The sequence below is a fragment of the uncultured Barnesiella sp. genome (assembly GCF_946496565.1).
Taxonomy (GTDB): Bacteria; Bacteroidota; Bacteroidia; order Bacteroidales; family Barnesiellaceae; genus Barnesiella; species Barnesiella merdigallinarum.
Window position 1 is genome coordinate 57,672 of sequence record NZ_CAMMHD010000005.1, and the last position, 57,671, is coordinate 115,342.

55 protein-coding genes and 1 tRNA gene (2 of these 56 cut by a window edge) are annotated in these 57,671 nt (G+C 52.8%); 18 read left to right on the forward strand and 38 right to left on the reverse strand.

Going from position 1 to position 57,671, the window contains the following annotated elements; all coding sequences use genetic code 11:
* Window positions 1-200, reverse strand: partial view of a helix-turn-helix domain-containing protein gene (locus Q1K76_RS03920; protein ID WP_087408838.1) — the 5' portion only. 148 nt of this gene lie to the left of the window's left edge; 200 of the gene's 348 nt are visible here — the first part of the coding sequence; the start codon lies at window positions 198-200; its stop codon lies beyond the left edge, outside the window.
* A 156-nt stretch (window positions 201-356) separates the two neighbouring features.
* On the opposite strand from Q1K76_RS03920, the gene Q1K76_RS03925 reads away from it, so the two are divergent.
* Together Q1K76_RS03925 and Q1K76_RS03930 are read left to right on the forward strand one after the other, a co-directional pair.
* The gene (locus Q1K76_RS03925) at window positions 357-740 is read left to right on the forward strand and encodes a nuclear transport factor 2 family protein (protein WP_300131212.1); all 384 of its coding nucleotides are present in this window, start codon (window positions 357-359) and stop codon (window positions 738-740) included.
* Window positions 741-758: 18 nt separating this feature from the next.
* Window positions 759-1,298 (forward strand): flavodoxin family protein, encoded by a 540-nt coding sequence (locus Q1K76_RS03930; protein WP_300131214.1) that lies wholly within the window; start codon window positions 759-761, stop codon window positions 1,296-1,298.
* A 301-nt stretch (window positions 1,299-1,599) separates the two neighbouring features.
* Here the strand turns inward: Q1K76_RS03930 and Q1K76_RS03935 are convergent, their stop codons facing one another.
* From Q1K76_RS03935 to Q1K76_RS03960, 6 genes are all read right to left on the reverse strand, one after another.
* Window positions 1,600-2,019 carry a hypothetical protein gene (locus Q1K76_RS03935; RefSeq protein ID WP_300131216.1) on the reverse strand — a complete coding sequence of 140 codons (420 nt, stop codon included), beginning with the start codon at window positions 2,017-2,019 and terminating at the stop codon, window positions 1,600-1,602.
* A 2-nt stretch (window positions 2,020-2,021) separates the two neighbouring features.
* Entirely contained in the window at window positions 2,022-2,387 is a 366-nt protein-coding gene (locus Q1K76_RS03940; protein WP_300131218.1) for a helix-turn-helix transcriptional regulator, read from the reverse strand.
* Window positions 2,384-2,788, reverse strand: coding sequence for a hypothetical protein (locus Q1K76_RS03945; RefSeq protein WP_300131221.1), 405 nt, complete (start codon window positions 2,786-2,788; stop codon window positions 2,384-2,386). The genes Q1K76_RS03940 and Q1K76_RS03945 overlap by 4 nt, the downstream gene beginning before the upstream one ends.
* 332 nt (window positions 2,789-3,120) lie before the next feature.
* Window positions 3,121-3,193: transfer RNA gene (locus Q1K76_RS03950), tRNA-Lys, on the reverse strand.
* Between the two features lie 98 nt (window positions 3,194-3,291).
* Window positions 3,292-4,437, reverse strand: a complete 1,146-nt coding sequence (locus tag Q1K76_RS03955; protein ID WP_300131223.1) for an AI-2E family transporter — start codon at window positions 4,435-4,437, stop codon at window positions 3,292-3,294.
* Window positions 4,438-4,495: 58 nt separating this feature from the next.
* On the reverse strand, window positions 4,496-5,098 hold the full coding sequence (locus Q1K76_RS03960) for a thymidine kinase (RefSeq protein ID WP_087408842.1): 603 nt from the start codon (window positions 5,096-5,098) through the stop codon (window positions 4,496-4,498).
* 175 nt (window positions 5,099-5,273) lie between these two features.
* On the opposite strand from Q1K76_RS03960, the gene dacB reads away from it, so the two are divergent.
* The 5 genes from dacB to Q1K76_RS03985 all read left to right on the forward strand — a co-directional run bounded on the left by dacB (window position 5,274) and on the right by Q1K76_RS03985 (window position 10,198).
* Complete coding sequence (gene dacB / locus Q1K76_RS03965) at window positions 5,274-6,680, forward strand: D-alanyl-D-alanine carboxypeptidase/D-alanyl-D-alanine-endopeptidase (RefSeq protein WP_300131225.1); 1,407 nt, start codon at window positions 5,274-5,276, stop codon at window positions 6,678-6,680.
* A 163-nt stretch (window positions 6,681-6,843) separates the two neighbouring features.
* A complete protein-coding gene (locus Q1K76_RS03970) occupies window positions 6,844-7,827 on the forward strand; it encodes a hypothetical protein (protein ID WP_258327529.1) in 984 nt (327 codons plus the stop codon).
* A 9-nt stretch (window positions 7,828-7,836) separates the two neighbouring features.
* The gene (gene rsmI, locus Q1K76_RS03975) at window positions 7,837-8,562 is read left to right on the forward strand and encodes a 16S rRNA (cytidine(1402)-2'-O)-methyltransferase (RefSeq protein WP_298663144.1); all 726 of its coding nucleotides are present in this window, start codon (window positions 7,837-7,839) and stop codon (window positions 8,560-8,562) included.
* Window positions 8,563-8,580: 18 nt separating this feature from the next.
* Complete coding sequence (locus Q1K76_RS03980; protein WP_087408846.1) at window positions 8,581-9,456, forward strand: hypothetical protein; 876 nt, start codon at window positions 8,581-8,583, stop codon at window positions 9,454-9,456.
* 97 nt (window positions 9,457-9,553) lie between these two features.
* The gene (locus Q1K76_RS03985) at window positions 9,554-10,198 is read left to right on the forward strand and encodes a hypothetical protein (RefSeq protein WP_298663143.1); all 645 of its coding nucleotides are present in this window, start codon (window positions 9,554-9,556) and stop codon (window positions 10,196-10,198) included.
* Window positions 10,199-10,358: 160 nt separating this feature from the next.
* On the opposite strand, the gene Q1K76_RS03990 is transcribed toward Q1K76_RS03985, so the two are convergent.
* From Q1K76_RS03990 to Q1K76_RS04000, 3 genes are all read right to left on the reverse strand, one after another.
* Entirely contained in the window at window positions 10,359-11,579 is a 1,221-nt protein-coding gene (locus Q1K76_RS03990) for a bifunctional 3,4-dihydroxy-2-butanone-4-phosphate synthase/GTP cyclohydrolase II (protein ID WP_087408848.1), read from the reverse strand.
* A gap of 4 nt (window positions 11,580-11,583) precedes the next feature.
* The gene (locus tag Q1K76_RS03995; protein WP_258327526.1) at window positions 11,584-13,530 is read right to left on the reverse strand and encodes an LptF/LptG family permease; all 1,947 of its coding nucleotides are present in this window, start codon (window positions 13,528-13,530) and stop codon (window positions 11,584-11,586) included.
* Window positions 13,531-13,642: 112 nt separating this feature from the next.
* The gene (locus tag Q1K76_RS04000; RefSeq protein WP_300131229.1) at window positions 13,643-14,026 is read right to left on the reverse strand and encodes an START-like domain-containing protein; all 384 of its coding nucleotides are present in this window, start codon (window positions 14,024-14,026) and stop codon (window positions 13,643-13,645) included.
* 231 nt (window positions 14,027-14,257) lie between these two features.
* On the opposite strand from Q1K76_RS04000, the gene pta reads away from it, so the two are divergent.
* Together pta and Q1K76_RS04010 are read left to right on the forward strand one after the other, a co-directional pair.
* A complete protein-coding gene (pta, locus tag Q1K76_RS04005) occupies window positions 14,258-15,265 on the forward strand; it encodes a phosphate acetyltransferase (RefSeq protein WP_298663141.1) in 1,008 nt (335 codons plus the stop codon).
* Between the two features lie 18 nt (window positions 15,266-15,283).
* Entirely contained in the window at window positions 15,284-16,492 is a 1,209-nt protein-coding gene (locus tag Q1K76_RS04010; protein WP_087408852.1) for an acetate kinase, read from the forward strand.
* 157 nt (window positions 16,493-16,649) lie between these two features.
* On the opposite strand, the gene Q1K76_RS04015 is transcribed toward Q1K76_RS04010, so the two are convergent.
* From Q1K76_RS04015 to Q1K76_RS04025, 3 genes are read right to left on the reverse strand one after another with little or no spacing between them, the layout of a single operon-like run.
* Window positions 16,650-17,966 (reverse strand): TolC family protein, encoded by a 1,317-nt coding sequence (locus tag Q1K76_RS04015; RefSeq protein WP_087408853.1) that lies wholly within the window; start codon window positions 17,964-17,966, stop codon window positions 16,650-16,652.
* 13 nt (window positions 17,967-17,979) lie between these two features.
* Window positions 17,980-21,129 (reverse strand): efflux RND transporter permease subunit, encoded by a 3,150-nt coding sequence (locus tag Q1K76_RS04020; protein WP_300131308.1) that lies wholly within the window; start codon window positions 21,127-21,129, stop codon window positions 17,980-17,982.
* Window positions 21,129-22,187: an efflux RND transporter periplasmic adaptor subunit gene (locus tag Q1K76_RS04025; RefSeq protein ID WP_300131233.1), complete on the reverse strand. Its 1,059-nt coding sequence runs from the start codon at window positions 22,185-22,187 to the stop codon at window positions 21,129-21,131. Before Q1K76_RS04025 ends, Q1K76_RS04020 begins: the two co-directional genes overlap by 1 nt.
* Before the next feature lie 175 nt (window positions 22,188-22,362).
* Here Q1K76_RS04025 and Q1K76_RS04030 point away from each other — a divergent pair, with 175 nt between their 5' ends.
* The 5 genes from Q1K76_RS04030 (at window position 22,363) to ccsA (ending at window position 30,143) form a co-directional block, all read left to right on the forward strand.
* Window positions 22,363-23,289, forward strand: coding sequence for a helix-turn-helix domain-containing protein (locus Q1K76_RS04030; RefSeq protein WP_300131235.1), 927 nt, complete (start codon window positions 22,363-22,365; stop codon window positions 23,287-23,289).
* A gap of 217 nt (window positions 23,290-23,506) precedes the next feature.
* Window positions 23,507-24,958, forward strand: coding sequence for an autotransporter outer membrane beta-barrel domain-containing protein (locus tag Q1K76_RS04035; RefSeq protein WP_300131237.1), 1,452 nt, complete (start codon window positions 23,507-23,509; stop codon window positions 24,956-24,958).
* A 39-nt stretch (window positions 24,959-24,997) separates the two neighbouring features.
* Window positions 24,998-26,221 (forward strand): imelysin family protein, encoded by a 1,224-nt coding sequence (locus Q1K76_RS04040; protein WP_300131239.1) that lies wholly within the window; start codon window positions 24,998-25,000, stop codon window positions 26,219-26,221.
* A 22-nt stretch (window positions 26,222-26,243) separates the two neighbouring features.
* Entirely contained in the window at window positions 26,244-27,866 is a 1,623-nt protein-coding gene (locus Q1K76_RS04045) for a di-heme oxidoredictase family protein (protein ID WP_258327522.1), read from the forward strand.
* Window positions 27,867-27,959: 93 nt separating this feature from the next.
* Complete coding sequence (gene ccsA / locus Q1K76_RS04050) at window positions 27,960-30,143, forward strand: cytochrome c biogenesis protein CcsA (protein WP_300131241.1); 2,184 nt, start codon at window positions 27,960-27,962, stop codon at window positions 30,141-30,143.
* A 91-nt stretch (window positions 30,144-30,234) separates the two neighbouring features.
* Here the strand turns inward: ccsA and Q1K76_RS04055 are convergent, their stop codons facing one another.
* The 25 genes from Q1K76_RS04055 to Q1K76_RS04175 form a co-directional block, all read right to left on the reverse strand.
* A complete protein-coding gene (locus Q1K76_RS04055; protein WP_300131243.1) occupies window positions 30,235-31,668 on the reverse strand; it encodes an NADH-quinone oxidoreductase subunit N in 1,434 nt (477 codons plus the stop codon).
* 11 nt (window positions 31,669-31,679) lie between these two features.
* Window positions 31,680-33,170, reverse strand: a complete 1,491-nt coding sequence (locus Q1K76_RS04060; protein ID WP_087408860.1) for a NuoM family protein — start codon at window positions 33,168-33,170, stop codon at window positions 31,680-31,682.
* A 34-nt stretch (window positions 33,171-33,204) separates the two neighbouring features.
* Window positions 33,205-35,112: an NADH-quinone oxidoreductase subunit L gene (nuoL, locus tag Q1K76_RS04065; protein WP_087408947.1), complete on the reverse strand. Its 1,908-nt coding sequence runs from the start codon at window positions 35,110-35,112 to the stop codon at window positions 33,205-33,207.
* 5 nt (window positions 35,113-35,117) lie between these two features.
* Window positions 35,118-35,429, reverse strand: a complete 312-nt coding sequence (gene nuoK, locus Q1K76_RS04070) for an NADH-quinone oxidoreductase subunit NuoK (protein WP_241147835.1) — start codon at window positions 35,427-35,429, stop codon at window positions 35,118-35,120.
* Between the two features lie 5 nt (window positions 35,430-35,434).
* Window positions 35,435-35,953: an NADH-quinone oxidoreductase subunit J gene (locus Q1K76_RS04075; RefSeq protein WP_258327521.1), complete on the reverse strand. Its 519-nt coding sequence runs from the start codon at window positions 35,951-35,953 to the stop codon at window positions 35,435-35,437.
* A 12-nt stretch (window positions 35,954-35,965) separates the two neighbouring features.
* Window positions 35,966-36,430, reverse strand: coding sequence for an NADH-quinone oxidoreductase subunit I (locus tag Q1K76_RS04080; RefSeq protein WP_087408863.1), 465 nt, complete (start codon window positions 36,428-36,430; stop codon window positions 35,966-35,968).
* Window positions 36,431-36,527: 97 nt separating this feature from the next.
* A complete protein-coding gene (gene atpG / locus Q1K76_RS04085) occupies window positions 36,528-37,415 on the reverse strand; it encodes an ATP synthase F1 subunit gamma (protein WP_300131248.1) in 888 nt (295 codons plus the stop codon).
* A gap of 3 nt (window positions 37,416-37,418) precedes the next feature.
* Window positions 37,419-38,996, reverse strand: a complete 1,578-nt coding sequence (gene atpA, locus Q1K76_RS04090) for a F0F1 ATP synthase subunit alpha (RefSeq protein WP_300131251.1) — start codon at window positions 38,994-38,996, stop codon at window positions 37,419-37,421.
* Between the two features lies 1 nt (window position 38,997).
* Complete coding sequence (locus Q1K76_RS04095) at window positions 38,998-39,540, reverse strand: F0F1 ATP synthase subunit delta (protein ID WP_087408866.1); 543 nt, start codon at window positions 39,538-39,540, stop codon at window positions 38,998-39,000.
* A 6-nt stretch (window positions 39,541-39,546) separates the two neighbouring features.
* Window positions 39,547-40,044, reverse strand: a complete 498-nt coding sequence (gene atpF, locus Q1K76_RS04100; RefSeq protein WP_087408867.1) for a F0F1 ATP synthase subunit B — start codon at window positions 40,042-40,044, stop codon at window positions 39,547-39,549.
* Between the two features lie 9 nt (window positions 40,045-40,053).
* The gene (atpE, locus tag Q1K76_RS04105) at window positions 40,054-40,308 is read right to left on the reverse strand and encodes an ATP synthase F0 subunit C (protein ID WP_087408868.1); all 255 of its coding nucleotides are present in this window, start codon (window positions 40,306-40,308) and stop codon (window positions 40,054-40,056) included.
* A gap of 32 nt (window positions 40,309-40,340) precedes the next feature.
* Window positions 40,341-41,423, reverse strand: a complete 1,083-nt coding sequence (gene atpB, locus Q1K76_RS04110; protein ID WP_087408869.1) for a F0F1 ATP synthase subunit A — start codon at window positions 41,421-41,423, stop codon at window positions 40,341-40,343.
* Window positions 41,424-41,441: 18 nt separating this feature from the next.
* A complete protein-coding gene (atpC, locus tag Q1K76_RS04115) occupies window positions 41,442-41,675 on the reverse strand; it encodes an ATP synthase F1 subunit epsilon (RefSeq protein ID WP_087408870.1) in 234 nt (77 codons plus the stop codon).
* A 15-nt stretch (window positions 41,676-41,690) separates the two neighbouring features.
* The gene (gene atpD, locus Q1K76_RS04120; RefSeq protein WP_087408871.1) at window positions 41,691-43,202 is read right to left on the reverse strand and encodes a F0F1 ATP synthase subunit beta; all 1,512 of its coding nucleotides are present in this window, start codon (window positions 43,200-43,202) and stop codon (window positions 41,691-41,693) included.
* 36 nt (window positions 43,203-43,238) lie between these two features.
* Window positions 43,239-44,315: an NADH-quinone oxidoreductase subunit NuoH gene (gene nuoH, locus Q1K76_RS04125; RefSeq protein WP_087408872.1), complete on the reverse strand. Its 1,077-nt coding sequence runs from the start codon at window positions 44,313-44,315 to the stop codon at window positions 43,239-43,241.
* A gap of 32 nt (window positions 44,316-44,347) precedes the next feature.
* The gene (locus Q1K76_RS04130) at window positions 44,348-45,970 is read right to left on the reverse strand and encodes an NADH-quinone oxidoreductase subunit C (protein WP_300131256.1); all 1,623 of its coding nucleotides are present in this window, start codon (window positions 45,968-45,970) and stop codon (window positions 44,348-44,350) included.
* A gap of 14 nt (window positions 45,971-45,984) precedes the next feature.
* The gene (locus Q1K76_RS04135) at window positions 45,985-46,569 is read right to left on the reverse strand and encodes an NADH-quinone oxidoreductase subunit B (protein ID WP_087408874.1); all 585 of its coding nucleotides are present in this window, start codon (window positions 46,567-46,569) and stop codon (window positions 45,985-45,987) included.
* Window positions 46,560-46,910, reverse strand: a complete 351-nt coding sequence (locus tag Q1K76_RS04140) for an NADH-quinone oxidoreductase subunit A (protein ID WP_087408875.1) — start codon at window positions 46,908-46,910, stop codon at window positions 46,560-46,562. Before Q1K76_RS04140 ends, Q1K76_RS04135 begins: the two co-directional genes overlap by 10 nt.
* Before the next feature lie 477 nt (window positions 46,911-47,387).
* A complete protein-coding gene (locus tag Q1K76_RS04145; RefSeq protein WP_300131258.1) occupies window positions 47,388-49,058 on the reverse strand; it encodes a tetratricopeptide repeat protein in 1,671 nt (556 codons plus the stop codon).
* Window positions 49,059-49,092: 34 nt separating this feature from the next.
* Entirely contained in the window at window positions 49,093-50,061 is a 969-nt protein-coding gene (locus Q1K76_RS04150; RefSeq protein ID WP_087408877.1) for a PstS family phosphate ABC transporter substrate-binding protein, read from the reverse strand.
* A gap of 12 nt (window positions 50,062-50,073) precedes the next feature.
* Entirely contained in the window at window positions 50,074-50,313 is a 240-nt protein-coding gene (locus Q1K76_RS04155; protein ID WP_258327517.1) for a hypothetical protein, read from the reverse strand.
* A 99-nt stretch (window positions 50,314-50,412) separates the two neighbouring features.
* The gene (locus Q1K76_RS04160; protein WP_087408879.1) at window positions 50,413-51,231 is read right to left on the reverse strand and encodes an energy transducer TonB; all 819 of its coding nucleotides are present in this window, start codon (window positions 51,229-51,231) and stop codon (window positions 50,413-50,415) included.
* Window positions 51,232-51,256: 25 nt separating this feature from the next.
* Complete coding sequence (locus tag Q1K76_RS04165; protein ID WP_300131262.1) at window positions 51,257-51,940, reverse strand: biopolymer transporter ExbD; 684 nt, start codon at window positions 51,938-51,940, stop codon at window positions 51,257-51,259.
* A gap of 21 nt (window positions 51,941-51,961) precedes the next feature.
* Window positions 51,962-52,579: a biopolymer transporter ExbD gene (locus tag Q1K76_RS04170; protein ID WP_289539838.1), complete on the reverse strand. Its 618-nt coding sequence runs from the start codon at window positions 52,577-52,579 to the stop codon at window positions 51,962-51,964.
* A 27-nt stretch (window positions 52,580-52,606) separates the two neighbouring features.
* Entirely contained in the window at window positions 52,607-53,416 is an 810-nt protein-coding gene (locus tag Q1K76_RS04175; RefSeq protein WP_087408882.1) for a MotA/TolQ/ExbB proton channel family protein, read from the reverse strand.
* 609 nt (window positions 53,417-54,025) lie between these two features.
* Between Q1K76_RS04175 and Q1K76_RS04180 the strand changes: the two genes are divergently transcribed.
* The 4 genes in view from Q1K76_RS04180 to Q1K76_RS04195 are tightly spaced (at most 33 nt apart) and all read left to right on the forward strand, a layout consistent with a single transcriptional unit that may run on beyond the window.
* A complete protein-coding gene (locus tag Q1K76_RS04180) occupies window positions 54,026-55,375 on the forward strand; it encodes a Na(+)-translocating NADH-quinone reductase subunit A (protein ID WP_087408883.1) in 1,350 nt (449 codons plus the stop codon).
* Between the two features lie 33 nt (window positions 55,376-55,408).
* The gene (locus Q1K76_RS04185) at window positions 55,409-56,629 is read left to right on the forward strand and encodes an NADH:ubiquinone reductase (Na(+)-transporting) subunit B (protein WP_300131265.1); all 1,221 of its coding nucleotides are present in this window, start codon (window positions 55,409-55,411) and stop codon (window positions 56,627-56,629) included.
* Between the two features lie 10 nt (window positions 56,630-56,639).
* Entirely contained in the window at window positions 56,640-57,350 is a 711-nt protein-coding gene (gene nqrC, locus Q1K76_RS04190) for an NADH:ubiquinone reductase (Na(+)-transporting) subunit C (RefSeq protein ID WP_300131267.1), read from the forward strand.
* Between the two features lie 3 nt (window positions 57,351-57,353).
* On the forward strand, window positions 57,354-57,671 hold the 5' portion of the coding sequence (locus Q1K76_RS04195; RefSeq protein ID WP_025279031.1) for an NADH:ubiquinone reductase (Na(+)-transporting) subunit D. The gene runs 303 nt beyond the window's last position; the window shows 318 of its 621 coding nt (coding positions 1-318); the start codon lies at window positions 57,354-57,356; its stop codon lies off the right edge, out of view.

The following is a 57,671-nucleotide window of genomic DNA, read 5'->3' on the forward strand; positions in this document are numbered from 1 at the left end:
AGGCCATCCTCGACCAGCTCCTTCAACTGCAGGTCGAGCACCCGCGGAGTTGCCTCGGGCAAAGCCTTGTGCAGTTCACTGGGGCGCATCGACCGGTACCGGAGTTCGTCCAGAATACACGATTTCCACTTCGAGTCGATCAGACTCATGGTCAGCCGCAAGGGACAATCCAAATCGACAGGTATCTTACGCTCATACATAATCGCACTCCTTTCTGATTACAAAGACAAATGTACAACATACTGCCCAAAATGGCGATATACCGAAAAAATTTTCAGTACCCGAATAATTTTACGGTACTTGTAGAAACAAGGATTACCCCATAGCTTTGCAACAAACATAAAACCCAACCGAATATGAGAGCAAGTATAGCAGAGTACAAGGCAGTCGAAGCGGCTGCCATGAAGTTTGTCAAGAGTGTGGCAGAGGGCAACAGCCGCTATGCCAAAGAGTTGTTTGTCGACGAGGCCGTGCTCTTCGGCTTTCTGGACGGTAAACTGGAACATGGCTCCATCGAGCAGTTCTACCACAACGTCGATACCGTGGGCGCCGGCGAGAACTTCGATGCCCGCATCGACATCGTCGCCCTCGAAGAGACGGTAGCCGTCGTACGCGTGCTCGAAGAGAAGTGGGGCGGACGCATCGACTTTACCGACTACCTGCTGCTGTTGAAAATCGACGGCGAGTGGAAGTGCGTAGCCAAAGCCTATAACCAAAATTCCGATACGATTCAACAATAAGAAAGGAGAAAAACGACCATGAAAATAGTAGTCATCACCGGCAGCCCCCGCAAAAACGGCAACAGCTTTGCCATGACCGAAGCCTTTATCCACGAAGCCGAGCAACGGGGCCACTCGGTACGCCGGTTCGATGCCGCCTTCCTGAAGATAGGCGGTTGCCACGCCTGCATGACCTGTTACAAAACGGGCAAAGCCTGCTCGTTCGACGACGATTTCAACGACATCGCCCCCGCCATACTCGAGGCCGATGCCGTGGTATTCACCATGCCGGTCTATTGGTATTCGATTCCGGCCCAGATCAAAGGAGCCATCGACCGCCTCTTCTCGCTCGTGGTGGGCGGCAAAGAGGTAGCCGGCAAGAAATGGGGCTTGATTGCCTGCTGCGAAGAGGACGACACCACCGTACTCGACGGCGTACGCATCCCCATGGAACGCACCGCAGCCCTGCTGCAGTGGGAGATGGTAGGCGAAGTCCTCATCCCCGGCGTGCTCAACGTGGACGACATCGACCACACCGACGGCTGCCAGCAAGCTGCTGCCCTAGCCGACAAATTCTGATTACCCTCTTCATTTACACGCACTCCCCGGCCCTTGCATCACCGCAGGGCCCGGGGATTTTTTTGTGCCGCACCTCGTGCCGGAATATCGCTCATGCCACAACAAAAAAGAGCCTTTCTCCCGATTCTGGGGCGTCAATATGTATGGACAAAACTGTGGATTTACTTACACAATAACAATTGAAAAAAATATTTACAAACCATTAAAAATCAGCGCCCCAAAAAAGAGTAACGGGTTAAACTTTTAATGCACCTTACCACAAACAACTGCGTATTATAGAGAGTTGAAACGATGGATCCCTTTATTTAGATGGTTCTATATGCAATCCTTCCGTGATGGTTTTTGTCAAATTAAGTGGTGGAAGAACAATAGAATTCAGTACAGTTCCTTCGGTTTTGGCATGGATAATACCACGAACAGTACCCGTAGTAATGGTGCCCATATATTGTAGGAAACCTACGGGAATTTCTTGCTCCTCTTGTAATTGCTCAATGCTCTCGGGTGCAATGCTGAAGAAACACTGAACCTCGGTTGTCAAGAGAAGTTCTTCGTTTTGCATAAAATTAATAGTCGCAGTACATCGAATACTACTAAGAGCAAAATTGCAAGAAAAATCGAAAGAGGCAGATGTTTGCACTTTTTCCCCGTTAATAAATTTCTCGGGGAATATAGCAAACTGTAATACATTAATTTTCTGTATTTTATATGAAATAGACTGCATATTCAAGCTGCTATTACGTAATCATTAAGAATTAACTGGTCGCGATTGGGGGAAGTAGTAAAAATATCATTAGGAACGACACTGGTATAAGGGGAGTTGTCGTTTTCAATGTACTCGTCAACATCTACAAAAGTGAATTTCGGTATCTTACCAATAGCCAACGAAAGAGCCACAAATTTACTCAATTTGTGGTCATAATCTCCTGAAAGAAGTTGAGAAACATATCCTTTGGAACAACCGAGATACTCGGCCAATTGTTTCTGGTTCATCCGATATTTCTGCATGAACGATTCTATCTGTCTATATAATTCCATCTGAAGGCTTGTTGTCCAATAAACTGAATCCTTCAATAAATCTTCCCGCTTCATGTTTTTGTTCTTTTATTTGAGGTTTGTTTGAAATTTATATAGCCCTTTTTTAATTTGCGAAATAGGGTTTCGTCTTTCTTTTGGTTAGCTTTAGTTCCTCCTGTAATAATAATTTTCCCATTCGCGTGAGTAATTCCATATATGCGCAGATGCTTGCTTTTGAATTCAAATTCCCGATAATCTCCTTTCGCATCATCATAAAAGTGAAATTTCTGATACGGGACACTCTTTAAATTAGCAACATCGTTCATAATAGCATATATACCAGTTAGCTCTGATTTATAACATGCTTCCAGTTCCATTTCAAACTTGTCTAAAGGACATTTTCCATCTATAACAAGTTTATGAAACACTTGTTTTCCTTTTACAGCTTCTATTTCTTCGAGAGCAAAGATAGACATAGAAAAGTTTAGTTACAACTAAATTTTAAGATTTAACATAATTATATTTAGCTAATAAAAGAATAAATACGCAGTATTTTTACAAATATATAAAAATAAATAACAATCTCCAAAAAAAAGAAAGTCAGAATATTTGAGAGTAGAAAATAATAAATTGAAAATTTGAAATAGGGAATATAGAATTTGCCTCCTATAATTATAGCCTTACAATCCAGTAAAATAGATTAAATAAACTTTTACGTTGATCCATTTTCTCCACCCCCTCATCTTTTCGCCGGAGCTTTAAAAAAGAATGAGCGACCGCCTCAATAAGGTGGTCGCTCGTCTTTCGGTGATCCGCCTGGGGCTCGAACCCAGGACCCCAACATTAAAAGTGTTGTGCTCTACCAGCTGAGCTAGCGAATCTAACCTTGGTGCTTTTTGTAAAAGCGTTGCAAAGGTAAGGCTAATTTTTGATTCTACAAAACGATACCTCCGCAAATTTATGTTAAAGAACAGTTTTTTTACTCTTTCTCAGGCTTCACCTCTTCATCCGGAGTCGACGAACCAGCCGACGCCTCGGGCGGAGTTTCCGGCTCGTCACCTATCACATAGCGCTCGTAATACGACAGGAACAACGTGGTGAGCGGCAGGGCGATAATCATGCCCACAAAGCCGAGCAGCGTGCCCCAAATCGAGAGTGAGAGCAAGATGATGGCGGGGTTCAGCCCCGTAACCTTACCCATCACCCGGGGCACGATGAATATGTCCTCAATCAATTGCACCACGATAAAGACCAGAATACAGGCCCCGAAGAGCAACCAGAAGTTGGTGCCGGTCTCCGATGCCGAAACCAGACACAACAGGATGGTGGGGATGAAGCCGACAAGCTGCAGGTAGGGGACCATATTGAGCAACCCGATGAAGAGCCCCAGCACGATAGCCATGGGCAACCCCACGATGAGGAAGCCGATGCAGAAGAGGATGCCCACCAGCCCGGCCACGACGGCCTGACCGCGGAAGTAGCGGTTCATGCTCACCTCGATGTCGTTGACAATCGAGACCACCGTGGGACGGTATTTCTGCGGAATCATCCGTTGGAACCCGACCAATATCTTGTCGTAGTCGAGCAGAATAAAGACAATGTAGAGCAGCACGATGAGCCAGCTGACGATGTTGATAATCTCGCCCACCGAACCGGTGATGAATCCCCAGGCCCCCGAGAAACTATCCTCGATAATCGAGAGCCACTGCTCCCGGCTGAGCAGGCTCGACAACTGGCTGAAGTCGATATTTTGCTGGATGAAGTCGTGCACCTCCTGCGGCACGAAGGGGATGCTCGACGAGTTGTAGACGTAGTCGCTCAACAGCTTGCGCATGACGCCTATCTCGTCGATAACCGACGGCAGCACCAGCACACACAGCAGCGCAAAGGTAATAATCACCTCGACAAAGGTGAGTGTAATGGCCAGCACGCGCCCCTTCAGCTTGAAGACCCGTTTGTTATACTCGACCAGCGGGTTGAGCATATAGGCCACAATCCAGGCCACGAGAAAAGGGAGCAACGCCCCGCGGAGGATATAGATGAGGTAGAACAACCCCACGACAAAAACGGCTCCGAACAAAATACGGACGACCCGGTCGAAGGTGTATGGCTGGCGTTCGGTCATGGCTACTCTATTTTTGTGTATCAATATTTTTATCTAACAATCTCGGAGCGGTTGCGGTTTACCCTTCGTGATGTTTCTCTTTACGTTCCTGTATCTCTTGCAAGTAGCAACGGCGGCACAAGGGCTGGTACTCGTTCTTCTCGCCCAGGAGCACCCGCTTGTCGTTATCGACCAACCGATAGGAGTAGTTGGCCAGATGGCCGCACTTCACACAGATGGCGTGCACCTTGTACACATCGTCGGCGATGGCCAGCAGGGCCGGCATGGGGCCGAAAGGTACCCGGCGGAAATCCATGTCGAGACCGGCCACAATCACCCGTGTACCGTTGTTGGCCAGTTCGGAGCAGACCTCGACGATACCGTCGTCGAAAAACTGGGCCTCGTCGATGCCCACCACATCGACCCCCGAAGCCATGAGCAGAATGCTGTGCGAATTGTCTACCGGGGTCGAGAGTATCGAGGTGCTGTCGTGCGAAACGATATTCTCTTCGGAGTAGCGCACATCGATGGCGGGTTTGAATATCTCGACTTTCTGACGGGCAATCTTCGCCCGTTTCAAGCGTCGTATCAGCTCTTCGGTCTTCCCCGAGAACATCGAGCCGCATATCACTTCGATGCTTCCGCGGCGGCTGGTCTCGTAGTTATTTTCGGTCAAAACCATAGTTGTCGTTCTCTTTTTTCTTTCTGTTTAAATGATGCAACAAAAGTAAAAAGATAGTTCGACTTTGCCAACCTTTACTCCGGCTATTTATCTCAAAAGCAGCCGACAAAATTTGCTTCTGAAATTCTCATCTTCTATCTTTGCAAAGACAATACTCATACATTACCAAGACATTATGCAACGAATCTTCCTGTCAGGACTGCTCACGCTATTCATGCTCCTGCATACGCCCGCACGGGCCCAAAGCCTCGAATCGTTTCTGGCCGACCCGGCCTTTACGCCCGCCTCGATAGGCATCTGCATCACCGATGTGGCTACGGGCGAAACCCTCGTGTCGCACAACGACCGGCAAGCCATCATTCCCGCCTCGACCGTCAAGGTCATCACCTCGGCTACCGCCCTGCGGCTGCTGGGTGCCGACTACCGCACCTCGACTACCGTGGGATACACCGGACAAATCGACTCTGCGGGGACCCTGCACGGCACGCTGGTGATACGGGGCGGAGGCGACCCCTCGCTGGGTTCGGCCTACGGCAGCCGCCCGGCCGAAGAGTTTGTCGACCGGGTAATCGACGCCCTGCAAACGCATCGCATCCGGGCCATCGAGGGGACCATCGTGGTCGACAATTCGCTTTTCGACGGACCGGCCGTCTCGCCCAAGTGGATGCTCGAGGATCTCATCTGGTACTACGCCACCGGGTGCCACGCCTTCTCATACCGCGACAACCAGGTACGTGTCGAGGTGCGATACAACGGACACAACTACAAGACCGCCCGCATCACGCCGCCGCGCAGCATCGACCTCGACAGCCGGCTCCTGCCCGGCGACCGGGAAGAGGTATCGGTCACCCACATCGGCAACCGCTACACCCTCACCGGCACCATTCCCCGTCAGTGGGCGCGCTATCGGCTCGACCTGGCCGTCGACCATCCCGACAGCCTGTTCCTGCGCGAATTGCACAAACAGTTGAAACAGGCCGGCATTGCCTGTACCGAAGCAGGCCAAACGACCGAGGGAGGACCCGAAACCCAACTGCTCGACTACCCCTCGGAGTCGCTCGCCCAGCTGGCCCGCAGCCTCAACGTGCACAGCCTCAACCTCTATGCCGAGAGCCTGCTGCGGCACATCGCTCTCGCCTCGGCTCCCCGGGGCAGTGCCGAGAAAGGCCTCGAAACGATACGCCGCTACTGGCAACCCTTCGGGGCCGACTCGACCGAGCTCTTCCTCTACGACGGCTCGGGACTGGCCCGCAACAACCGGGTGTCGGCCCGCTATCTGACCCAGGTACTCGCCGCCACGGCCCGCGACCCGCAGGTAGGCGAAACCTTCGTGCAGTCGCTGCCCCTGGCCGGAAGCGAAGGCTCGGTAGCCTCGTTCATGCGCAACAGTCCCCTGCCCGGCGAACTGCGGCTGAAGAGCGGCACCATGAGCGATGTCCACGCCTATGCCGGCTACTACACCGCCCCCTCGGGCAAACGGTATACAATCGTGCTGATGTTCAACAACTATACCTGCACCCGCACCCAGTTGAAGGAGAAAATTGCCGCATGGCTCACCGCAACACTCTCTAAAAAAGAGTAACCGACCTCTAAATTTTTTCGGCTCTCGGCGTACATCTGTTATTTTTGTATATCTTTGTGGAAGATAGAAGGCCGTCAGGCACAGGCAAGTGTCGAAAACCGTGTTTCCCGTTTGCCGCTGCACTTGTCCCCCGCTATCCTTGAATAACCAAAATACCGAATTTATGTCACGAGACAGTCGCATCGCATATATCATCGGCCAACTGGGCGAACTGCGGGAGCTCCTGCTCGTCATCGAGCAGGCAGGCAATGCCGCTCCCGGTATCCTGCTGAAGCTGGCCCGGGAGAAAGCCGAGTCGATAGACCGTTCGACCCGCGAACTGAGGTCGCCCCAATTCTGGACCGAATTGCAGAACCACGAACCTTTTGCCGATACTGCCCCGGCCGACGAGGCAACCCCCTATACTCCGGAGAGCGGCGTAGAGCGTCCCGCTCACGAAGCGGAAGCCTCGGCGACCAACGAGGCTTTCGACGATCAGGAGGAGCCGTGGAACATACCGGTAAATCCGTCTGCCCCAACCTCCGAAGCAGAAGAACCGGCTGATACGTGGGCTGAAGGGAAGCACGAAACACCCATCGAGCCCACCCCCCTTCACGAGGCCGAAACAGCCGAAGAGGACAAGAACGAACCCGATACGGACGTCTTCCTCGAACCGGCCGACGAATCGCACGAATCGCATCAACCCCAACCCGAGCCAGAAACCCCGGCCGAGCCGGAACCTCAACCCGAGGAGCCGCTCTACCCCTGGGAGCAGTTGAGCGACGAGGAGCGGTCGGCTGCACAGGATGACAAACTCGTCGACTATGACGACGAAGAGACCGACGACTACGACGAGACCGACTACGAGGATACCCCCGCAGCCGACCTTCCTGCCGACGAGCCCTCCGCCCCGGTCACCCTCGAAGAGGTGCTGCAACGCCAGCACGCCAAGGAGCTGCGCAAGGCGCTGAGTCTGAACGACCGCTTCCGCTTCCGCCGCGAGCTCTTCGGCAACAGCGACATCCGCATGAACGAAACCCTGGCCCTCATCGACGCCATGCACTCCTACGACGAGGCCGAGGACTACATACTCAACGACCTGAACTGGGACCTCGACAATCCCGAAGTGGCCGAGTTTATGAAAATCGTACAGAAACACTTTCTATAATCCTGCACCATGGCTAAGCTCTATGTAGTACCTACACCGGTAGGCAATCTCGAAGACATGACATTCCGGGCCATCGCCGTGCTGCGGGAGGTCGACTGCATTCTGGCCGAGGATACCCGCACCAGCGGCATCCTGCTCAAACACTACGACATACACACCCGCATGCAGTCGCACCACAAGTTCAACGAACACCAGACCGTCGAAGGCATCGTGACACGCATCGAAGGGGGCGAGACCATTGCCCTTATCTCCGACGCCGGTACACCGGCCATCTCCGACCCCGGCTTTCTGCTGGTGCGCGAGTGCCGCCGGCGGGGTATCCCCGTCGAGTGTCTGCCCGGTGCCACCGCCTTCGTGCCGGCCCTGGTAGCCTCGGGTCTGCCCAACGAGAAGTTCTGCTTCGAAGGCTTCCTCCCCCAGAAGAAGGGGCGGGCCACCCGGCTGGCCCAACTGGCCGACGAGCCCCGTACGATTATCTTCTACGAATCGCCCTTCCGCCTGCTCAAGACCCTGGTGCAGTTCAAGGATACCTTTGGCGGCGAACGCGAAGCCTCGGTGAGCCGCGAAATCTCCAAGATTCACGAAGAGACGGTGCGAGGCACCCTCGACGAACTCATCGCCCACTTTACCGAACACGAGCCCAAGGGCGAAATCGTCATCGTCGTGGCCGGAGCCCCCGAAAAGCCCAAGGAGAAAAAGAGAGACAAATATCCCAAAAGCGATACACAACTATAATTTTAATTTAAAACCATTATGAAAAAGGCTATTACCGCTGCCATCGCAGCATCTGTATTGATGATCGGTTGTACCAACCAATCGACCGAAGTGAAAAGACTGCAGGCCGAAAACGATTCGTTACTCCAAGTCAACGCACAGACGACGGCCGACTTCAACGAAATGATTCAACTGATGAACGACGTAGAAGAGGGATTCCGCCAAATCAAAGAGGCCGAAAACTATCTGGTTACCCAGAAGGACGCCAACGGCGAAGTCTCGCTTACGACCCGCGAACAGATTAAAAACGATATGACCCTGGTGGCCGAGACCTTGCAGAAGAACAAGGAGCGGCTCGACAAACTGCAAAAACAGCTCAACCAGAGCAAGAACCAGTCGGCTGCCCTGCAAAAGACCATTACCCGCCTGCAAGGCGAAATTGCCGAAAAGACCGAAATGATTACCTCGCTGCAGGAGTCGCTCGCCAAACGCGACGTGCGCATTGCCGAACTCGACGAAGCTGTCAACAACCTCACCGGTCAGGTAGAGAACCTCACCACCGAAAACCAGCAACAGAAAGAGGTGCTGATGACTCAAGACGAGGCCCTCAATACCGTATACTATGCCCTGGGGACCAACAAGGAACTGAAGGAGCAGAAGATTGTCGAGGGAGGCGGTCTCTTCTCGTCGAAGAAGGTGATGGAAGGTGAATACAACAAAGATTATTTCACCACGGCCGACATGCGCAAACTGCGCGACATCCCCTTCGACAGCAAGAAGGCCAAGCTGCTGACCAAGCACCCCGAAGGTACCTACGAAATGCAGAAGGACAACGAGGGCTACATCACGCTGGTCATCACCAATCCCGAGAGCTTCTGGAGCTTGAGCCGCTACCTGGTTGTCGAGCTCAACTGATTGCGATAGTCAACCCCATTCGAGACGAGACTGGAGGGCAACACCTCCGGCCTCGCCTCCTCATTTTTGCTCCTCGCCTGAACCACCGATGCCCCGCATGTTTCGTTATCTGTCCATCCTACTCCCGCTCCTGCTGCTTGCCTCGTGCGACAGCTTCTTCGAAAAGGAATCGCCCCTGCCCCATAATCCCGAGCGACCCGTGCTGCCCCCGGCGCGCGACCGCCGCTTTGTCGTCGACAGTATCCGATACTACTTCGACTATTGGAGCAGCAAGACCACCCAACTGGCCGACGAGACCTGTATCGTCATCATCTCAAACTCGCTCGACCAGGAATGGTACGATACACCCTCGCCCCCACAAGACCCGCTCTACAACTACTCCTACTTCTCCAGCGAAGACCCCGTGCTGGCCCAAATCTACACCGACACCCTGCGGGTGAGAACCCCCTGTTATGTCGATGACGACAACCACATCGTGCTGGGAGATTCGCTGTACAGCTTTCAGTCCTTCACGGCTGAGGTGACCTTGGCCGAAATAGACCGGACCATCGACGAGATATGTATCCCGCCTCACACCGAGACCTACGTCTACGGCCGGTACAGCATCAACTACTACAACATAGCCTACACCGCCTGGCTCACCGAATTGACAAGCAACACCCCCATCACCATCGAGGGCATGTGGGAGGGCAGTATCGTCAACGACGACTTCACGACACGCACCGAGTCGCACCCGCTGTAACCCGTCGGCCGGCATAGCCGCAACCCGAGGGATAGAGACACGCCATAAACAAGAATCCCCGCAAAAGCCCTTTACAGAGCCTTGCGGGGATTGTTTGTATATCATCTCATGGGACAGACATCCCGGTCTTCCCGAGGGACAAACGCACCAGAGTCAACCACTACTTTTCTTCGACATGCAGCGTGTGGCCCATGCGTTTCTCTTTGGTGAGCAGGTAGCGGCGGTTGTATTCGTTGGGAGTCACCTCGATAGGCACGTTCTCGACAATCTCCAGACCGTAAGCCTCGAGGCCGATACGCTTCACGGGATTGTTGGTCATCAGCCGTAACTTGTGCACACCTATGTCGCGCAGGATGCTGGCCCCCACGCCATAGTCACGCTCATCGGCCTGATGGCCCAGGCACAGATTGGCATCGACCGTATCCATACCCTCTTCCTGGAGCTTGTAAGCCTTCATCTTCTCCATCAGACCTATTCCACGGCCCTCCTGGTTCAGATAGATAATGGCGCCTTTACCCTCCTTTTCGATCTGTTGCATGGCCTTGTGAAGCTGCTCGCCACAGTCGCAACGCATCGACCCGAATATGTCGCCCGTGGCACAAGAGGAGTGTACCCGCACCAAAACGGGTTCGTCCTTCTCGAACGAGCCTTTAATCAAGGCAATATGTTCGAGCCCGTTGCTCTTTTGGCGGAAGGGAATCAGGCGGAAGTGTCCGTACTCGGTAGGCATGTCTACCTCGACACCTCTCTCGATCAGCGACTCCTGTTTCAACCGATAGGCAATCAGGTCGCGAATGGCGATAATCTTGATGCCGAACTTCTGGGCCACCTGCGTCAACTGCGGCAAGCGGGCCATGGTACCGTCTTCGTTGAGAATCTCGATAAGGGCGGCAGCCGGATAGAGCCCGGCCAGGCGAGCCAAGTCGACGGCAGCCTCGGTATGACCGGCCCGTTTCAACACACCCTTGTCTTGCGCATAGAGGGGATTGATGTGACCGGGACGTCCGAAGGTCTCGGGAGTCGAAGCGGGGTCGGCCAAAGCCCGTATCGTAGCGGCACGGTCGTGGCTCGATACACCGGTGGTGCACCCCTCCAGCTTGTCGATGGTCACGGTGAAGGGAGTCCCCAACATCGAGGTATTGTGGCTCACCTGGCGGTAGAGTTGAAGCTCTTCGCAACGCTTCTGCGTGATGGGAGCACACAAGACACCCCGGCCGTTGGTGAGCATGAAGTTCACCTTCTCGGGAGTGATGGCCTCGGCGGCGATGATGAAATCGCCCTCGTTTTCGCGGTCCTCATCGTCGACGACAATCAAAAACTTGCCCTGTCTGAAATCTTCGACAGCCTCGTCTATTGTACTTAAAATGGTCTCTTTGTTCATATCCTTATATAGTTTTATCTTCTTCGTTCATTCGATCGGCCTCATCCTTCTCGAGCAGAGCCTGCAACTCGCCATTGGTGCGAATCACCCCTTCTACCTCGTTGCGCAACAGACGCTGCTGGTGCGCCCCTACCCCGTAAAGCAACAATCCCAGGGGGAAAAAGATGGCCAGCACATAGCCCCATTTGGGCGAAGGAGCCGGACGATACACCCAGAGGTTACGCAACACGGGATAATCCATCAGCTTACTGATAACCAGCTGACTGTGACTATTCGACGTGTAGTTGACCAAATCGTCGATCTGGGCTCCCAGCGCCGTAATATCCTCCTTGGCATATCCATACAGACAATACCTCCAATACGACTGTCGCTTGCGCCCCACCTTGTCGAGATACCGGTTGCAGGCTACCGACAACTGTTCGGCCTTCTCAATGGCCACCCGGGGAAACATATCTTCGATAATCACCTCCTTCAAAACCACCTTGCGCAGCTCTTGCCGCCCAATCAGTTTCCGGAAGAAGTTGACATAGACGTCGGGGTTGAATACGGCCGAATCCTTCACCGCCTTGTAGGTGAGGAAGATACCCAATGGCAAAAGCACCGCCGAGCTGAGCCACATGCCTTCCCAAACCTCCCAGCGGCCATCACGGGCCAGCTTGTAGCCGGTGTTGTCGATGATGTAGTAGAAGATAAACATGAACACCGACACCACCACCGGCATACCCAGTCCACCCTTGCGGATGATAGCCCCCAGCGGAGCCCCTATGAAGAAGAAGATGATGCAGGCAAACGAGAGGGTAAACTTCTTGTACATCTCGATTTGGTGACGTCTGATTACCTTGTTCTCCTCCTTCATCGTGTAGCTGCGGAACTCGTAATCCGACCGATAGCGTTCGGCCCGGGCCAAGGCCCGGTCGAGGTAGAGCTGCTTGCGCTGCAGACTGCCGCCGTTGAACACGCTGTCGAGGTCGAGCGTAGCCGCCTCGGCCAATGCCTCCTGCTCCCGCACCGAATCGTTGGCGGGTATCTTGGCCCCCGGCCGGTCGTAGAGCGAGAAGTAGCCCGACGACCGCAGGCTGCGGGCATAGTTGTCGCCGATGCTGTCGACCCGGGTCGTCATCGAGTCTATCGACAGTTGCAGGGCATTCAGGTCCTTACCGATATACTGGTTCTGCATGATGCCGTCGTCCATGCGGTTGAAGTTGGCATCGAAGGCAATCATGATCTCTTTCAACGAAAAGGTCTCCCGACGATAGGGAATATTGGTGGCACTGGTGCGCTGGTCGCGCAGGTTCTCAAACGACTCGCCGTTGTAGAGGGTGAGGAATAGGTGCTGCTTGTCGTCGGTCATCTTCAGCTTGCCCGAGTCGGCCAGAATAATCATGGCGTTGTCAAAACCGGCCGACATGTCGTAAATCATCACGTCGTAGAGCATGCCGGTCTTGTGATCTTTCTTTTTTACATAGAGGTTGTAGCCGCTTATCTGGTCGTAGAATACCCCCTCGGGAATATCGAGCTCGGGCGACTTCTGCCGCATCGAGTAGAGCAGGGTCCACATCTTCACCTGCGACTTGGGCAGTACGTTGTTCTGGAAAAAGAAGGCACCGATGGCCACAAAGATAAGGAAGATAACCAACGGCCGCATGATTTGCAGCAGCGAGATACCGGCCGCCTTGATGGCCAGCAGCTCCAGCCGCTCGCCCAGATTGCCGAAGGTCATCAGCGAAGCCAGCAGGATGGCCAGCGGCAGGGCCATGGGCACCATGGTCACGGCAGCATAGAAAAACAGTTCGGCCAGAACCGACATTTCGAGACCCTTCCCTACCATCTCATCGACGTACCGCCACAAAAACTGCATGAGTACGATGAAGAGGCAGATGAAGAATGTCATCAGAAACAGGGGTAAGAAGCTCTTCAGGATAAACCTGTATAGTCGTTTGATATAGAACATTCTTTTGCCGATTATCAGAATGCAAAAGTAAAGCAAAAAAATGAATTTCCGAAAAGGCTATAACCTTTATTGGGAAGAATCGTCGAAAAGAGACCTCTCTCTACCCTCCGCGTCACACACCCAGCTTGCGGCGCAAGGTCTCGATCTGGTGATCCCACAGGTCGCGGCTGTCGGCCATCTCGTCGGGATAGGCAAAATCGGTAACGACCAGCATGGTGGCACCCGTCAGCTCCGAGGTGGTAATGCGAAGCTCGAAGTAGCTCCGGCTCTCCTCGTCGTCCACCCAGTGAAAGCGGATATAGAGCCCCGTGCGCACAGCTATCTGGTGGGCCTCCTGCGATGTCTTGTTCCAGAAAAAAGTAAACTGTTTGCCGTCGCTCTGCACATCGTCGGCAAACCAGTCGGCCAATCCGCTTTTTGTTCCTATATAAGGCCAAAGCAAAGCAGGAGAAACGCTTTTCAACTCATATTCAATCACAAACTTTTCCTTATTCATAAACCTCTCTATATTATAGCATTTCCCTCTTCAGACAAAGGAAAATTTTTCTCTTTCCGACGGCGAATATAGAGATATTATTCTTATCTTTAGCAGTAAAACCTGAAAAAATGGAGTGAAAACAAAAATTCGAGCTATTTTATATAATATTTACCCAGAATTGCAAACTGGATATTACATTTTATTGCTACATTTGCAGGTATAAAAAACAACATAAAAACCAATCCGACTATGAATTTGATGGAACGAATGGTAGAACAAGCCCGAGCAAACAAACAACGTATTGTTTTACCGGAAGGAACTGAAGATCGTACCTTACAGGCTGCCGACCGCATTCTGGCCGACAACATCGCCGATGTGATTCTTATTGGCAACCCCGACGAGATCAAGGCTCTTGCCAATCAATATCACTTGACCCATATCGACAAGGCTACGCTGGTAAACCCCGCATGCCACGACAAGAAAGAGACCTATACCCAACTGCTTTACGAATTGAGAAAAGCCAAGGGAATGACTATGGAGAAGGCTCAGAAACAGGTCGAAGACCCCTTGTACCTGGGTTGCCTCATGATTAAGAACGGCGATGCCGACGGCGAAGTGGCCGGAGCCCGCAATACCACCGGCAACGTGCTGCGTTCGGCTTTCCAGATTATCAAGACCGTACCCGGCGTGAAAGTGGTATCGGGTGCCTTCCTGATGTTCATCCCCGACACCTCGTACGGCGAAGAGGGACTGATGGTATTTGCCGATTGTGCCGTAGTACCCAACCCCACGGCCGAAGAGCTGGCTCAGATTGCCGTATCGACCGCCAAAACGGCCCGCGACATCGCCGGTATCGACCCCCGCATCGCCATGCTCAGCTTCTCGACCAAAGGCAGCGCCAGCCACGAGATGGTCGACAAGGTAGTCGAGGCTACCCGCCTGGCCCGCGAAATGGAACCTACGCTGAAGATCGACGGCGAACTGCAAACCGATGCCGCCATCGTTCCCGCCGTAGGAGCCAGCAAAGCTCCCGGAAGCGATATAGCCGGCCATGCCAATGTGCTGGTATTCCCCTCGCTCGAGGTAGGGAACATCGCCTACAAACTGGTTCAACGGCTGGCTCACGCCGAAGCCGTGGGTCCTATCCTCCAAGGCATCGCCGCTCCGGTCAACGACCTCTCGCGCGGCTGCTCGGTCGACGACGTGTACAAGATGATTACCATCACCTGCAACCAGGCCATCAGCTTGAAAAAATAACCTTAATACACATACCTTATGAAAATCTTAGTATTAAATTGCGGCAGTTCGTCGGTTAAATACAAACTGTTCGACATCGATACCAAAACCGTATTGGCTCAAGGCGGTGCCGAGAAAATCGGCCTGGAAGACTCGTTCCTGAAACTCACCTTGCCCAGCGGCGAGAAGGTGATTCTCAAGAGCCCCATGCCCGAGCACCACTCGGCCATACAAAACATACTCAACGTACTTACCAGCAAAGAGTACGGCTGCATCAAATCGTTCGACGAAATCGATGCCGTAGGTCACCGCGTGGTTCACGGCGGCGAAAAATTCAACGCCAGCGTCCTCATCACCGACGAAGTGATTGAGAAGATAAAGGAGTGCTACGACATAGCACCCCTGCACAACCCGGTAAACATGGCCGGCATCGAGGCCATCTCGCAACTGATGCCTTCGGTTCCCCAGGTAGGCGTATTCGACACGGCTTTCCACCAGACCATGCCGGCTCACGCCTACATGTATGCCCTGCCTTACGACCTTTACACCAAGTACGGTGTGCGCCGCTACGGATTCCACGGCACCAGCCACCGCTACGTGTCGCGCCGGGCTTGCGAATTTCTGGGCGTGCCCTACGAACAACAACGCATCATCACCTGCCACATCGGTAACGGAGCTTCCATCACGGCTATCAAGGACGGCAAGTCGGTCGATACCTCCATGGGTATGACCCCCGTCGAGGGACTGATGATGGGTACCCGCTCGGGCGATGTCGACGCCGGTGTACTCACCTACCTCATGGATAAAGAGCACCTCGACTCGGCCGGTATCGCCAACCTCGTGAACAAGAAGAGCGGTGTGGCCGGTATCTCGGGTATCTCGTCCGACATGCGCGACATCGAAGCCGGTGTAGCCGCCGGTAACGAGCACGCCATCCTGGCCCTGCAGATGTATGAATACCGCATCACCAAATACATCGGTGCCTATGCTGCCGCTCTGGGTGGCGTCGACATCATCGTATTCACCGGCGGTGTAGGCGAAAACCAGACCCAGACCCGCGAAGCCGTGTGCAAACCGCTCGCCTTCATGGGTGTGGAAATCGATGCCGAACTGAACAAAACGATTCGGGGCACCGAATGCCTCATCAGCACCCCGGCTTCGAAGGTGAAGGTAGTCGTTATCCCCACCGACGAGGAGTATATGATTGCCTCCGACACGAAAGCCGTACTCGACAGTCTGAAGAAATAACAGACCCATACAGCTGGCCGACACCCCTGCACACCCCGTAAAAGCGGGCCCCCACCGTGCAGGGCGCAACCGGCAGTTTACAACAAGCGCCCTGTCGCCTGCCCTCAACGGGTTGCGACAGGGCGCTTTCCTATGAAAGAAGAATAAAAGAGTCTCTCTACTCGAGCCTTCCCGTAGCCCGCAGATAGGCTGTCTCGTAAATCTTGTATTGGGTCTGAGCCTCAATTAGGTTGCTCTCGGCCTGTTGCCACTGCGACTGGGCATCGAGCAAATCGGTGAGCGTGGCCATCGACGCGGCATAGCGGTTGCGCATCACCCGCAAATTCTCGACGGCCTGCTGCAACCCAATCTGCGCCGTGCCTATCAGGCGATAACCATCCTGCACATTGCGCATGGCCTGCTGCACCTCGAGGTTGAGCAACCGTCTGTTTTTCTGCAGGTCCAACTCGGCACTGCGCAACTCGTAGCGAGCCTTACGCACCTTTTTGTGCACCTCGCCCCAATGGAACAGGGGCACCTTTACGGCCAGCATCACCATGCCTATACCGTCGCGGAACTCCTCCGAATAGGGCATCATCGTGCCGTTACCCACATCGACCAGGCTGTTGAGCTTGATGTTGCCATAGTAGGTATACCCGGCCGACAACCCCACGGTGGGGAGCATCTCGGCCCGGGCATTCTTGATTTGCAACTTGCCTATCTCGACCTGCTGCTTGAGCAGGGAGAGTTCGGGACGGTTGTCGATTTCGGCCGTGAGCAGACCGGGTTCGGTAGCAACCCACGCCGTATCGGTAGGCACGATGGCCGTGGTGTCGTCGACCCCAATCAGCCGGCACAGCGACAACCGGCACAGGTCGGCCCCGTTGCGGGCCTTTTGCAACTGGTAGTGGATCTCGCTCTGCTTGGCCTGGATGCGCAGCAGGTCGTTCTCGATAATCATGCCCGCCGAGAGCGAACCGCTCATCTGGCTGAACAACGTGTCCATCTGCTCGCAATAGCTCTCGAGCATATACACCTTTCGCCCGACCGCCAGATAGGTCCAATAGGCATTATCGGCATCGACCAGAATATCCATGCGGGCCATGCGCAACTGCTCGCCGGCCGCCGCCTCGCCAATGCGGGCCATACGTTTTCCGGCCGTGATTTTCCCGCCGGTATAGATGGGTTGGGTCAGCGTAATGCCGGCCATATACATGCCCCGCATGCGCAGGTCCATGCCCATCATGTCGATGTCGGGGAATACATAGGCCCCCGTGGCCGACCCCTCGAGTTTGGGCAGATAGGCCGTCGTGGCTATTCGGTTGTCGAGTTCGGCCTGACGCAACCGGATATCGGCCTGCTCGAGCTCCTCGCTGTGAGCCAGCGCCATCTCGCGGCACTGGCTGTGCGAAAGCAGCAGCGGCTGGGCCATTGCGCTACCGGTACCGGCCAGCCCCACGGCGCAAACTATCGTATATATCGTTTTCAGATTCATTGTCTTTTTGGTTTTATGCGTTAACTGGTTTCTTGATATGGAACATCGCCGCATAGAAGAGCGGCAACAACACGAGCGTGATGATGGTCCCCACGGTGAGGCCGCCCATGATGGTAATGGCCATCGAACTGTACATGGGGTCGGTCACGAGCGGAATCATACCCACAATGGTCGTGAGCGATGCCATCAGCACCGGACGCACACGCGACACCGTGGCCTCGACTACCGCCGTATAGGGCGACTGTTTCTCCTCGGTCTGCAACCGGTTGATTTCGTCGACCAGCACGATGGCATTCTTCACCATCATGCCTATCAGGCCCATCATGCCGATGATGGCCATGAAGGTGAAGGGCTGACCGCTCACCAACAGCACCGGTGTAATGCCGCAGAAGATAAAGGGGATGCAGAGGAGAATCAGTATCACCTTGCGCCAACTGTTGAAGAGGAGCAGCAGGATGGCCAGAATGATAAATATCGTAAGCGGTACGAACTTCATCAGATTGCCTATGGCCTCACCCTGCAACTCACCCTCGCCTACCCAGCGCATGCGATACCCTTCGGGCAGGTCGATAGCCTCGATTTCGTCCTTGATCGACTCCACCACCTTGGCTGGCGTCGCCTCGTCGCAATAGGGGTTGGGGTCGCACTCGGCCTCGATAACCCGCCGGCCGTTCTGGCGCAGCACCACATCCTCGTCCCAGTCGAGCCGGATATGGTGGGCCACATTGCTCAACGGAGTGGCCTTGAAAAGTTGGTCCTGCAGGTCGCTCATGCTCTGCCCGCCCGACAAGGCACTCTGCAACGCCTCGTTCGAGAGGTGGAAGTTGAGCATGCTCCACACCGGTATATCCGCAAGATTGCGGATGGTCGTGCCGTCGTCGTTGCGCACCTGGAGGTTGAGCATCACCATACGGTCCTGGTCGTTGAGCACACCCACCGGCATGCCGTCGGTAGCAGCCAGCAGGGCATTGGCCACATCGCCGCGCCCGACACCCGAACGCAAGGCGTCCTGCTGGTCATACTCGGCCACCAGCACCTTTCCCCGCGGCTTCCAGTTGTTCTGCACCGAATAGGCATCGACATAGGGCGAACGGCGCATAATCTCCTCGGCCTGAGCACTCAACCGGCGCAATACGGCCGGGTCGGGACCCGAGAACTCCACCTCGACGGTATGCGAGGTAGAAATCGAAAAGTTGTATTTGCGGATGCGGATATAGGCTTCGGGATACTCGCGACGCAACTGCTCCCGCACCACGGGTATCTGCTCGACCACCGTGCGGTAATCCTTGCAATCGACAATCAGCTCGCCGTAGCAGTCACCGCCCGAGGTCATGGGGCGTACCAGACAGTAGTGGGCCGGAGCACTGCCCTGGCTGACGGCCACCCGCTCGATCTGCGGATTCTGCGACACCCGGTCGCTCATCTCCAACAGGCGGGCACACACCGTATCGGCATTGGCTTCCGCAGGGAAAAAGCACTCGACCACAAACTGTTTGTAGTCAAAGTCGGGGAAGAAGAGGTTCTTCACCTGCCTCATACCCACCAGACAAACGACCAGCAGCGCCACGGCTACGGCAATCGTAACCCGCTTGTACCCGATCAGTAGTGAAATGGTCTTGCGCACGAACCGGTGTACCGGCGAGTTCATCACCGCCCCGGTGGTATCGCTGCCCCGCCTCTTCTCGCGGCGCGGCAGCCACGAGTGGGCGCAAACGGGTACCTGCACAAGGGCCAGCACCCAACTGGCCAACAGGCTCACACACAGTACCAGAAAGAGGTCTCCGGCATATTCTCCGGCCGAATCGGGCGAGAGGTAGACACAGAGGAAGGTCGAGGCGGCAATAATCGTAGCCCCGAGCAGCGGCATGGCCGTGTTGCGCCCGATACGGTAGAGGTAGGTCTCGGGCGGGAGGCCCCGCTTCTTGTCTATCAGGATACCGTCCATAATCACCACGGCGTTGTCGACCAGCATGCCCATCGCCACGATAAAGGCCCCCAGCGAAATGCGTTGCAGCGTAGTACCGCACATGAGCAGGATGGGGAACGAGAGACATACCGTGAGCACCAGACCGAAGCCGATGATGAGCCCGCTGCGCCACCCCATCGTGAAGATGAGCACCAGAATGACGATAACGACCGACTCGACCAGATTCCACATGAACGACGAGATGGCCTCGTCGACCTTGTCGGGCTGGAAGAATATCTTGTCGGTCTCAAAGCCGGCCGGCAAATTCTTCATGGCCTCGGCCAACCGGGCATCGACCGCCCGGCCCACATCGGGCACAATGGCCGACGACTCCATGGCTATGCAGATGGCCAGTGCCGGCTTGCCGTCGACAAAGAAACCGTTGCGCTGCGGCGAGGCATATCCCCGCTCCACCCGGGCCACATCGCCTATGCGCAGGGTCTTGCCGTCGAGGGTCTGTATCTGCAGGTTGCGAATGTCCTCCTCGTCCTTGACCGGCGAGTCGACATAGAGGGCAATGCGCTCGCCGTCGCTCCCGTAGCGGCCGGCATTGACCGTCTTGCCGGCACTTTGCAGGGCCGCCATGATTTGGGTGGGGATAATGCCGTTGCGGGCAATCTGCTCTTTCGAGAGGACGATGTTGATTACCTCGTCGCGGTTCCCCACGATATTGATGCGCTTCACCCCCTTCACGTCGAGCAACTCGCGCTGCAGGTAACGGGCATAGCGATACATCTCGGGGTAGTCGTAGCCGTCGGCCGTGAGGGCATAGAAGATGCCGTAGACATCCATCATGTCGTCGATGACGATGGGCTCGTAACACCCTTGCGGCAGTCGCGACGCCGCATCGTTGACCTTGCGCCGCAACAGGTCGAAGTGCTGTTCGAGGTCCCGGTTCAGCACCGTCATCTGAAACTCGACGGTAAACAGGGCCGCACTGTTCTGACACTCGCTCCTCACCTTCTTGACATTGGGGAGCGCCCGCAGCTCATCTTCCATGAGTTGGGCCACCTTCAGCTCCATCTCGTGGGCACTAGCTCCAGGCCACGACACCACGACCATGGCCTGCTTGGCCGACACGGCCGGGTCTTCGAGCTTGGGCATCTGCACAAACGACAAGACTCCGGCGATGATAATCGCTACCATCAGCGACCAGAAGAGGACTGGCCGCCGCATGAAAAACTCGGTCATCTTCATCACAACAGCCCTCCTACATTGGTACTACTGGGGGCGTCGATTACGCGTACCTTCTCCCCCTCCTGCAACACATGCACACCAGCCCGCACAATCTGCTCGTCGCCGGTGAGGCCGCCGAGAACGACAGCACGACCCTCGGGGTCGACATCGCCCAGCTCGACCTGCCGGCGGGTCACCGTAGAGTCGGGATTGAAAACCCACACGCACGACGAGTCACCCGCCTGGAAGAGACACTGCAAGGGCACGGCAAAGCCACGGGCCGATGCCGTATCGCCCACGACAATACCCACCTCGACATTCTGTCCGGCCGTCAACTTGCGGTCGGGGCACTGCTCGAAGGCCAACTGCAACCGATACAGCTGGTTGCCGTCGGCCTTGGGGGTAAGGCTCGAGAGTGTGAGGGGCATAGCCTCATCGACACCCGATGCCCGGCAAAAGAAGCGCACGAACTCTCCCCGCTGCCGGTAGAGGCTACCCGGAATGTCGAGCGTCACCTCCATCTGCGACACATCCATGAGGGTAAAGACCGCCGTGCCGGCATCGACCATCTCGGCCGGCGAGAAGTTCACGGCCTGTATGTACCCGTCGGCCGGAGCATAGAGTTTCGTATAGTTGAGTTTGTTCTTGTTGGCCTGCAACTGTACCTCCAGTTGCTTCAGTCCGGCCGAAGCCTTTTCGTAGTCGTTGGGCGACACGCTCTTCTGCTCCAGCAACCGCTCGGTGCGCTTCACCTCGTCGCGCACCTGGTCGTACTGCACCTGCAACGCCTCGACCCCCAGCCGGTAGTCGGCATCGTCGAGTTCGGCCAGCAACTGGCCGCGACGCACCCGGTCGCCCTCCGCAACATGGATGCGGGCTATCTGTCCCGCCGTCTTGAACCCGAGGCTTATCTCGTGCGCCTCCTTCACAATTCCCGAATAGAGCTTTACCGTCTCCTCGCTCAATGCCTCGGGGCGGGTCAAACAGACACTCCGTTCACGGGCAGTCTCCCGGTCTCCGCCGGAACAGGCACACAACAACAGGGCGGCCGCCACCATACACACATTCGTTTTCATCATATACTGGTTTTAGTTGATTTCACAGTTGCAAATTTCCCTTTTTTCAGCGACAGCAATTTGTTGCACTCTACGAGCATATTGTTCAAAAAGTCGATAAGTAACCCTATTTAACAAGGAAACGACTCTATTTATTATTCAAATAGGTATATTCGCTCTCAAAAAACGACAAGAGACTATGACACACGATTCGACTCTCAACACGCTGAACTTAAACATGCTGCCCTTCAACGAGCAAACCTGCGCCTACCATAACGAACTGTTTCTGGCCGACAACTTCGACGCCCCCAATCACCTACCCGACCTGCTGAACAATCCCGAGATTCTCGCCTTCATCACCTCACCCTACCCGTTTAAAGTACAGTTTGCCATGATGCACCTTTGCCTCGACGGTTACATAAGAATCAGTCAGAACCTGAAAGAGCATACGTTGCAGCGTAATTGCCTGCTTATTGTCACACCAGGCTCTATCGGGCAGTGTCTCGAGATTTCGCCCGACTGCCGCATAGCCATCATTGCATTTGCCACCGTCAACAATTTGCCCGAAGGTAACCCGCAAAGCGCCCTTATCATGCGCAAGTTCCTCATCGACAACGCCATGTTGCAACTCTCCGACCGAGAGATGGGCGAGATGATAGGGTTCTATCACCAAATACGCCAACAGCTTGTTCAACCCGAAAGACTCTTTACTCACGAGATTATCAACAGTTACATACAAATATTCTATTACAGCTTATGTCAACTGATGAGCCCCTATATCGAGCAGCAAGATACCCAGTATGTTTCGCGCAAGAAACAGATTTTCGACCAGTTTACCCTCTTGCTCAGGCAGCACTATACCCAGGAGCGGAGCATCGGCTTCTATGCCGACCAGCTGTGCCTAACTCCCAAATATCTATCGCAAGTCGTACGAAATTTCAGCGGCAGGCATGCCGGCGAATGGATTCGCGACTATGTCATTCTCGAAGCGAAAGCGCTGTTGAAAAGCGGGCAATACAATGTACAGCAAGTGAGCGACATGCTCAACTTTGCCAACCAATCGTTCTTTGGCGCTTATTTCAAAAAAGCCGTGGGCTGCTCGCCGTCGGCCTATCAAAATTCATAGCATCAAGGCTTTTTCACTCACACACAAACCGCACCGGCATCTACCTCGCTCATACATAGTACGATTCTATCCCCCACACCTCGCCGGACAGATAGAATCGCCGGACTCTCTTTTACCTAAAAAATACCAATTTCAACTTTTTTTTACTAAATTGTAGGTATTGCCCGCCCTAAACCGACCCTCTAATTTTGCATTGGAAATCAAAAAAAGAGAATCCATGCAAAGAAAAATCCTATGGCTCACGACAGCCTTGCTGCTCCCCCTGTCGGCAGCGGCGCAAAACAATATAACATCAGATGCCGCAGCAGAGGCGGCTCCGCTTCCAGACTCAAAGAGAGAACAATTGAAAGCCGAACTGAAAACCGAAATTCTGGAAGAACTCCGCCGGGAATCTTCGACCGAGGCTCAACCGGCCAGTCCCCGCAAACCCCGCCTCACCATAGGGGGATATGGCGAAGCGGTAGCCTCGCGCAACTTTTTCAGCGACGACTACAAGAAATATCAAGACGCTCATCTGCATAAAGGCGAAAGCCACGGGCGGTTCGACCTGCCTCATGTCGTCATCTTCCTCGGATATGACTTCGGCCGGGGCTGGAGTATGGGTAGCGAAATCGAGTTTGAACATGGCGGAACCGAAAGCGCCGTTGAAATCGAAGAGGAGGAAGCCGGCGAATACGAGTCGGAAATCGAACGTGGCGGCGAAGTCGCCCTCGAACAGTTCTGGATTCAAAAAAGTTTCTCGCCCGCTCTCAACCTGCGCATGGGGCACATCATCGTACCGGTAGGCGCGACCAACATGCACCACATGCCCACCGAGTTCTTCGGAGTCTACCGACCCGAGGGTGAAAACACGATCCTCCCCTGCACCTGGCACGAGACGGGCATCAGCCTGTGGGGCATGCTGGGGCGGCAGTGGCGCTACGAGGTGATGTTCCTGCCGGGCCTCGACTCCGACCGCTTCAACAGCAAAGGGTGGATACACGACGGAGCCGGGAGTCCCTATGAGTTCAAGATAGGAAACGCCTATGCCGGCGCTTTCCGCATCGACAATTTCTCGGTACCGGGATTGCGCCTGAGCGTGAGCGGATACGGCGGCAACAGCTTTTCCAATACGCTCTACCCACAAACCAACAGCCGCTACAAGGGGGTGAAAGGCACGGTGCTCATCGGAGCTTTCGACTTTGCCTATGACGCCCACAACTGGATTGTGAGGGGAAATTTCGACTACGGGCACCTCTCCGACGCTGATATGATTACCGCCTTCAACGGCAGTATGTCGGCCTCGTCGGTATCGGCCAAACAGGCCGTCGCCTCCGACGCCATAGCCACCGGCATCGAGGCGGGCTACAACTTTTTCTCGCTCTCGCCCACCCTGCAGGCCCGGGGACAGAAGTTCTACCTCTTCGGCCGCTACGAATACTACGACTCGATGTTCAAGACCCCGGCCCGCGTGCAGCACTACAAATGGTGCGGACGCCAACGGCTGGCCGCCGGCATCAACTACTGCCCCCTGAAGTCGATTGTCATCAAGGCCGAGTACAGCATCGGGCTGCTCAATGCCAACTCCTACACCTATACCGACTCCAGCGGTGCCACCTGCATCGGCCACTACAACAACGAGCCCGCCGTGTCGATAGGCATCGCCTACTCGGGGGTATTCACGCGATAATCAAACCGTATTGTTTCAATCATAAAACCATTTATTACAATGAAAAGAGTTTTCAGAAATTCGTTACAACTATTTGCTTTGTCGGCCCTGCTGCTCGGCGGTGTGTCCTGCACGGAAGAAGAGAAAGATTTCTCTTGGGAAGAACAACGCGAAACCGAATTGCAGGCGGCGGCTACCGCTTTTGTCGAAAAGACCGTAATCCCCACCTACTCCTCGCTGGCCGATGCCAGCCTCGAACTGGCCGACCTCTGCGCCCAAATCGAAACCTCGGCTCTGGCCAACGCCTCGACCGACATCGCCGCCTCGGGCTCGTTGAGCGACGCTACAAAAGCCATTGTCGAGCAAGCCTGCTCCAAATGGTACGAGGCTCGCAAACAATGGGAGTTGAGCGAGGCATTCCTCTACGGGGCCGCCGGTGACTACAACATCGACCCGCACATCGACTCGTGGCCCCTCAATGCGACCGACCTGCAAGCCCTGCTCGACGACCCCGTGCGCATGGGCATGATGGACGCCGAGTATGCCGCCGGATTGGGCTACGGCCTGCTGGGATTCCATGCGATCGAGTACATGCTGTTCGACCACCAGATCGACGCCTCTTCGACTACGGGGAAAGCCCGTTCGGGCGCTTTCAACCGCAAAGAAGAACTGGTCTACCTCACCGCCGTGGCCGGCGACCTGGCCAACCAGTGCGTGCGTTTGGAAGCCTCGTGGAAAGGCTTTGACAACGTGTCGGCCGAGAAACAGACAATGCTTACCGAGGCCGAACTCGAACCCTCCTTCGACTATGGCGAGAGCATGAAAAACGCCGGTAAAGGAGGCAGTAAATACAAGAGCTACCTCGAAGCTGCCCAAGAAATTATCCAAGGCTGCTCGGACATCGCCGACGAAGTGGGTAACCAAAAGATAGGCCGCCCCAACGAGGCCGCGGCCGGAGCTTCGGAAGACCTCAGCTACATCGAATCGCCCTATGCCAAAAACTCCAAAGTCGATTTCTACGACAATATCGTCAGCATCAAGAACGCCTATCTGGGCATGAACGTGGGCGACCCGTCGGTGAGCAACTACCTGGCCAGCATCAACCCCACGGCCGACACAGCCGTACGCAATGCCATCGAGGCGGCATTGAACGCCATCGATGCAGCTCCAGCCCCCTTTGTCAACTACGCCGGCTCGCACAACGAGCTGTGGAAAAAGGCCACGACGGCTTGCAACGACTTGAAAAAGGCTCTCGACGAAGCACAATCGGCCATAGGACAATAAACAACACATAATTTCAAAAGCTATGAAATCTTATCCCTTTTTACTGGCTTTTGCAACGGCGGCGCTGTGCGTCGCCGGTTGCACAGATGACAACCCCGACGACACACCCCGTCCCGTTACACCGCAGTTGTCGGAAGAGTATTACACGGGCGGCCAGCTGGGTACCGCCTTCAACACCACCTCATCGGCCTTCGAACAACCGTCGGCCGCCGTCGAGAATGCCGGCATGAGCACCTCGTTCAAGAACGGTGAAGCCCTGTTTGAAAAGATTTTCACCCCGGCCGACGACGGGTCGGTTCGAGGCGGGTTAGGCCCCCTCTATATCCGCACTTCCTGCATGCACTGTCACCCGGGCTATGGCCACGGTAAACGGCAAGAAGGCTCTTTCAACGCTACCGAGATAGGCAACGGCTATCTGCTGGTCATCTACGACGATAACGACAACTATATCGCTTCGCTCACGGGCATGCCGCAACTCTTTGCCGTAGAGCCTTTCAAGGCGCCGATAAATCCGGATAAAATCAAGATTACCTGGAAATCGTACACCGACAGCTGGAACAACACCTTCCCCGACGGTACCACCTACGAACTCATCTATCCCGAGGTGGCCATTCCCGCCGACGCCTATTATGTAGACCTCATCACCACCGACGGCCGCACGCTGTCGCCCGACCAAGTGAATATCCGGCTCGAATCCACCATCGGTATCTACGGGACAGGGCTGCTCGACGCCATCGACGACGACGATTTGAAAGCCGAATATGCCAAACAGGAAAACGACAACTACTTCGAATTGAATCCCAAAATTTTCCAAAACGGCGAATGGGTGAGCCAATACAGCAACACCAAACCCAGCGATGGCGGTACGGGCGAGAAACACCCCTTCCGCTTCACCTACGCCCTTAGCCGGGGTCCCTTGCAAGACGCAGCCGGTGCTAACGCTATTTGGAACATCACCAACGTGACCCGCTCGAACCGTCGCTATCACTACATGACAACGGCATACGCCGAAAAGGCTTCGAAAGATCCCGAGGTACAAGCCCGGTTCTATGACTATTTTCCCGACCGGAAAACCGACGCCGGCGTCGAACAGGACATCTACAACTACCTGATGGCGACCGACCTCCCGGTAGAGATGAGCGACGAGTATTACACCGACTTGATGATATGGCACCGTGGATTGGCCGTGCCGGCTGCCCGCAACCTCGACGATCCTACCATACAACGGGGCAAACAACTCTTCACCGAAATGGGGTGCAGCTATTGTCACCGTCCCACTTGGACGACCGGCGACGACCATTACACCGACCCCAGCGGATTTTTCAACTACGGCAACGAGTTGCCCCGCTATCCTCATCAGAAAATATGGCCTTACTCCGACTTGGTACAACACCGGCTCCACATGCAGAACGACATACGCACCGGCTGGTGCCGCACCACGCCCCTGTGGGGTAGAGGCCTGCACCAGAAATGTACCGGTTCGTTCGAGAGCGACAGGCTGCACGATTGCCGCGCGCGCAATGTGATCGAAGCGATCATGTGGCACGGAGCGCCCGAAAGCGACGCCCGCCAATCGGTCGAGAAATTCCGGACATTGAGCAAAGAAGATCGTGATGCCGTGGTCAAATTCATCGACGCGATTTAACCGTCTGTGTGCTATAACATCACAAAACCTACGAAATGCCGGCGTACCGCACGTCGGCATTTCGAGGTATAAAGAAACCCTATCCCAAGAACGATGAAACTTCTCAAACGTATTACATTCGTCCTGCTGGCCGCCATACTGTGTGTACTCACCGCGGCGACGATCATCGAAAAAGAGTTTGGCTCACCATTTGTCTCGCGCCATATCTACCAATCTCCCACATTCGTAGCCCTCTGGTTAACCTTTGCCCTCTCTGCGGCGATCTACCTCCTCCTCCGCCGTCGGGCATTGCGACCCGCCTCATGTCTGCTGCACATCGCCCTCCTCATCATTCTATGCGGAGCTTTCGTCACCTACCTGACCGGCCGGCAAGGCTCCCTGCACCTGCGATTAGGCGACAAACCCACCTCGGTATATCTCGACAACGAGGGGCGGGAAGAACAGTTGCCATTTGCTGTCGCCCTTGAAGAATTTCATATTGAATACTATCCGGGTACCCGGGCGCCCCTCGACTTCGTGAGTTGCGTAACCCTCATCGACGGTGACCAGACAAGGAGCGAGACGGTCGCCATGAACCGCATCGCCCGGTATCGGGGCTACCGCTTCTACCAATCGTCCTACGACTCCGACGGAGCCGGCACACGCTTGTCGGTGGCTCACGACCCGTGGGGTATCGCCATCACCTACACAGGCTATCTATTGCTGTTTTTGGCAATGGCCGCTCATCTCATCGATCGAATGGGAACTTTCCGCCGACTGCTACATAATTGCGCCCTGCGGGGAATCGGCCTCGGTACCGTAATCCTGCTTGCCTCCTTATTCCCGGCACAAGCCACCGAAACGGCTCCCCCCACCCTTCCCCGGGAACAATCATCACAACTGGGAGAGCTCTGTGTATATTACAACCAACGCATTTGCCCACTCTCCACACTGGCTCGCGACTTCACCACAAAGCTCTATGGAAAAAGCCGTTACCGTGGACTCACACCTGAGCAAGTTCTGGCGGGCTGGCTGTTCTATTACGACGAATGGAAACAAGAGCCCATGATCAAGATAAAAAGTCACGAAGCTCGGCGACTGTTGGGAATAGAAGGCCGATATGCCCGACTCACCGACTTCAACCGGGCACTGAGAGACTACACCGGAAATAGCGACAACCGGGGTGTGAACGAAGCCAACGAAAAATTCAACCTCGTGGCGATGCTTTGTACCGGCTCCATGTTGCAAATTTTCCCCTATCGGTTGAACGACACCCTACACTGGGCTTCTCAGGTCGATATACTCCCCCGTGAATTGCCTTACGAGCAAGGCGTATTTATCAGACAATCGATGAACTATGTAAACGAACTGGTCGCCAAACGCGACTACACCGCACTATCGCAGGTCTTCACCAAAATAAGCCGGTACCAGCAAAAGTGCTGTGGCGAAGATTTCCCTTCGGCGACCCGGCTGCAAGCCGAGCGACTCTATAACCGCATGAACTATTCGCTGGCTCTGGCCATACTCCTCATCATCACCGGGACGGCAGCCTTTGTCTACATATGCCGTCGTATCACCCGGGGAACCCCGGGATCGACTCTTGTGCGACGGCTATTGCCGGCAGGGATTGCTCTCGGTTTTATCTACCTCACAATCATACTGCTCCTGCGAGGCTACATCGCCGAGCACTGGCCTCTCTCCAACGGATTCGAAACCATGCAGTTCATGGCATGGTGCGCCTTGGGTATCACGATGCTGTGTTACCGTCGGTTCATACTGATCCTACCAGCCGGCTACCTCGTCGGCGGGCTGGCCATGATGGTCTCGATGATGGGCGAATCGAATCCCCAGATTACTCCGCTCATGCCGGTACTCACCTCGCCGTTGCTCTCAATACATGTTGTCCTCGTCATGGCCGCCTACACCCTGTTGGCCTTCGTCATGTTCAATGGCATAGCCGGCCTCCTACTATACCGGCGACACCCCCGGCAGTCCGAGCAATTGCAAGTCGTGGGGCGCATACTGCTCTATCCCGCTATATTCGCTTTGGCCGCCGGAATCTTTGTGGGAGCCATTTGGGCCAATATCTCGTGGGGCCGCTACTGGGGGTGGGACCCCAAAGAGGTATGGGCGCTTATCACATGGCTCGTCTACGCTTTGGCTCTACACACAGAATCGCTGCCCCTGTTTAGAAAGCCCCTCTTTTTCCACGGCTTTTGTGTGGCAGCCTTCTGTTGCGTACTCATCACTTATTTCGGAGTTAATTTCCTACTGGGAGGCATGCACAGCTACGCCTGACACTCCCCCCTCTCATACCCCACAAAAAGCAACGGCCGAGGAGCAAATCGCTCTTCGGCCGTTGTCTGTATGGAATAAGATTTTCGTTCGATCAGATACCCAGCATGCTGAGGTCGGCAAAGTAACCGTAAACACAGCTGGCAATACCCAGCAGCACGATGCCGGCTACACAAACCACGAGGCTCACACGCGATGCGTTGTCGCTGCGGAAGGCAGGAATCACGCACTCGTTCTCGGTGTTGATGAACATGGCCTTTACTACCAGCAGATAGTAGTAGAGCGAGATGATCGTATTCAACAAGGCGATGAGCACCAGAATATAGAAGCCCGAGTGGATGGCCGAAGCAAAGATGAAGAACTTGCTGAAGAATCCGGCAAAGGGAGGAATACCGGCCAGCGAGAACATGGCCAGCATCATGATTACACTCAGTTTGGGGTTGGTCTTGTACAAGCCGTTGTAGTCGTCCATGCTCAGCTTGCCGCTGTTACGCTCGATCGACGAGATAACACCAAAGGCAGCCAGGTTGGAGAAGATGTATACCAGCACGTAGTAAACCAAAGCCGTCATACCTTGAGCCGAACCCGAGATAATACCCAGCATGATGTAACCGGCTTGCGAGATAGACGAGAAGGCCAGGAATCGTTTCAGGTTCTTCTGACGGATGGCAAACAGGTTACCGATGGTAATCGTCAGTACAATCAAGGCCCACAGGATGCCCTGCCAGATAGCCGGGTCGAGGAAGAAGACCTTGTAGAGAACCAGCAACAGGGCAAAGGCAGCCGCACTCTTCGAGATAACCGACAGATAAGAGGTTACCTGCGTGGGAGCACCTTCGTAAACGTCGGCCGTCCACAAGTGGAAGGGAACCAGCGAAAGTTTGAATCCCATACCGGCCAGCACGAATACAATCGTGGCGATGAGCAGCGGCGTGCGGTTGGCCGAGATGGCTACGGCAATATCGCCGAAGTAGAGCGAACCCGAAACTCCGTAGAGGAACGAGAGGCCCAGCAGGAAGAGAGCCGACGAAAAGACAGCTGTAAAGAGGTATTTGGCACCGGCCTCATACGACTCGCTGTCTTTCTTGGTAATGGCGATGAGTGCAGCCATAGGCAGCGAAGCGGTCTCGAGCCCGATAAAGAAGAGCAGGAAGTGACCGGCCGAAACCATCAGGTACATACCGAAGAGGGTTATCAGCAACAATTCGTAGAACTCGCCCCGACGCACTTTCACATCGGGATTCTCGCTCCACGATACCGACTGCAGCAACACGATGAAGGTACCTATATTGAGCACGGTCTTTACCATCGAGGCCATGGGCGAAGTTTGATACATGCCGCCAAAAGCCGAGGTCGTCTCGACCGGTATGATGTTCCAGATCGTATGCAAGGCAAACAAGACACACGCTGTAATCGATAATCCTTTGAGGGTTTTCTTCCCGCCAAAGGTGTCTGCGAAAAATATCAGCAAGAATACAATCAGCAGCGATATTTCCGAGCGCATAACTAAAAACTGTGAATAATCCATATACTATATGATTAAAGAGCTTGAGACAACAAATTAGTAATAGGTTCTACACCTTCACGAATGAGGTCGGAAATCCAGTGCGGGAAGCTACCGATGGCAACCACACACACGATGAGTGTGATGACCGAGAGGCGTTCCCACCATTCGGCATCCTTCAACTCGCGATGATGCTCGTTTTGTACGGCACCATAGAGCAGTTTTCCAACCACGCGCAAAATATAAACCGCAGTAATCACAATCGAAGTACAAGCTACGATAGTCAGTACCCGATGGAACGTATCGGTATGCTCGAACGAGCCGACGAAGATGGTCATCTCGGCCACGAAACCGCTCAAGCCCGGCAGACCCAGCGAAGCCAAACCGGCAATCACGTAACCTACCGAGAGGAAAGGCATGATTTGCATCAAGCCGCCCATCTCGCGAATGTCACGCGTGTGGGTACGACCGTAAATCATACCGATGAGGGCAAAGAAGAGGGCCGTCATCAAACCGTGCGAGAGCATCTGCATCACGGCACCGGTCATGGCCGTCGTGTTGAGCATGAGGATGGCAAACAGTACCAGACCGCAGTGGCTTACCGAAGAGTAGGCGTTGATGTATTTCAAGTCGGTTTGAACGCAAGCGCTGAAGGCACCGTAAACCACGCTGATACCGGTCAAAATCAGGAATATCCAAGCCAGTTCGTTAGCAGCCTGAGGCATCAGGTAGATAGCTACGCGGAAGCAGCCGTAACCTCCCAGCTTCATCAGCACACCGGCGTGCAACATCGACACGGCCGTAGGCGCCGAAGCGTGACCGTCGGGCGACCAGGTGTGGAACGGGAACATGGCGCCCAGCACACCGAATCCCACGAAAGTCATCGGGAAGAGGAAGTATTGCCAGTTCATGGGGATATTGCCGTGCTCGGCGATTTCTACCACGTTCATCGAGTGGAGACCCGACTGGTAGTAGATACCCAGAATACCAATCATCAACAAGGCCGAACCACCCATCAGCATCAGGGTCAGCTTCATGGCCGAATAGTTTTTGCGACCGCTACCCCAAACGCCAATCAACAGGTACATGGGGATAAGAGCCACCTCGTAGAACATGAACATCGTGAAGAGGTCGACCGAGATAAAGAATCCGAATACACCGGTCGACAGCAGCATGAACCACAAGAAGAACTCCTTGGGCAGCGGGTTGATCTTCCACGAAGCGAAGACTCCGGCAAAGACAATAATAGACGAGAGCAGCAACATGGCCACCGATACACCGTCTACGCCCACGGCATAGTGGATATTGAGCGGCGCATACCACATGCGGCTGTCGGTGAACAACATCGTCGCTGTATTTCCAGCAGCGCGTTCGGCCAGAAACTCAACGAGAGTATATACGGACAACGCCAACAATAAGGTTGAACCAATAACCGCTACCGTTCGTATCTGTTTCATATCTCTTGAGATCCAGAGACCCAGCATCATCAAGAGAGGGATAAGCACAAATAATGATAGAAAATTCATATGTTTCTTTAATTTTTTATCGTTCAACCATCAGTTAAAAGCACATGGCCAATACGGCAATCAGCAATGCACCCATAATGAATACCCATACATACCACTGGATGTAACCCGACTGCAACTTGCGGATTCCGTAGGAAACACCGTTGGTCACGGTAGCCAACATATTCATCGTACCGTCGACGATGTGACGGTCGAACCAGGCAATGGGTCGGCAGATATGCTGGAAGATTACCTTGTGGGTAACCCACATGTAGAGTTCGTCCATATAGAAGCGGTGATAAGCGGCCGTGTGCAGAGCACGGAACTTGTCGGCCAGAGCTTTGGGTTTGGAGTTCTCCGAGAAGTACATCCAGGTAGCCAGCGCAATGGCGGCAACGGCCACGATGATGCTCGTCGTAGCTACCGACCAGTCGAGGTGAATGTGATAAGCCTCGCCGTTTACCGATACAAATTCGCCGAAGGGAATGAAACCGGCCACGCAGGTAACCAGAGCCAGGAATACCAACGGCAGATACATGGTGGCAGGAGCCTCGTGCGGTGTGTGGTGACCGTAGTCGGGTTTGCTCCACCAGAAGATGCGGTAGTACAACCGGAACATGTAGAAGGCGGTGAGACCGGCCACAGCCGTCATCCAAACGCCCCAAAGGGTGCTCTTTTCAAAAGCGGCCGTGAGGATTTCGTCCTTACTGAAGAAGCCCGAGAAGGGAGGAATACCGGCGATAGCCAAGCAGGCAATGAGGAAGGTGATGTGAGTCACCGGCATATACTTGTGCAAGTTACCCATGGCCGACATCTCGTTGGAGTGAACGGCGTGGATAATACAACCGGCACCGAGGAAGAGCAGAGCCTTGAACATGGCGTGCGTGAAGAGGTGGAACATAGAGGCCATGTAGCCGAGACCGGCGTGCAGGTCACTATCGAATGCCACACCCAGAGCCACCATCATAAAGGCGATTTGCGAGATGGTCGAGAAGGCAAGTACACGTTTGATGTCGGTTTGTACACAGGCAACGACAGCCGCATAGAGAGCCGTGATGGCACCCACCCAGGTAATGAGGTCGAGCACCTCGGGCACGGCGCAATACATGGGGAAGAGCCGGGCTACCAGATAAACACCGGCTACCACCATGGTGGCGGCGTGGATCAGGGCCGATACGGGAGTAGGACCCTCCATGGCATCGGGCAACCAAATGTGCAACGGGAACATGGCCGACTTACCGGCACCACCCATGAAGATGAGTGCCATGGCCCAGGCGGCTACCGAGCAACCCATGAAGGTCATGCCGGCCGTCTCGGTTACCAGCGACGTGGGATTCGACATCAGCGTCTGGAAGTCGAACGTCTGGGTAAAGAACGAGAGGATAAGGATACCGATCAGGAAGCCCAAGTCGGCAAAACGGGTCACGATAAAGGCCTTTTTCGAAGCCGATACCGCAGCCGGTTTCGTATAGTAGAATCCGATAAGCAGGTAAGACGAAACACCCACCAGCTCCCAGAAGATATACATCTGGAAAATGTTGGTAGCTACCACCAGACCCAGCATCGAGAAGCTGAAGAGCGACAGGAAAGCGTAGTAACGCTGGAAGCCCTTCTCGCCGTGCATGTAGCCCATACTGTAGATATGAACCATGAGCGAGACTGTCGTAATCACAACCAGCATCATCACCGAAATAGGATCGAGCAAGATACCCAGATCGATATGCAGGTGCTCGGTAAAGCGCAACCACTCAAAATTGACCGGCTGCAAGGTTTCAAAAACGCCTTCGGCATTGCGCGGCATAGTAAAATAGTTGAACGCTACCACATAGGCCAGCACGGCCGTTACGGTCAGCCCGAGGGTTCCCAGAATACCGGCTACACGCTCGCTCAACTTATGCCCCACAAGTCCCAGAAAGAGGAACATGCAAAGCGGGAGTAAAAGTATTATCACTGAATATTCCATATCGATCAATATTTCATTTTATCAAGGTTATGCACGTCAACATTCCGGATGTGGCGGAAGATGTTGATAATGATCGCAATGGCAAGCGCTGTCTCGGCAGCGGCAATACCTATTGCAAAGAGGGTGAAAAAGAATCCCTCCAATGCCTCGGGAAAAAGGTAACGGTTGAACACCACAAAGTTGATGTCGGCCGCATTGAGCATCAATTCGAGCGAAATGAGCATCGCCAGCATATTCTTACGCGTAACGAACCCGTAAACCCCGGCAAAAAACATGATGGTACTTACCACCAAATAGGCAATCATTGGTATTTCCATAGTTCTTATCTTTTACGGGCAATCATAATGCCACCGATGATACAAGCCAATAACAACACACTGAGCGCTTCGAAGGGCAACAGGTACTGGAACTTGTCCATTCCCATGAGAGCATGTCCTATCACCTTCATGTCTACCTCGCCGGTGATGACACTGGTGAGCGGTTTGGTGAAGAACGGATAGGTGAGCAGCGTATAGCCGCACACGATTGCACCGAATATCGAAGCTATGAGCCCGACCACGCGTTTCTTCGGGGTAAGCAACTGCGCCTTGTCGCCGGGATGACTCGTCAACAAGATCGAGAAGACAAACAGCACTACAATACCACCGGCATAGACGGCTAACTGTACTGCTCCCAAGAAGGTGAAGTCAAGCTGAAAGTAAATACCGGCTGTCGCAAACAGAACGAACAGGAGGTACGTGGCTGCCCGCAAAATGCGTCGCGTGGTGACTGTCAAGATCGAGCACACCACGATGACCAATGCCAGCAAGCCAAAAATAACTTGATTTGCTATTTGTTCCATAATGTTAATCTATTATTTTTCGGTTGGGTTATCGGTATGATTGAGAATCTTCACCAGTTTCTCGCGCCGGAATACGGCGTGTTCAAATTCGTTGGTGAACTTGATGGCATGGTGAGGACATGTAGTCACACACATCTGACAGAAGGTGCAACTGCCCAGGTCATACACATATTTATCTAACACTCGCTTGGTCTTACCATCTTCGGTGGTAATCTTCGACGCCTCGATCTTAATCGTCCCGTTGGGGCAATTCATCTGACAAATACCGCAAGCCACACATTTGTGCTGCCCGTTTTCATCGTAAATCAAGGTCAACGTACCTCTGAAACGCTCGGGGATTTTCAAGGTCGCCCGGTTTTCGGGATACTGTTCGGTAACTTTCCGGCTCAAGAAGTATTTACCGGTAACCCCCATTCCTTGAAGAAGGCTCAGCAATCCTTTCCAGAAAGATGTCATGTAATTTTTTAAACTTCCCATAAATTTCTTTATAGAACTCTTATTTTATTAGTTAACACTATGGTTTATTTCGTTCGTCAAAAAGAGCCTGGCACACCAAGCTCCCAATCTCGATATATCAATCTTGTGCGCCTTGTCCTCCTGCAATATCCAACAACTCGGAAGTAATGCTTTGCTGACGCAACTTGTTGTATTCCAGCTGCAAATCGTCCAACAATTCTTTTGCATTATCGTTTGCCGACTGCATGGCCATCACCCGTGCCGCCTGTTCCGAAACCCGGTTCGAACTGATAGCTTCCTGCATATTTGCCAAGACATAAAGCGGCAGTACCTCATTATAGATGGTATTCACATCGGGCTCGAACAAGTAGGGCTTATTGCGCTCGAGCTTCTCGCCGGTAACCAAGTCGCCGGCCGAGATAGGCAATAGCTTGCGCGTAGCCAACAGTTGTTTACTGGCACTCTTGTAATGGGTATATACGACCTCAATTTCGTCGATTTTGCCTGCCAGGAAGTCGCGGGTAAGTTCGCTCGTGAAACGGGCAATCTCTTCGCCCGAACTCTTGGCCGTCATGTAATCGACTACGGCAATCTCCACACCCTTGCCCACCAGTTTACGGGCAAATTGAGAGGCTTTCTTTCCTACCGGATAAACAACAAACATCACGGAATTACCGGCCTCTTCACGCCCCCGGTTTATCAGCTCGAGTGTGCGTTTAAACAGATTCATGTTGAATGCGCCACACAATCCCTCGTCCGAACTGAGCAAGACTACGGCCCTCCGCTTCACGGGACGTGCCTCGGTGAGCGGAGAACTGTATTCTGCATCGGCAGAAATAAGATGATTGATAGTACGCTGAATCTGATCCCGGAACGGCCGAACACGGCGCAAAGCCATATCGGCTTTGTGCATCTTGGCCGACGAAATCATCTTCATCGCACCGGTTATTTTTTCGGAAGAAGCGACCGAGCCGATTCTTCCTTTCAAGTCGCGCATTGATGCCATAGTTTATGCCTTAAATCGGTTAGCCACCTCGGTAGCGACTTCGGTCATCAGGGCGGCAACCTTGTCGTCGAGATGTCCTATACGCAGTTCGTCCAGGACCTCGTGGCTATATTTTGATTTCAATATCTGCAAATACAATTTCTCAAATTCGGCTACCTTCTCGAGGGGTACATTGTGCAACAGGCCTTGCGTACCGCAATAGATGATGGCAATCTCCTCCTCGACAGGTATCGGCGAGTATTGGGGCTGAATGAGGATTCGCTCGTTCTTGCGACCCTTGTCGATGGTCATGGCCGTTACGGGGTCTACATCGCCACCAAACTTGGTGAACGACTCGAGCTCGCGGAACTGGGCCTGGTCGATCTTCAGGGTACCGGCAATCTTCTTCATGGCCTTCACCTGAGCATCGCCACCTACACGCGATACCGATATACCTACGTTGATAGCGGGGCGCACACCCTGGTTGAAGAGGGCGGTCTCCAGGAATATCTGACCGTCGGTAATCGAAATTACGTTGGTAGGAATATAGGCCGATACGTCGCCGGCTTGAGTCTCGATGATAGGCAATGCCGTGAGCGAACCGCCACCTTTTACCATCGGTTTCAAAACCTCGGGCAGGTCGTTCATCGAAGCGGCAACCTCGTCGTTGTCGATAATCTTGGCTGCACGCTCGAGCAGACGGGAGTGCAGATAGAAAATATCGCCCGGATAGGCTTCACGACCCGACGGACGGCGAAGAATCAGCGAAATTTCACGATAGGCCACAGCCTGTTTCGAGAGGTCGTCGTAGATGACCAGAGCGTGACAGCCACGGTCTCTGAAGTATTCGCCGATAGCGGCTCCGGCAAACGGTGCATAGTAGCGCATCGCAGCCGAGTCGGAGGCGTTGGCCGCCAACACAACCGTATAGTCGAGCGCGCCATGCTCCCGCAACGTATTGACCAAGGCAGCTACCGACGAGGCTTTCTGTCCGATAGCTACATAGATACAGTACAAGGGGTCGCCGTTTTTGTAATTTTCTCGTTGGTTGATAATCGTATCGATGGCGATAGCCGTTTTACCGATCTGGCGGTCGCCGATAATCAACTCACGCTGTCCGCGGCCTATGGGCACCATCGAGTCGATGGCCTTGATACCGGTCTGCAAAGGCTGGTTCACAGGCTGACGGAAGATTACACCCGGAGCCTTGCGCTCGAGGGGCAATCGGATGAGATCGCCCTGGATAGGCCCTGCACCGTCGATAGGTTCACCCAACGTGTTGATAACTCGACCAAGCAAACCTTCGCCTACGGGCAGAGAAGCAATTTCGCCGGTACGGCGAGCCGTCATATTCTCGGTAACCTTATCGACATTATCGAGCAAAATGACACCCACATTACTCTCCTCCAGGTTCATGGCCACGCCGTGCACGCCGTTTTCAAACTCGATCAGTTCGTTGGAGCGCACATTGTCGAGCCCGTACACATGGGCCACACCATCACCGACTTCGAGAACAGTACCTACTTCTTCGAAATTGATTTTGGAATCGACCTCGTCGAGTTGTTTTTTCAATATATCCGATATTTCACTGGGTTTTATCATATCACTTGCTGTTTAGCAATTTCAAACGCAATTTTTTTAATTCACTATTGACCGAAGCATCTAATTGCATCGAATCTACGCGCAAAATAAATCCGCCGATAAGGGTGGGATCTATTTCATAAACAAATTCCAGCGTCTTGTCCGTTTGCTTTTTCATAAGGTCACCGATACGGCCCAGCACCTCTTTAGGCAAAGCGGTAGCCGTGGTTATCGTCACCCGGGCAATGTGATTGGCCCGACGGTAGATATCCTGATAGGCCAACCCGATAGACCTTACAAACGTTTCGCGACGGTTCTTGATAACTAACTGAACAAAACGGAGCAGGTAGTCGTCGGGCTTTTCACCGAAAGCCGATGACAACACCCGTACCTTGTCCGATGGAGATAGAGCCGGGTTACCCAATATCTTGGAAAACTCTGGATGTGTCTTGAAGGCATCATCAAAGCGTTTCATCTCTTCATAAATTGCCTCGGCTACACCATGTTCCCGGGCATATTTATAAAGAGCCTTCGCATATCTATTCGGTATTAACCCCTCGTTCATGTTCTATTAGTTTTGATTCTCAATTTCATTCAACAGTTTGTCGACCATTTCGACCTGGGTCTTGTCATCGGAGAGTTGCTTACGCACCATCTTCTCGGCAATTTGCAGGGCAAACTGGCTCACCTCGCGACGGAACTGGAGTTCCGACTCTTTGCGAGCCTGCTCGATCGACACGGCCGCAGCGTCCATCACTTTTTTAGCTTCTACCGAGGCAGCCTGACGAGCTTCTTCTATAATCTGAGTCTTCATCTGGGCTGCTTCGTGCAGAATCTCCATTTGTTGTTTCTGCGCTTCGACCAAAAGAGCTTTGGCTTCGGCCTGTGCGTTGTCCAGGTGCGATTTTGCCTCTTGGGCATACTCGACCCCTTTGTCAATGAACTCGGCTCGTTCGTCGAGGCTGCGCAAGATGTACGGCCAGCCAAACTTGGCGAGTATGACAAACAGGATGACGAAGACAACGAACATCCAGAATACCAACCCTATTTCGGGCGTGAACAGTTCCATATCTTATGATTAGATGAACAAGGACAGCACGCAAACGATTACAGCAAACAGGGCAACACCTTCGACAAGGGCTGCAATCACAATCATGTTGCTTCGAATATCGCCACTGGCTTCGGGCTGACGGGCAATAGCATCCATTGCCGACGAACCGATCTTACCGATACCTACACCGGCTCCGATAGCTGCGATACCAGCACCAATACATGCTCCCAATTTAGCCAGACTTGCGCCGGCTGCTGCTTGTAATAAAATCATTCCTAACATAATGTTTGTTGTTTAGAGATTATACACTTATTTTATTTTTCTACTTTTTCTGTTTTTCCTTCATGATGCCCCTCGACCTGTGCCAACGAAATGAACAGCGTCGAAAGCATCGTAAATACATAGGCCTGGATAAACGATACCAGGGTGTCTATCATCAGCATGAAGAGCGAGAAGAGCACCGATATGACGGTTATGCCGCCTACGACCACGGCACCAAAAGCGCCGAAGATAAAGATGAGCGAAATGAGCGACAGGATAATCATGTGACCACCCATCATGTTGGCAAAGAGACGGACCATGAGGGCCGCCGGTTTGGTGAAGATACCAAACACCTCGATGAGCGGCATGATGGGAAGCGGGAACTTCAACCACAGAGGCACATCGGGCCAGAAGGTCTCTTTCCAGTACTCCTTGGTTCCTTTCACATTCACCACGATAAAGGTACACAAGGCCAACACCATGGTGACGGCGATATTGCCTGTCAGGTTGGCTCCACCGGGGAAGATGACTATCAGCCCCAGCAGGTTCATCAACAAGATGAAGAAGAATATCGTAAGCAGGTAGGGGGCAAAACGGGGTGCCTTGTCGCCCAGCGTGCTCTTGATGACTCCCGTATAGATAAACTCGATGAGGAACTCGATGGCTCCTACCCCCTTACGAGGTGCCTTGTAGTGCTTCTTCTTGTACCAGCGAGCTACCGAGAGCACACACCAGAGGCACAACAGAGCGGCGATAATCAGGGCCAACACGTTTTTCGTAATCGACAAATCGAGCGGCCGGTAACGGTTGCCCTGGTCGTCGACACTCTCGACCTTGCCCTTGTTGGGGCCGTCTTGAGCAATATAGAAACCCTCGTACTGCTGCCCGTGTTCGAGACGGCTCGACCAGAAGATGTTCCAGTCGCCCTTATAGTCTCTCACAATAACCGGAAGCGAGATCTTGTGCTCGTGCGAGAAAGGCAACTCCCAGCTATATTCATCGAGCAGGTGCTTAAAAATCGTCTCTTTCGGGTTAAAGGCTTTCTCCTCTTCCGTGCCGCTCGTCTCTTGAGCCGACAGGTTGAACGAAAAGGCCATCAACAAAAAAGCTACTATGTATGCGATTTGTTTTCTCATCTCTTTTTACTCCAGCAATTACCGTATGCACACAGCCACACGGTTGTTATCCACATCGACAAACCCGCCACCGACAGGTACCGAATGACGTTCGCCTGCCGTCACATATTCAATGGTACCGGCATCGAGCGTCGAAATCAGCGATGCATGATTTTCAAGAACGGTAAACGAACCTTGGGCACCCGGCAAGGTGACCGATTCGACCTCTCCCTGGAAAAGGATTTGTTCCGAAGATATAATTTCAAGTACCATAATTCATTCCTCTTTTTAGTGAGCCGCTTGGGCCTGCTCCAACAATTTCTTACCCTTGGCAATAGCCTCGTCGATCGTACCTACGTTCAAGAAGGCTTGCTCGGGATACTCGTCCATCTCGCCGCTGAGAATCATCTTGAAACCGCGAATCGTCTCCTCGAGCGGAACCATCACACCGGGCACGCCGGTAAACTGTTCGGCTACATGGAAGGGTTGCGAGAGGAACCGTTGTGCTCGACGAGCCCGGTTTACCACCAGCTTGTCCTCGTCAGACAACTCGTCGACACCCAGGATAGCGATAATATCCTGCAACTCGTTGTAGTGCTGCAACAACTGTTTCACGGCCTGAGCCACCTGATAGTGCTCCTCGCCCACGATATGGGGGTCGAGAATACGCGAGGTCGACTCCAGCGGGTCTACGGCCGGGTAGATACCCAGCTCCGATATTTTACGGCTCAACACCGTAGTTGCATCCAGGAAGTTGAAGGTCGTGGCCGGTGCGGGGTCGGTCAAGTCGTCGGCCGGCACATAAATGGCCTGAACCGAAGTGATAGATCCCTGCTTGGTCGAGGTGATACGCTCTTGCAATTTACCCATCTCGGAGGCCAGCGTCGGCTGATAACCTACGGCCGAAGGCATACGGCCCAAAAGCGCCGACACCTCGGATCCGGCCTGAGTGAAACGGAAGATGTTGTCGATAAAGAGCAGAATCTCTTTACCACCGCCATCGGAGTCGCGGAATTGCTCGGCAACCGTCAAACCGGCCAGAGCCACACGCAAACGGGCTCCCGGCGGTTCGTTCATCTGGCCGAACACCAAGGTGGCCTGCGACTGGTTCACCTGACCCATATCGACATCCTGCAGATTCCATTCGCCACGAGCCATACCCTCCTCGAACTTCTTGCCATACGACATGATACCCGATTCGATCATCTCGCGCAAGAGGTCATTACCTTCACGAGTACGCTCACCTACACCGGTGAATACCGAGAATCCGTTGTGTCCCTTGGCAATGTTGTTGATAAGTTCCTTAATCAGCACGGTCTTACCTACACCGGCACCACCGAACAAACCGATTTTACCACCCTTCGAATAGGGTTCGAGCAAATCGATTACCTTGATTCCCGTATAAAGTATCTCGGTACTGATAGAGAGGTCGTCAAAAGCCGGAGCCTCCTGGTGTATCGATTTCAATTCGGTATAATCCAGAGCAGGAAGATGGTCGATCGTCTCGCCCAACACATTCATCAAACGCCCTTTTAACTGTGATCCCGTAGGCATTGACAAGGGCCGTTGCAAGTCGATTGCTTTCATACCGCGTACAAGACCGTCGGTAGAATCCATTGCGACGCAGCGTACCGTATTTTCACCGATATGTTGCTCCACTTCGACAATCAGGTCGGAGCCGTTTTCACGCTCGATTTTCAGTGCAGCATAAATAGGCGGCACGTCGTTACCTTCGCCTTCGAAGGTGACATCGACAACCGGCCCGATGACCTGCGTGATATATCCAAATTTATCTGCCATAGCTTTACCTCTATTATCAGTATTATATTTTATCCATTAAAAGTGCAGCCCGTAAATCACGATGAGCACCATTACAAAGAGATTTATCAAGTTCAGCGGTAACAAGTATTTCCACTCGAGACGCAACAGCTGGTCGATTCTCAAACGAGGGAAAGTCCACTTGAACCAAATGATTATAAACGAAATCACAATGGCTTTACCAAAGAACCAAACCACCGACGGGATATAGTCCATAACGTGGTTGAAGCTCTCCCATCCGGGAATATGCAACGGCATCCAACCTCCCAGGAAGAGCAGCGAGGCTACACCCGAAACAATGAACAGGTTCAAATACTCGGCCAGATAGAAGAAACCGAAGTGGATACCCGAATACTCGGTGTGATAACCTGCCGTCAACTCACTCTCGGCCTCGGGCAAGTCGAACGGGCCACGGTTGGTCTCGGCCGTACCGGCAACCAGGTAAATGAGGAAAGCCACGATGGCGGGGATATGACCCGTGAAGATGAACCAGCCGTTGTTCTGTGCCTCGACGATACCGGTAATCGACATCGTACCGGCAAAGACTACCATCGTCAACACCGACAACCCGATGGAGAGCTCATAGCTCACCATTTGAGCACCGCTTCGGATGGCACCGATCAGGGTGTATTTGTTGTGGCTCGACCAACCGGCCAGCAGGATACCCAGCACGCCAATCGACGATACGGCTATCAGGAAGAAGATACCGATGTTGAAATCGATCACCTGCAACCCTTTACCGAAAGGCAAGCAGCCGAAGGCCAACATCGAGGCCACAATAACCAGATAAGGAGCCAGATTGAACAGGAACTTATCGATGTGGTTCAACGAGATCAACTCTTTGATCAGAATCTTGAACATATCGGCCACGCTCTGGAATATACCGTAGGGGCCTACTCGATTGGGACCCAGACGGCATTGGAAGAAGGCGCACACCTTACGCTCGAAATAGATGTAGAACAGGGCCAACACCGCATACAACAGCAGCAGCGCCACGCCTACCAGTACAAATTCAATCAGCAAAGCTCCCCAGCCGGGCATTACACTCCTCAACAAATTATCTATCCAGTGGGTAACTATCGAAAAGTCGAACATAACTTATTCTTTAATTTATTTTTGATTACTAATTATCTGTCCATATCGGGGATTACATAGTCGAGCGAACCGCCGATGGCAATGAGGTCGGCAATTTTACCACCACGACACATCGGGTCGAGCCCGCCGACCAGCGGCAAGCAGGCCGAGTTGATTTTCAACCGATACGGATTCTTATCCCCATGACTCTCGATAAAGACACCTATCGGGCCACGACTGGCCTCGACCTGACGGAAGTAACGGCCTTCGGGCAGTTTGATAATAGGTTTCATCTTCAGTGCATAATCGCCCTCGGGGATATTGTCGATGAGTTGTTCGATGATGTGGATCGACTCCAGTATTTCATCCATACGCACCATGTAGCGGGCAAATACATCGCCCTCGGTGCGGACAATCTCTTTGAACTCTACCTTGTCGTACATGGCATAGGGGTGGTTCTTGCGCACGTCGCAGGCCCAGCCCGAAGCACGGCCCGACGGGCCGGCAATGCCGTACGAGATGGCATCCTCGCGAGAGAGCAGACCTACGCCTTTCATACGTTGCTGTGCAATCACGTTGCCCGTAAAGAGGGTGTGATAGTCTTTCAGCATGCCGGGCAAGTAGGCGCAAAACTCTTTCACCTTGCGTTGGAAGTCGGGATGAATGTCGGCCATAAGACCGCCAATCGTATAGTAGTTGAAGGTCATGCGGGCACCGCAAGTCTCTTCAAAGATGTCGAGTATTTTCTCACGATCGCGGAATCCGTAGAAGAAAGCCGTCGTTGCACCCAAGTCCATGCAGAAGGTTGCATAGAAGAGCAAGTGCGACGAGATACGCATCAACTCATCCATGATGGTGCGCACATATTGTGCACGGGCCGGGATTTCGAGTTGAAGGGCATCCTCGATACAGAGGCACACGGCGTGACGGTTTTGCTGAGCCGACAGATAGTCGAGACGGTCGGCAAAGTGGAGTGTCTGCGGATAGGTGAGCGATTCGCACAACTTCTCGATTCCGCGGTGTACATAACCGCAATAGACATCGATTTTCTTGACAATCTCACCCTCGAGCGAGGTGCGCAGACGCAATACACCGTGCGTAGCGGGGTGTTGGGGACCGATGTTCACGACGAACTCTTCGGGTGCGAATATCGTATTGGTGCGCTCCTCGAGTTTACCGTCGGGAGTCTCGACAATAGCGTGCGTTACATCGTCGACAGCCTCGTGCTCAAGCCGAATGGGGTTAACCTCGGGGCTGGCATCGTAGTCTTTGCGCAGGGGGTATCCCACCCAGTCGTTGCGCAGGAACAACCGGCGCATGTCGGGGTGGTTGATGAAGCGGATGCCGAAGAAGTCGTAGACCTCACGCTCGTACAGATAGGCCGATTTCCAAAGGTCGGTAACCGAATGGAGCAACGGGTTTTCGCGGTCGGCCGTTTCGACTTTCACCGAAACTTGAGAATTGTCGGCCGTGCATGTGAAATAATAGACACAACCCAAGGTCTCGCCCCAGTCCATGCCTACGATAGAAACCAAATAGTCGAAGTGCAGTTTGTCGTGCAAATAGAGTGCCAAATCGTGCCACTTGGCATCGGGAACCGACACTTCCAGAATGGTTCCTTCTACAAAGGTAGCCTCCGGCAGAAAACTGCTTATTTCTTGCTGTATGTTTGCCATATAGGTAACTTATATTATTTTCCTAATACTTTCTCTCGTTTTTCCTGACGATTTACGCCACCGAAGAATTTCTCCACTTTCACCTTACGTTGCAACTGCATCAAGCCGTAGAACATGGCTTCGGGTCTCGGAGGACACCCCGGGATATAGACATCGACCGGAAGAATTTCGTCAACTCCTTTCAATACGTGATACGATTTTCTGAACGGCCCGCCCGATACGGCACAACCACCCACGGCTACCACATATTTGGGCTCGGCCAGCTGGTCGTACAACCGGCGCAATACAGGCGCCATGCGGTGTACGATGGTACCGGCTACCATCACAAAGTCGGCCTGACGCGGACTGGCACGAGCTACTTCAAACCCGAAACGGGCCATGTCGTACCGCGCTGCGCCGAGCGACATAAACTCGATACCGCAGCAACTTGTCGCAAAGGTAAGAGGCCACAGCGAGTTGGAGCGGCCCCAGTTGATAACCTCGTCAAGGCATCCCACCACCACATTGGTATTGGACGCTTTGAGTTCATTGATAAGCTGTTCAATATATTCATTGTCTTTGAAGTCTTCATACTTCATCGATTTGATTTTCACTTCCATTCGAGTGCTCCTTTCTTCCAGGCATATACCAATCCCAGGATAAGTACTACCATGAAAAATAAAATATTAAATAATCCGGCTACACCTAAATCTTTCAATATAACCGCCCAGGGGAACAAGAATACCGTTTCGACGTCGAACATCAGATACAGAATGGCAAACAGATAATAGCCTACCTTGAACTGCATCCACGATTCTCCTCGCGAGGGGATACCACACTCATAGGGCTCTCCCTTTTGCGGATTGAACGAGCGTGGCGAAATGAGGCCGGCTATCAACAGAGCCGCTCCTACCAGCGCCAATCCGGTAATCAATACAACTACAAATAGTGCAGAATTCATACGTTAATTTAGTTTGTATTTATTTTTTATTTTCCTTTCCAAATAACAAAGCCCCGTATTGTCACGAATGCAATACAAGGCCCGGTTGATAATTGTTATACACGAATCCCGAAAAAGAGATACGACACGGCCCTGCCATACAACCCTTCGTGCAGTTCCATATCGCCTTATTCCATTCCGAGACTTGCATATAAATTCTATTTTATTTCTATTCAAGGGGTTAATGCCGCAATTTCAGATATTCCCGAGCAGCGTTGTCCGTCCAGAAATCCTTCGTTTTACTGCAAATTATCCCTCGAAAATTTTTGTCGCACAAATATACAAATTTTATTTTCAACAAAAGGCCAAGGGTTTGTTCTTTTTTATTTTTATCTGCATTTGGAGCCGAATTATCCGGGATTTGGGACAGTCCCATAAAAAAGCCGAGCGACAGCCTTATGGCTGCCGCTCGGGCATATATCGAGCGAGTCGATTCGATTACAAGGTATCGAGTGTCTTGAGGGCCTCGATAATCTCGGTATTCTGCGGATCCAGTTCGAGCATCTTGTTCCAATAGTCTTTGGTAGCAGCGATGGCCTCGTTCTTCTTGGCGGGATTGGTTGTCTGCAGATAGTTGTAGTAACCCAGGTATTTGTAAGCCTCGATGTAAACACGTTTCGTAGCGGCCTTCTCTTTGTTGGTAGCATCCTGGTCGAGGATACCCAGCGTCTCTTCATAGAGCGGTTTGGCCAAGCCCTCTTTCAGTTCGGGGTCACGCACGGCGGCGGCACGGGCACGCCACAGATAACCGCGGTAGTCCGTCGGAGAACGCTCTACAACCACCTGGAACATTGAGTCGGCTTTAATCAGATACATGTCGCGCAAGGGGATGCTGTCCATGGCAGCCTGTCCGGCGCTGTAACAGATCTGACCCAGCAGATAGTAGTCCATCACGCGTTGGTTGTTTACGGTGTCGGCAGCCATGTATTGCTCGTATACGCTGATGGCATTTACATAGTCTTTGTTGCGCTCGTAGGTATCGCTCAACACTTTGAGAATGTCGGTACGGGTGTTGTCCAGTTCGTAGGCTTTCTCGTATTGTACGATAGCCTCGGCATATTTTTTCTCTTTCGAGAGGATGTCGCCATAGGTCAGGTAATCACGAGCGGTGAATACGTTGTCGCCGGGGTTCATGCCCAGGAACTCGATGGCAGCCTGCTCGGCAGCCTCCATGTTGCCCAACTCGTAGTTGTCGTACATGACGATACGGCGGATTACGAAGTTCTCGGGGTCGTGAGCCAAAATCTCTTTGGCCAGCTCCAGCGACTCGTCATAGCGCTTGCCGTAGAAGAGCAGCGTAGCCAGACGGGGACGGTCGGTCTGGAAGTGGTTGGGATTCTGCATATACTTCTCATAAGCGGCAGCGGCCTTGGTGTATTGCGAGTTTTTGTAATAGGCTTCGGCCATTTCGCGCTGTGCAATAGCCGAGTTGGGAGCGATCTCCTGCAACTCCTCGAGTTTCTGGATAGCCAGCGTGGGGTTGATGTCGAAGTAGATGTGCGAATACTTTACATAAGCCTCGATACAGTTGGGGTCGAAATAGATGGCGTTTTCATAGCGTCCGCAAGCGTCGCCATACTTCTGTTGGTCTACCAGCACATCGCCCTCGAACATGAAATAGTCGGGGTATTTCTTATCGGCCTTGTACGATTTCTTCATATACTCTTCGTAGCCGGGGGTACCGGTTTCGTAGTAGGCTTTGGCAATTGCCAGATTGATACCGGCATCTTTCTTGTTCTTACCTTTGAGAGCCTCCTTGAAATATTTCTCGGCCTCTTTTTCGGCAGCTTCCTTGTCCGAACCGGTCAAAGCGAGTTTACCTTGGCCTACGATATTGTAGGCATAGAGGGGATCTTCGGTGAGACCTTTCTTGTAATATTCGGCAGCCGTGGTGTAGTCTTTGTTACCGAAAGCGATTTCGCCCAGGTAATAATACGATTCTGCCTTATTGGTTCCTGCATCGTCGAGCGTACGCTCCAACAGGATTTTTGCCCGATCGGGCTGACCCGCTTTGAAATACTCTATTCCATCGGTATAGCTGGCAGCAAAAGCGGTCAACGAGCCGGCAGCAAGGAACAGTGAAAATAAGAATTTAAGACTTGATTTCATTGATATATATTTAAGTTGATAATTTTCTGCTTAGTTAAAAATTTTCGGTAATGCTTACATCTCTTTTTAACGCGATATTGGCTTGCCAAGGTACAATACCTGTCTTAAAAATTATTAACTGGCCACGTTGCGAAGAGACAAACTTGGTAAAACCGGTGGGCAGTCCGTTGCGCGGATCTGTCGTAATCATGTAAATCGGACGGGTGAGCGGATAGTCGCCCGTAGCTATGTAGTATTGATAAGGTTTGTAGGGATCGTATCCCGGAGCCTTGCGAACGGCCATCACTTTGACCACATCGGTAAACGAGGTGTTGGTCGAGTCGGCCTCATTGCCTATCCAACTGGCACCTATCACACCTATCGCATTGGGGGTTTGTGCCACATAGTCGATAACAGCCTGATTGGATTTCTGGGCATACAGCCCTTGATACAGAGGTTTGCCCTGACACAAGGAGTCTATGGCATAGCGCATGGAACTGGAGCCCTGATTGTCGAACACGAAATTGATTTTGCCCAGCGACGAACCGGGATAGATCTGATTCCAGGCCGTAGCCTCGCCGGTCACAATCTTGCGCAACTCATCGACCGAGATGACGTCGTGCTTGTTGTTCTTGTTCACAATAAAAGCGATGCCGTCGAGAGCAATCTGTACGGTACGGACCCGCAACTGACGCGACTTGAACGACGCCTCTTCCTGCGGAGTGAGCTTGCGGGTGGCTACAGCCAACCGCACACTGTCTTGCAGCAACATGTTCAACGCCTCGGCTTCGCTCACATAATAGGGAATAATTGAAGCCTTGGGATAAGCGGCCTCAAATACGGTAATCTCTTGCTCCATGATGGGCTCGAAACTTTCGTCACAACTAATGTCGATTACCCCCGAGGTGATGGTCTCCTTCACTTTGCGCTCGCCCTTCTCGTCTTCACTGTTTTGGCACGACGAGCACGACGAAACGAGGGCTGCAAGAAGCACGACAAACGAAAATGACAGCAACTTATTCATAATCCCATTTTTTTATTTCATTCCTACGAACAATCGGTATCCCCTGAAAACTCCATATACAGCAAACACGACCCCCATAATATAGCGCACAATGTCATACAAGTTGGAAAAGAAGGTGGTGAAAAGCAACAAATAAGCCATACCCAGATAGATGGCTATCATAATCATGCCCAAAACGACATTCATACCCAGCGGACGCCGTTTTGCCTCGGCGTTCTCTTCTTCGTCATAGCGGCCGTATTTCTGTTCCATAGATATTGATTTTTTATAAAATACCCGCAACCTAAAATCATGGGATAATAGGCTGCGAGTATGATATTCACGAATCTCTTGGTTAAAACAATCGAGAGATTACAAAAGTTTAAATACAACGGGCAATGTGAAGTATACCGGCACGTTGTTACCGTTTTGCTTACCGGGAATCCACTTGGGCATGCTCTTCACAACGCGGATAGCCTCCTTGTCGCAAGTGGGGTCCAAACTACGCAATACAGTCACGTTGTCGATGGTACCGGTCTTCGATACGACGAATCGCAGAATTACACGACCCTGAATACCGTTTTCCTGAGCGATAACCGGGTATTTGAGGTTATCACGGATAAACTTCATCAGCTCGGCTTCGCCACCGGGGAAGGTAGGCATCTGCTCTACAGCTTCGTAGGGTTTCTCTTCCTCTACGACAGGTTCGGCAATCACTTCGCGGAAGTCGGCAATATCCTGACCGTGTTCTTCGTCATTACCTTTTACGTCGGCGATAGAGATGTTTACTTTCGACTGAGTCAACTCGTCTTGCGACTTCAACTCTTCTTCGTCAGAAACCTCTTCGTCTTTCTTGATTACAGGTGCGGTAAATTTGATAGAACTCTTCAAGGGAGGGGGGGGAGGCGTTTCTACCAAGGGTTGAACCTCTTGTTTCTCTACCTCGGCCTCGGGCAGTTGCGACATTTCTACTACGGTAGAAATCTCTTCTTCAGCTTCACCAATCTTGAAAGAATCCACAATATACGGGAGCGCAAAGGCAAAAGCTACAACACAGATAACACCTACGGTGGCCCATGTGTAACGCTTAGGCGAATTTACCCGCAACAGGTATGCGCCGAATGCTTTGTTTTTCCCGACAAAAACTAAGTCGCACCATTCTTTCGAAGTTAAATCTACATTCTTTGACATTTTTCTTCTTCTTTAATGTGTACTATTAGTTCTTCAATGCGGTGTCTATCTGATCGGAAAGAGCACCTTTCTTCTCGTAATTCTCTATCAGGAACAGGTCGCCTTCGGTGATATCGACGATGGCATAACGGCCAATATCGCAGATAATCATCTCGTCGAGGGCATCGATCAGGTTGCGGTACGAAGCACCGTTTTTACCATTCTCATCAGCCAGTTTGGCCTTGATCATCACCACAGGCGAACCTTTGGTTTTCTTGGCTTCGGTAACCAGCGAATCGAAAACTACCTCGTCGATCTCTTTTCTCTTTTTACGTTCCTTCAATTCTTTCACCTTGTTCACAACGGTTTTGTTGCGTTCAAGGAGGAGAGCTCTCAGACCATCTGCTCCATAAGACGATTCAACCAGCGAGGTATAATCTTCGTACTTGGGTTGTCCCAGGTAGTAGAATACCCGGTCGTTGTCGCCCAGCAGGATGGTTATGGCCTCCGATTCCCTCACCTTATTTTGCTCTTCTTCTGTTACCTTGTCGTTGGTAGGCATACTGATCTCCATTGTCTGGGGTTTGCTCAACGTCGTACAGAACATGAAGAAGGTGATCAAAAGCATGTTCATATCAACCATGGGAGTAAAGTCCACATGGATTTTCATTTTCTTCTGTTGTCCTTTCTTCCCGCCTTTACCCGAGTCTTTTACTTCTACTTCTGCCATAATTCAATTCCTTTCATGACTTTAGTTATTTTCTTCTTCTGCGGGTAAACTCTTCAATGAAGTAAGCAGATTGTAACGGTTTTCCTTGATGTCCTGCAACGAACTCATCACGTTTTTGATTTTGTCATAGGGGGTCGACTGGTCGGCCTTGATGGCAATCTTCAAATCGGGATTGTTCTTGCGGGCAGCACGTACCCATTCCTTAAACTCGTTGTTGGTACTGTCGCAGGGGATACCGTAGTTTTTGAGGGTCTGATCCTGAATATCGGATTTCAGATCAAGGAAACCCGGCATCTGTTTGATAGGTACACCAAACGAGTTTGCCAATCTGAACTTATTTATTTGCTCGGGAGTAAACGAGACTCCGTACATACTACTCATTGCGTTCAATACATTCACCCTATCCTCTTGTTTGTCGAGACTGATAAAGATTTTCCCGGACGGCTCGATCAACACCTGAAGCACATTGATTTCAGGGATTTTGATTTCGGATACCGAAGAGGGGGTACTCACTTGCACAGGCTCTTTCTGAACGAAGGTCGATGTCAGCATGAAGAAAGTAAGCAGAAGCACGGTAACGTCACTCATCGCGGTCATATCGATGAGCGTACTCTTCTTTTTTACTTTTACTTTAGCCATATAATGGTCCTTTCGATTTTATGCCGATTACTTGTGAGTAGCAGCGAATGTGTTAACAATGCAGAAACCTACCTCGTCGATAGCGTAGGTGATGTTGTCGATTCTGTTAGAGAAATAGTTATACGAAATTACAGCGAGTGCACCAGTTGCGATACCGAATGCCGTGTTTACAAGGGCCTCGGAAATACCGGTCGACAGGGCAACCGAGTCAGGAGCACCGGCAGTGGCCAGAGCCTGGAACGATTTGATCATACCCAACACAGTACCGAGAAGTCCGACCAGCGTACCCAGCGTCGTCATGGTAGCAACGATAGGCAAGTTCTGTTGCATGGCAGGCATTTCGAGAGCAGCAGCCTCTTCGAGTTGTTTTTGGATAGCCTCGATTTTTTGTTCTTTCGACAGCGTGTCGTCGTGTTCAACTTCGCCGTAGCGGATAAGAGCCGAAGCAACTACGCTGGCAACCGTACCACGTTGTTTTTCGCAGAGAGCTTGAGCACCGGCGATGTCGCCTTTTTCCAAAGCAGCTTTTACAGCGGCAACGAATTTGTCGACACTACCTTTACCTTTAACGCTCAACATGGCGATGAAACGCTCAACCGAGAGAACGATTACCGTCAACAGCAAAGTTTGCAGAATAGGTACGATGAAACCACCTTTATAGATTGTACCCAGCAGATTCAGAGGATGTCCACCCTCGGGATCGCCACCTTCAAAGTTTGTAGGAGCACCAAGTACTTGAGTAAATACCACCAATGCGATGATAAAACAGATGATGATTACAATGAATGCGTTTTTTATACCGCGCACCTTGTTCTTTTTAGCTTTTTTAGCTTCCATAATTAAATAAAATCTAAGTGTTTGTATTAGTTATTTAGTTCAGTTCAATCCTTTATTTCACCCGTTCGGCACTGTATCCCGCGAAATTATCCTCGCTCGCACACTGCCTATTTCATAAAACGTATACACTCCTACATTTATTATATGCAAAGGGCTCTTTCCGAGGGCTCATCCCTTCTTTTCGAGTCCAATTGTTACCTTTTTTGCATTTGTGCGTCAAATGTAGCACAATATTTCGAGAGAAAAAAATAATTCTCTTTTTTTTTCTGTGACACTTTGTTCTCTATTTCCGATGTAGACAGGGAATCACAACCGCTTTACAATGAGTTTTTTTTTGCATCTTCTCCACCTCGTTTACGGGTGTATTCGAAAGGGCGAACCGACTGCCGATATTCCTGAATCTCGGACTTGCCACTCGATCGGGCGAAGCCGGTCGAACACCTTATTTTAAAGGGAAATTACCCGACCTTCCGCAACAACCGGCCTACCCCCACATGCACCCTGGAAAGGGACAGCAGACGACACCGCTTTAAAAAAATAGAGATAAGTTTCTATCAGAAACCGAAAAGAATTGTAATTTTGCCAAAAATTTCATTTTCTACATCCATGATGAATCATGTAGTCAAAATCAAAAAAGGGCTCGACATTCAGTTGGAAGGTGCTCCAGCCCTTGAAATATCCAACTCGACAAACAGTCAGCTATACGCCATTATCCCCGACGATTTTACGGGATTGACTCCCAAGGTCGACGTCAAACCGGGCGACAAGGTTCTGGCCGGTTCGCCAGTCATGCACGACAAGACGCTCACCGATGTAGTGGTCACTTCGCCCGTAAGCGGCGAGGTAGTTGCCGTAGAGCGCGGCGAACGGCGCAAGGTGATGAAGATCACCATCAAGCCCGACGCCACACAACAAGCCGTCGAGTTCGGTAAAGTATCGCCCGACACGATGCAGGCAAGCGACCTGAAGGCGCTGCTGCTGAAGTCGGGCACGTTTGCATTTATCAAGCAACGTCCCTACGACATTATCGCCAACCCCAACACGACGCCGCGCGACATCTTCGTGACGGCATTCGACTCGGCCCCGCTGGCCCCCGACTATGCCTTTGTGCTGAAAGACGAGATGCACCACCTCGAAACGGGGTTGAAGGCGCTGGCACGGCTCACCCCGGGCAAGGTCTATGTGGGTGTTTCCAAACGGTCGCCCATCGAGGTCAAGAACGGCGAAACGGTCGTATTCGACGGTCCCCACCCCGCCGGCAACGTAGGGGTGCAGATCAACCACATCTCCCCCATCAACAAGGGTGAAATCGTGTGGACCATCAACGCCCTCGACCTGCTGTTCATCGGACGACTGCTCGAGACGGGTCATGTCGACTTCTCGCGGCTGGTGGCCGTCACCGGTGCAGAGGTGAACAAGCCCCACTACGTGCGCACCTGTGCCGGAGCGTCTATTGCCTCGATTACCCAGGGCATGGTCAAGCCGGCCCACTATGAGCGCCGCTACATCAGCGGCAACGTACTCACCGGGTTCAACGCCGGAGCCGACGGCTATCTGGGTGCCCGACAGGCCCAGGTGACCGTAATCCCCGAAGGCAACAACTGCAACGAGTTCATGGGCTGGGCATCGCTCAATCCCCACAAATACAGCATGAGCCACTCGTACCTCTCGTGGCTGCTGGGCAAGAAACGTCGCTACGACATCGACGCCCGTATACGAGGCGGCGAGCGGGCCATCATCATGTCCGACGAGTACGACCGGGTATTCCCCATGGACATCTATCCCGAATACCTCATCAAGGCCATCCTGGCGTTCGACATCGACAAGATGGAGAATCTGGGTATCTACGAAGTGGCTCCCGAGGATTTTGCCCTGTGCGAATTTGTCGACACCTCGAAACTCGAGTTGCAGAAAATCGTGCGTAACGGCCTCGACCACCTGATGAAAGAGATGAACTAAGAGAAACAATAACCATTTTAATACAAAACAACTTTGAAAGCTTTAAAGAATTATATAGACAAAATCAAACCCCACTTCGAACCGGGCGGGAAATTGTCTATGTTCCAATCGGTATTCGAAGGGTTTGAATCATTCCTGTTTGTTCCCAACACCACCTCGCGTTCGGGAGTACACATTCACGACAGCATAGACTCGAAACGGACGATGACGGTCGTTATCGTCGCCCTGCTGCCGGCCCTGCTCTTCGGTATGTACAATGTGGGCTATCAGCACTACCTGGCCATAGGCGAGCTGGCACAGACGTCGTTCTGGTCGCTCTTCCTCTTCGGATTCCTGGCCGTGCTGCCCAAAATCGTGGTATCGTATGTGGTGGGTCTGGGCATCGAGTTTACCGCCGCACAACTGCGTCACCACGAAATCCAGGAGGGCTTCCTGGTATCGGGTATGCTCATCCCCATGATTGTGCCGGTAGACACCCCGCTGTGGATGATTGCCGTGGCTACGGCCTTTGCCGTCATCTTTGCCAAAGAGGTATTCGGCGGTACGGGTATGAATATCTTCAACATCGCGCTGGTAACGCGTGCGTTCCTCTTCTTTGCCTACCCCTCCAAGATGTCGGGCGACGAGGTGTTCGTACGCACGGGCGATACCTTCGGCCTGGGTGCCGGACAGGTTGTCGAGGGCTTCTCGGGAGCTACCCCGCTGGGGCAGGCTGCTACCCACACGGGCGGCGGTGCCCTGCAGCTGACCGACATTCTGGGTAACACGCTCTCGCTGCACGACATGTTCCTCGGGTTCATTCCCGGCTCCATCGGCGAGACTTCGACGCTGGCCATCCTCATCGGTGCCGTCATTCTACTGGCTACGGGCATTGCCAGCTGGCGCGTGATGCTTTCGGTATTCGCCGGCGGTATCGTGATGAGCCTCATCTGCAACTGGTTCGCCAACCCCGACATCTATCCGGCTGCACAACTCTCGCCCCTCGAGCAGATTTGCCTGGGCGGTTTTGCCTTTGCCGCCGTATTCATGGCTACCGACCCGGTAACGGGCGCACGTACCAATACGGGTAAATACATCTTCGGTTTCCTGGTGGGTGTGCTGGCCATCCTCATCCGGGTATTCAACAGCGGATACCCCGAAGGCGCCATGCTGGCCGTGCTGCTTATGAACGCATTCGCCCCGCTCATCGACTACTTCGTGGTCGAGGCCAATATCCGCCACCGTCTCAAACGAGCCAAAAACTTGACAAAATAGAATTACAGCTATGAACAAACAAGGTAATACATATACGCTCATCTATACCGCGGTTATGGTCATCGTCGTAGCCTTCATTCTGGCCTTCGCCGCCATTGGCCTCAAACCGGCCCAGCAGAAGAATATCGCTATCGACAAGATGAGCCAGATACTCAACTCGGTCAATATCGTGTCGACTCCCGAGAATGCTCAGGAGCTGTACGGCAAATACATCGACGACTCGTTTGTAGTCGATGCCAACGGCCAACTGGTCAAGGGCGAATCGTTCTCGATGAATATCGCCGACCAGCTGAAGCTGCCCGAAAGCCAGCGCACGCTGCCCATCTTTATCTGCACCGACGACTCGGGCTCGCCCAAATACATCATCCCCCTGTCGGGTGCCGGTCTGTGGGGCCCCATCTGGGGATACATTTCGATCAAGAACGACGGCAATACGGTCTACGGTGCCTACTTCGCTCACCAGAGCGAAACTCCGGGTCTGGGAGCCGAAATCGAGAAACCGCAGTTCCAGAAACAGTTCCAGGGCAAACACTTCTTCATCGACGGTGCCTTCATGCCCATCGCCGTGGAGAAGGCCGGACGGAAACCGCAAAACGGGGCCGACTACGTCGATGCCGTATCGGGTGGAACCATCACGAGCAAAGGGGTACAGAGCATGCTGCAAAGTTGCGTGGAACCCTATGCCCAATTTTTAGAATCGCTCAATTCAAAGAATATATAAGCCATGTTGTCAAAAAAGAATAAAGAGATACTTTTAGGGCCGCTCTCCAAGAACAACCCGGTGATCGTGCAGATATTGGGTATCTGTTCGGCCCTGGCCGTAACGGCAAAACTCGAACCGGCACTCGTCATGGCCGTATCGGTGACTGCCGTCGTCGCTTTCGCCAACGTCATCATCTCGCTGCTGCGCAATACCATCCCCAACAGCATCCGCATCATTGTACAGCTAGTAGTGGTTGCGGCACTGGTTATCATCGTAGATCAGGTGCTCAAAGCCTATATGTACCAGGTGAGCAAACAGCTCTCGGTCTTCGTGGGGCTC

Excerpts from the sequence above, each read along its gene's own strand:
- atpD (WP_087408871.1), bottom strand. The coding sequence starts at position 43,202 with ATGGCAGATAAATTTGGATATATCACGCAGGTCATCGGGCCGGTTGTC.
- nuoH (WP_087408872.1), bottom strand. The coding sequence starts at position 44,315 with ATGTTCGACTTTTCGATAGTTACCCACTGGATAGATAATTTGTTGAGG.
- Q1K76_RS03985 (WP_298663143.1), top strand. The coding sequence starts at position 9,554 with ATGTTTCGTTATCTGTCCATCCTACTCCCGCTCCTGCTGCTTGCCTCG.
- Q1K76_RS04165 (WP_300131262.1), bottom strand. The coding sequence starts at position 51,940 with ATGGCAGAAGTAGAAGTAAAAGACTCGGGTAAAGGCGGGAAGAAAGGA.
- Q1K76_RS03945 (WP_300131221.1), bottom strand. The coding sequence starts at position 2,788 with ATGTCTATCTTTGCTCTCGAAGAAATAGAAGCTGTAAAAGGAAAACAA.
- Q1K76_RS04130 (WP_300131256.1), bottom strand. The coding sequence starts at position 45,970 with ATGGCAAACATACAGCAAGAAATAAGCAGTTTTCTGCCGGAGGCTACC.
- Q1K76_RS04010 (WP_087408852.1), top strand. The coding sequence starts at position 15,284 with ATGAAAATCTTAGTATTAAATTGCGGCAGTTCGTCGGTTAAATACAAA.
- Q1K76_RS03960 (WP_087408842.1), bottom strand. The coding sequence starts at position 5,098 with ATGGTTTTGACCGAAAATAACTACGAGACCAGCCGCCGCGGAAGCATC.
- Q1K76_RS04080 (WP_087408863.1), bottom strand. The coding sequence starts at position 36,430 with ATGGGAAGTTTAAAAAATTACATGACATCTTTCTGGAAAGGATTGCTG.
- pta (WP_298663141.1), top strand. The coding sequence starts at position 14,258 with ATGAATTTGATGGAACGAATGGTAGAACAAGCCCGAGCAAACAAACAA.
- dacB (WP_300131225.1), top strand. The coding sequence starts at position 5,274 with ATGCAACGAATCTTCCTGTCAGGACTGCTCACGCTATTCATGCTCCTG.
- atpE (WP_087408868.1), bottom strand. The coding sequence starts at position 40,308 with ATGTTAGGAATGATTTTATTACAAGCAGCAGCCGGCGCAAGTCTGGCT.
- Q1K76_RS04020 (WP_300131308.1), bottom strand. The coding sequence starts at position 21,129 with ATGAAGATGACCGAGTTTTTCATGCGGCGGCCAGTCCTCTTCTGGTCG.
- Q1K76_RS04015 (WP_087408853.1), bottom strand. The coding sequence starts at position 17,966 with ATGAATCTGAAAACGATATATACGATAGTTTGCGCCGTGGGGCTGGCC.
- Q1K76_RS04160 (WP_087408879.1), bottom strand. The coding sequence starts at position 51,231 with ATGTCAAAGAATGTAGATTTAACTTCGAAAGAATGGTGCGACTTAGTT.
- atpC (WP_087408870.1), bottom strand. The coding sequence starts at position 41,675 with ATGGTACTTGAAATTATATCTTCGGAACAAATCCTTTTCCAGGGAGAG.
- Q1K76_RS04140 (WP_087408875.1), bottom strand. The coding sequence starts at position 46,910 with ATGAATTCTGCACTATTTGTAGTTGTATTGATTACCGGATTGGCGCTG.
- Q1K76_RS04095 (WP_087408866.1), bottom strand. The coding sequence starts at position 39,540 with ATGAACGAGGGGTTAATACCGAATAGATATGCGAAGGCTCTTTATAAA.
- Q1K76_RS04075 (WP_258327521.1), bottom strand. The coding sequence starts at position 35,953 with ATGGAACAAATAGCAAATCAAGTTATTTTTGGCTTGCTGGCATTGGTC.
- nuoK (WP_241147835.1), bottom strand. The coding sequence starts at position 35,429 with ATGGAAATACCAATGATTGCCTATTTGGTGGTAAGTACCATCATGTTT.
- Q1K76_RS04175 (WP_087408882.1), bottom strand. The coding sequence starts at position 53,416 with ATGGAAGCTAAAAAAGCTAAAAAGAACAAGGTGCGCGGTATAAAAAAC.
- Q1K76_RS03970 (WP_258327529.1), top strand. The coding sequence starts at position 6,844 with ATGTCACGAGACAGTCGCATCGCATATATCATCGGCCAACTGGGCGAA.
- Q1K76_RS04000 (WP_300131229.1), bottom strand. The coding sequence starts at position 14,026 with ATGAATAAGGAAAAGTTTGTGATTGAATATGAGTTGAAAAGCGTTTCT.
- atpF (WP_087408867.1), bottom strand. The coding sequence starts at position 40,044 with ATGGAACTGTTCACGCCCGAAATAGGGTTGGTATTCTGGATGTTCGTT.
- Q1K76_RS04040 (WP_300131239.1), top strand. The coding sequence starts at position 24,998 with ATGAAAAGAGTTTTCAGAAATTCGTTACAACTATTTGCTTTGTCGGCC.
- Q1K76_RS04055 (WP_300131243.1), bottom strand. The coding sequence starts at position 31,668 with ATGGATTATTCACAGTTTTTAGTTATGCGCTCGGAAATATCGCTGCTG.
- Q1K76_RS04145 (WP_300131258.1), bottom strand. The coding sequence starts at position 49,058 with ATGAAATCAAGTCTTAAATTCTTATTTTCACTGTTCCTTGCTGCCGGC.
- ccsA (WP_300131241.1), top strand. The coding sequence starts at position 27,960 with ATGAAACTTCTCAAACGTATTACATTCGTCCTGCTGGCCGCCATACTG.
- Q1K76_RS04135 (WP_087408874.1), bottom strand. The coding sequence starts at position 46,569 with ATGGAAGTGAAAATCAAATCGATGAAGTATGAAGACTTCAAAGACAAT.
- Q1K76_RS04035 (WP_300131237.1), top strand. The coding sequence starts at position 23,507 with ATGCAAAGAAAAATCCTATGGCTCACGACAGCCTTGCTGCTCCCCCTG.
- atpA (WP_300131251.1), bottom strand. The coding sequence starts at position 38,996 with ATGATAAAACCCAGTGAAATATCGGATATATTGAAAAAACAACTCGAC.
- Q1K76_RS03940 (WP_300131218.1), bottom strand. The coding sequence starts at position 2,387 with ATGAAGCGGGAAGATTTATTGAAGGATTCAGTTTATTGGACAACAAGC.
- Q1K76_RS03925 (WP_300131212.1), top strand. The coding sequence starts at position 357 with ATGAGAGCAAGTATAGCAGAGTACAAGGCAGTCGAAGCGGCTGCCATG.
- Q1K76_RS04030 (WP_300131235.1), top strand. The coding sequence starts at position 22,363 with ATGACACACGATTCGACTCTCAACACGCTGAACTTAAACATGCTGCCC.
- Q1K76_RS03980 (WP_087408846.1), top strand. The coding sequence starts at position 8,581 with ATGAAAAAGGCTATTACCGCTGCCATCGCAGCATCTGTATTGATGATC.
- Q1K76_RS04155 (WP_258327517.1), bottom strand. The coding sequence starts at position 50,313 with ATGGAACAGAAATACGGCCGCTATGACGAAGAAGAGAACGCCGAGGCA.
- Q1K76_RS03935 (WP_300131216.1), bottom strand. The coding sequence starts at position 2,019 with ATGCAGTCTATTTCATATAAAATACAGAAAATTAATGTATTACAGTTT.
- rsmI (WP_298663144.1), top strand. The coding sequence starts at position 7,837 with ATGGCTAAGCTCTATGTAGTACCTACACCGGTAGGCAATCTCGAAGAC.
- Q1K76_RS04060 (WP_087408860.1), bottom strand. The coding sequence starts at position 33,170 with ATGAATTTTCTATCATTATTTGTGCTTATCCCTCTCTTGATGATGCTG.
- Q1K76_RS03930 (WP_300131214.1), top strand. The coding sequence starts at position 759 with ATGAAAATAGTAGTCATCACCGGCAGCCCCCGCAAAAACGGCAACAGC.
- Q1K76_RS04150 (WP_087408877.1), bottom strand. The coding sequence starts at position 50,061 with ATGAATAAGTTGCTGTCATTTTCGTTTGTCGTGCTTCTTGCAGCCCTC.
- atpG (WP_300131248.1), bottom strand. The coding sequence starts at position 37,415 with ATGGCATCAATGCGCGACTTGAAAGGAAGAATCGGCTCGGTCGCTTCT.
- Q1K76_RS03990 (WP_087408848.1), bottom strand. The coding sequence starts at position 11,579 with ATGAACAAAGAGACCATTTTAAGTACAATAGACGAGGCTGTCGAAGAT.
- Q1K76_RS04025 (WP_300131233.1), bottom strand. The coding sequence starts at position 22,187 with ATGATGAAAACGAATGTGTGTATGGTGGCGGCCGCCCTGTTGTTGTGT.
- nuoL (WP_087408947.1), bottom strand. The coding sequence starts at position 35,112 with ATGGAATATTCAGTGATAATACTTTTACTCCCGCTTTGCATGTTCCTC.
- Q1K76_RS03955 (WP_300131223.1), bottom strand. The coding sequence starts at position 4,437 with ATGACCGAACGCCAGCCATACACCTTCGACCGGGTCGTCCGTATTTTG.
- Q1K76_RS04180 (WP_087408883.1), top strand. The coding sequence starts at position 54,026 with ATGAATCATGTAGTCAAAATCAAAAAAGGGCTCGACATTCAGTTGGAA.
- Q1K76_RS04170 (WP_289539838.1), bottom strand. The coding sequence starts at position 52,579 with ATGGCTAAAGTAAAAGTAAAAAAGAAGAGTACGCTCATCGATATGACC.
- atpB (WP_087408869.1), bottom strand. The coding sequence starts at position 41,423 with ATGAGAAAACAAATCGCATACATAGTAGCTTTTTTGTTGATGGCCTTT.
- Q1K76_RS03995 (WP_258327526.1), bottom strand. The coding sequence starts at position 13,530 with ATGTTCTATATCAAACGACTATACAGGTTTATCCTGAAGAGCTTCTTA.
- Q1K76_RS04045 (WP_258327522.1), top strand. The coding sequence starts at position 26,244 with ATGAAATCTTATCCCTTTTTACTGGCTTTTGCAACGGCGGCGCTGTGC.
- nqrC (WP_300131267.1), top strand. The coding sequence starts at position 56,640 with ATGAACAAACAAGGTAATACATATACGCTCATCTATACCGCGGTTATG.